The organism is Paractinoplanes bogorensis, assembly GCF_018829635.1.
GTDB lineage: Bacteria > Actinomycetota > Actinomycetes > Mycobacteriales > Micromonosporaceae > Actinoplanes > Actinoplanes bogorensis.
Genome location: NZ_JAHKKG010000023.1, coordinates 1 through 56,509, shown reverse-complemented (window position 1 = coordinate 56,509; position 56,509 = coordinate 1). Strand labels below are relative to the sequence as shown.

At 70.0% G+C, this 56,509-nt stretch carries 49 protein-coding genes and 2 pseudogenes (1 of these 51 cut by a window edge); 20 read left to right on the top strand and 31 right to left on the bottom strand.

The genetic code is table 11. The features are described 5' to 3' along the window. Positions 1–1,684: pseudogene (locus tag KOI35_RS45490) on the top strand (MDR family MFS transporter) (its annotated part extends 323 nt beyond the left edge of the window); the annotation flags it as partial. 4 nt (positions 1,685–1,688) lie between these two features. Here the strand turns inward: KOI35_RS45490 and KOI35_RS45485 are convergent. The 4 genes from KOI35_RS45485 to KOI35_RS45470 form a co-directional block, all read right to left on the bottom strand. After that, positions 1,689–2,075, bottom strand: a complete 387-nt coding sequence (locus tag KOI35_RS45485) for an HPF/RaiA family ribosome-associated protein (protein WP_215796015.1) — start codon at positions 2,073–2,075, stop codon at positions 1,689–1,691. 68 nt (positions 2,076–2,143) lie between these two features. Beyond that, the gene (locus KOI35_RS45480; RefSeq protein WP_215796014.1) at positions 2,144–4,318 is read right to left on the bottom strand and encodes a sigma-70 family RNA polymerase sigma factor; all 2,175 of its coding nucleotides are present in this window, start codon (positions 4,316–4,318) and stop codon (positions 2,144–2,146) included. 70 nt (positions 4,319–4,388) lie between these two features. Beyond that, positions 4,389–5,474: a hypothetical protein gene (locus tag KOI35_RS45475; RefSeq protein WP_215796013.1), complete on the bottom strand. Its 1,086-nt coding sequence runs from the start codon at positions 5,472–5,474 to the stop codon at positions 4,389–4,391. Next, positions 5,474–6,046, bottom strand: a complete 573-nt coding sequence (locus KOI35_RS45470) for an RNA polymerase sigma factor (protein ID WP_308121456.1) — start codon at positions 6,044–6,046, stop codon at positions 5,474–5,476. The genes KOI35_RS45475 and KOI35_RS45470 overlap by 1 nt, the downstream gene beginning before the upstream one ends. Before the next feature lie 86 nt (positions 6,047–6,132). Between KOI35_RS45470 and KOI35_RS45465 the strand changes: the two genes are divergently transcribed. After that, positions 6,133–6,363 (top strand): hypothetical protein, encoded by a 231-nt coding sequence (locus KOI35_RS45465; RefSeq protein WP_215796012.1) that lies wholly within the window; start codon positions 6,133–6,135, stop codon positions 6,361–6,363. On the opposite strand, the gene KOI35_RS48685 is transcribed toward KOI35_RS45465, so the two are convergent. Together KOI35_RS48685 and KOI35_RS45455 are read right to left on the bottom strand one after the other, a co-directional pair. After that, positions 6,311–6,865 carry a diguanylate cyclase domain-containing protein gene (locus tag KOI35_RS48685; protein WP_308121455.1) on the bottom strand — a complete coding sequence of 185 codons (555 nt, stop codon included), beginning with the start codon at positions 6,863–6,865 and terminating at the stop codon, positions 6,311–6,313. The genes KOI35_RS45465 and KOI35_RS48685 overlap by 53 nt on opposite strands. A 19-nt stretch (positions 6,866–6,884) precedes the next feature. Beyond that, positions 6,885–8,330: a GGDEF domain-containing protein gene (locus tag KOI35_RS45455; RefSeq protein WP_215796011.1), complete on the bottom strand. Its 1,446-nt coding sequence runs from the start codon at positions 8,328–8,330 to the stop codon at positions 6,885–6,887. Positions 8,331–8,520: 190 nt separating this feature from the next. Between KOI35_RS45455 and KOI35_RS45450 the strand changes: the two genes are divergently transcribed. The 10 genes from KOI35_RS45450 to KOI35_RS45405 all read left to right on the top strand — a co-directional run bounded on the left by KOI35_RS45450 (position 8,521) and on the right by KOI35_RS45405 (position 17,823). Continuing rightward, a complete protein-coding gene (locus KOI35_RS45450) occupies positions 8,521–9,486 on the top strand; it encodes a pectate lyase family protein (RefSeq protein WP_215796010.1) in 966 nt (321 codons plus the stop codon). 187 nt (positions 9,487–9,673) lie between these two features. Continuing rightward, on the top strand, positions 9,674–10,672 hold the full coding sequence (locus tag KOI35_RS45445; RefSeq protein ID WP_308121454.1) for an efflux RND transporter periplasmic adaptor subunit: 999 nt from the start codon (positions 9,674–9,676) through the stop codon (positions 10,670–10,672). Continuing rightward, positions 10,669–11,361, top strand: a complete 693-nt coding sequence (locus tag KOI35_RS45440) for an ABC transporter ATP-binding protein (protein WP_215796009.1) — start codon at positions 10,669–10,671, stop codon at positions 11,359–11,361. Before KOI35_RS45445 ends, KOI35_RS45440 begins: the two co-directional genes overlap by 4 nt. Beyond that, the gene (locus KOI35_RS45435; protein ID WP_215796008.1) at positions 11,358–12,632 is read left to right on the top strand and encodes an ABC transporter permease; all 1,275 of its coding nucleotides are present in this window, start codon (positions 11,358–11,360) and stop codon (positions 12,630–12,632) included. Before KOI35_RS45440 ends, KOI35_RS45435 begins: the two co-directional genes overlap by 4 nt. Before the next feature lie 9 nt (positions 12,633–12,641). Continuing rightward, positions 12,642–13,397: an arylamine N-acetyltransferase family protein gene (locus KOI35_RS45430; RefSeq protein ID WP_215796007.1), complete on the top strand. Its 756-nt coding sequence runs from the start codon at positions 12,642–12,644 to the stop codon at positions 13,395–13,397. A 10-nt stretch (positions 13,398–13,407) separates the two neighbouring features. After that, positions 13,408–14,166 (top strand): SAM-dependent methyltransferase, encoded by a 759-nt coding sequence (locus KOI35_RS45425; RefSeq protein WP_215796006.1) that lies wholly within the window; start codon positions 13,408–13,410, stop codon positions 14,164–14,166. Positions 14,167–14,243: 77 nt separating this feature from the next. Beyond that, entirely contained in the window at positions 14,244–14,969 is a 726-nt protein-coding gene (locus KOI35_RS45420) for an ABC transporter ATP-binding protein (RefSeq protein WP_215796005.1), read from the top strand. Then, positions 14,966–15,721, top strand: a complete 756-nt coding sequence (locus KOI35_RS45415; protein WP_215796004.1) for an ABC transporter permease — start codon at positions 14,966–14,968, stop codon at positions 15,719–15,721. The genes KOI35_RS45420 and KOI35_RS45415 overlap by 4 nt, the downstream gene beginning before the upstream one ends. Before the next feature lie 17 nt (positions 15,722–15,738). Beyond that, positions 15,739–17,028, top strand: a complete 1,290-nt coding sequence (locus KOI35_RS45410; protein ID WP_215796003.1) for a sensor histidine kinase — start codon at positions 15,739–15,741, stop codon at positions 17,026–17,028. 150 nt (positions 17,029–17,178) lie between these two features. Continuing rightward, on the top strand, positions 17,179–17,823 hold the full coding sequence (locus KOI35_RS45405) for a response regulator transcription factor (RefSeq protein WP_215796002.1): 645 nt from the start codon (positions 17,179–17,181) through the stop codon (positions 17,821–17,823). Between the two features lie 255 nt (positions 17,824–18,078). Here the strand turns inward: KOI35_RS45405 and KOI35_RS45400 are convergent, their stop codons facing one another. The 5 genes from KOI35_RS45400 to KOI35_RS45380 all read right to left on the bottom strand — a co-directional run bounded on the left by KOI35_RS45400 (position 18,079) and on the right by KOI35_RS45380 (position 26,346). Continuing rightward, positions 18,079–19,449: a M28 family peptidase gene (locus KOI35_RS45400; protein WP_308121453.1), complete on the bottom strand. Its 1,371-nt coding sequence runs from the start codon at positions 19,447–19,449 to the stop codon at positions 18,079–18,081. Between the two features lie 354 nt (positions 19,450–19,803). Beyond that, positions 19,804–20,559 (bottom strand): NmrA family NAD(P)-binding protein, encoded by a 756-nt coding sequence (locus tag KOI35_RS45395; RefSeq protein WP_215796001.1) that lies wholly within the window; start codon positions 20,557–20,559, stop codon positions 19,804–19,806. Continuing rightward, positions 20,556–21,914, bottom strand: a complete 1,359-nt coding sequence (locus KOI35_RS45390; RefSeq protein ID WP_215796000.1) for an FAD-binding oxidoreductase — start codon at positions 21,912–21,914, stop codon at positions 20,556–20,558. The genes KOI35_RS45395 and KOI35_RS45390 overlap by 4 nt, the downstream gene beginning before the upstream one ends. A gap of 198 nt (positions 21,915–22,112) precedes the next feature. Beyond that, positions 22,113–24,941 carry an ATP-binding protein gene (locus KOI35_RS45385; protein WP_215795999.1) on the bottom strand — a complete coding sequence of 943 codons (2,829 nt, stop codon included), beginning with the start codon at positions 24,939–24,941 and terminating at the stop codon, positions 22,113–22,115. Positions 24,942–25,038: 97 nt separating this feature from the next. Beyond that, on the bottom strand, positions 25,039–26,346 hold the full coding sequence (locus KOI35_RS45380) for an AI-2E family transporter (RefSeq protein ID WP_215795998.1): 1,308 nt from the start codon (positions 26,344–26,346) through the stop codon (positions 25,039–25,041). 349 nt (positions 26,347–26,695) lie between these two features. On the opposite strand from KOI35_RS45380, the gene KOI35_RS45375 reads away from it, so the two are divergent. Beyond that, on the top strand, positions 26,696–27,568 hold the full coding sequence (locus KOI35_RS45375; protein WP_215795997.1) for a hypothetical protein: 873 nt from the start codon (positions 26,696–26,698) through the stop codon (positions 27,566–27,568). 229 nt (positions 27,569–27,797) lie between these two features. Here KOI35_RS45375 and KOI35_RS45370 read toward each other — a convergent pair whose 3' ends face one another. The 7 genes from KOI35_RS45370 to KOI35_RS45340 all read right to left on the bottom strand — a co-directional run bounded on the left by KOI35_RS45370 (position 27,798) and on the right by KOI35_RS45340 (position 36,284). Beyond that, on the bottom strand, positions 27,798–29,861 hold the full coding sequence (locus tag KOI35_RS45370) for a PQQ-dependent sugar dehydrogenase (protein ID WP_246614866.1): 2,064 nt from the start codon (positions 29,859–29,861) through the stop codon (positions 27,798–27,800). 21 nt (positions 29,862–29,882) lie between these two features. Continuing rightward, a complete protein-coding gene (locus tag KOI35_RS45365) occupies positions 29,883–30,794 on the bottom strand; it encodes a LamG-like jellyroll fold domain-containing protein (protein ID WP_215795996.1) in 912 nt (303 codons plus the stop codon). Positions 30,795–31,158: 364 nt separating this feature from the next. Further along, complete coding sequence (locus KOI35_RS45360) at positions 31,159–31,899, bottom strand: ABC transporter ATP-binding protein (protein ID WP_308121452.1); 741 nt, start codon at positions 31,897–31,899, stop codon at positions 31,159–31,161. Continuing rightward, positions 31,892–32,620: an ABC transporter ATP-binding protein gene (locus KOI35_RS45355; RefSeq protein ID WP_215795994.1), complete on the bottom strand. Its 729-nt coding sequence runs from the start codon at positions 32,618–32,620 to the stop codon at positions 31,892–31,894. The genes KOI35_RS45360 and KOI35_RS45355 overlap by 8 nt, the downstream gene beginning before the upstream one ends. Before the next feature lie 223 nt (positions 32,621–32,843). Further along, complete coding sequence (locus tag KOI35_RS45350; RefSeq protein ID WP_246614864.1) at positions 32,844–33,863, bottom strand: branched-chain amino acid ABC transporter permease; 1,020 nt, start codon at positions 33,861–33,863, stop codon at positions 32,844–32,846. A gap of 325 nt (positions 33,864–34,188) precedes the next feature. Then, positions 34,189–35,064 (bottom strand): branched-chain amino acid ABC transporter permease, encoded by an 876-nt coding sequence (locus KOI35_RS45345; protein WP_215796036.1) that lies wholly within the window; start codon positions 35,062–35,064, stop codon positions 34,189–34,191. Continuing rightward, positions 35,064–36,284 carry an amino acid ABC transporter substrate-binding protein gene (locus tag KOI35_RS45340; RefSeq protein WP_215795992.1) on the bottom strand — a complete coding sequence of 407 codons (1,221 nt, stop codon included), beginning with the start codon at positions 36,282–36,284 and terminating at the stop codon, positions 35,064–35,066. The genes KOI35_RS45345 and KOI35_RS45340 overlap by 1 nt, the downstream gene beginning before the upstream one ends. 173 nt (positions 36,285–36,457) lie before the next feature. Between KOI35_RS45340 and KOI35_RS45335 the strand changes: the two genes are divergently transcribed. Both KOI35_RS45335 and KOI35_RS45330 read left to right on the top strand, forming a co-directional pair. Further along, on the top strand, positions 36,458–37,489 hold the full coding sequence (locus tag KOI35_RS45335; RefSeq protein ID WP_215795991.1) for a LacI family DNA-binding transcriptional regulator: 1,032 nt from the start codon (positions 36,458–36,460) through the stop codon (positions 37,487–37,489). A 119-nt stretch (positions 37,490–37,608) separates the two neighbouring features. After that, entirely contained in the window at positions 37,609–37,893 is a 285-nt protein-coding gene (locus tag KOI35_RS45330) for a DUF167 domain-containing protein (RefSeq protein ID WP_215795990.1), read from the top strand. A 4-nt stretch (positions 37,894–37,897) separates the two neighbouring features. Here KOI35_RS45330 and aat read toward each other — a convergent pair whose 3' ends face one another. The 8 genes from aat to KOI35_RS45290 all read right to left on the bottom strand — a co-directional run bounded on the left by aat (position 37,898) and on the right by KOI35_RS45290 (position 44,957). Continuing rightward, on the bottom strand, positions 37,898–38,599 hold the full coding sequence (aat, locus tag KOI35_RS45325; RefSeq protein WP_215795989.1) for a leucyl/phenylalanyl-tRNA--protein transferase: 702 nt from the start codon (positions 38,597–38,599) through the stop codon (positions 37,898–37,900). Positions 38,600–38,618: 19 nt separating this feature from the next. Continuing rightward, positions 38,619–38,963 (bottom strand): DUF1330 domain-containing protein, encoded by a 345-nt coding sequence (locus KOI35_RS45320; RefSeq protein ID WP_215795988.1) that lies wholly within the window; start codon positions 38,961–38,963, stop codon positions 38,619–38,621. A gap of 135 nt (positions 38,964–39,098) precedes the next feature. Continuing rightward, complete coding sequence (locus KOI35_RS45315) at positions 39,099–39,767, bottom strand: nucleoside/nucleotide kinase family protein (protein ID WP_215795987.1); 669 nt, start codon at positions 39,765–39,767, stop codon at positions 39,099–39,101. After that, positions 39,764–40,750 (bottom strand): ABC transporter permease, encoded by a 987-nt coding sequence (locus KOI35_RS45310; protein ID WP_215795986.1) that lies wholly within the window; start codon positions 40,748–40,750, stop codon positions 39,764–39,766. Before KOI35_RS45310 ends, KOI35_RS45315 begins: the two co-directional genes overlap by 4 nt. Next, on the bottom strand, positions 40,747–41,733 hold the full coding sequence (locus KOI35_RS45305; protein WP_215795985.1) for an ABC transporter permease: 987 nt from the start codon (positions 41,731–41,733) through the stop codon (positions 40,747–40,749). Before KOI35_RS45305 ends, KOI35_RS45310 begins: the two co-directional genes overlap by 4 nt. Beyond that, positions 41,726–43,285, bottom strand: coding sequence for a sugar ABC transporter ATP-binding protein (locus KOI35_RS45300; protein ID WP_215795984.1), 1,560 nt, complete (start codon positions 43,283–43,285; stop codon positions 41,726–41,728). The genes KOI35_RS45305 and KOI35_RS45300 overlap by 8 nt, the downstream gene beginning before the upstream one ends. A gap of 5 nt (positions 43,286–43,290) precedes the next feature. Then, positions 43,291–44,376, bottom strand: coding sequence for an ABC transporter substrate-binding protein (locus tag KOI35_RS45295; protein WP_215795983.1), 1,086 nt, complete (start codon positions 44,374–44,376; stop codon positions 43,291–43,293). Positions 44,377–44,408: 32 nt separating this feature from the next. Beyond that, a complete protein-coding gene (locus KOI35_RS45290; RefSeq protein ID WP_215795982.1) occupies positions 44,409–44,957 on the bottom strand; it encodes a phosphoheptose isomerase family protein in 549 nt (182 codons plus the stop codon). A 161-nt stretch (positions 44,958–45,118) separates the two neighbouring features. Between KOI35_RS45290 and KOI35_RS45285 the strand changes: the two genes are divergently transcribed. Then, a complete protein-coding gene (locus tag KOI35_RS45285; RefSeq protein WP_215795981.1) occupies positions 45,119–46,117 on the top strand; it encodes a LacI family DNA-binding transcriptional regulator in 999 nt (332 codons plus the stop codon). A gap of 80 nt (positions 46,118–46,197) precedes the next feature. After that, a complete protein-coding gene (locus KOI35_RS45280; RefSeq protein WP_215795980.1) occupies positions 46,198–46,764 on the top strand; it encodes an NADPH-dependent FMN reductase in 567 nt (188 codons plus the stop codon). A gap of 3 nt (positions 46,765–46,767) precedes the next feature. Here the strand turns inward: KOI35_RS45280 and KOI35_RS45275 are convergent, their stop codons facing one another. The 4 genes from KOI35_RS45275 to KOI35_RS45260 are packed head-to-tail and all read right to left on the bottom strand — an operon-like array spanning position 46,768 to position 52,149. Next, positions 46,768–48,147 carry an ABC transporter substrate-binding protein gene (locus KOI35_RS45275; protein ID WP_215795979.1) on the bottom strand — a complete coding sequence of 460 codons (1,380 nt, stop codon included), beginning with the start codon at positions 48,145–48,147 and terminating at the stop codon, positions 46,768–46,770. After that, positions 48,144–49,082, bottom strand: coding sequence for a carbohydrate ABC transporter permease (locus KOI35_RS45270; protein ID WP_246614863.1), 939 nt, complete (start codon positions 49,080–49,082; stop codon positions 48,144–48,146). The genes KOI35_RS45275 and KOI35_RS45270 overlap by 4 nt, the downstream gene beginning before the upstream one ends. A gap of 10 nt (positions 49,083–49,092) precedes the next feature. Next, complete coding sequence (locus KOI35_RS45265) at positions 49,093–49,995, bottom strand: carbohydrate ABC transporter permease (protein WP_215795978.1); 903 nt, start codon at positions 49,993–49,995, stop codon at positions 49,093–49,095. A 9-nt stretch (positions 49,996–50,004) separates the two neighbouring features. After that, entirely contained in the window at positions 50,005–52,149 is a 2,145-nt protein-coding gene (locus tag KOI35_RS45260; protein WP_308121450.1) for an alpha-galactosidase, read from the bottom strand. A gap of 602 nt (positions 52,150–52,751) precedes the next feature. On the opposite strand from KOI35_RS45260, the gene KOI35_RS45255 reads away from it, so the two are divergent. Beyond that, the gene (locus tag KOI35_RS45255) at positions 52,752–53,741 is read left to right on the top strand and encodes a P1 family peptidase (protein ID WP_215795977.1); all 990 of its coding nucleotides are present in this window, start codon (positions 52,752–52,754) and stop codon (positions 53,739–53,741) included. Positions 53,742–53,750: 9 nt separating this feature from the next. Here the strand turns inward: KOI35_RS45255 and KOI35_RS45250 are convergent, their stop codons facing one another. Beyond that, positions 53,751–54,497, bottom strand: coding sequence for a DeoR/GlpR family DNA-binding transcription regulator (locus KOI35_RS45250; RefSeq protein ID WP_215795976.1), 747 nt, complete (start codon positions 54,495–54,497; stop codon positions 53,751–53,753). A 135-nt stretch (positions 54,498–54,632) separates the two neighbouring features. On the opposite strand from KOI35_RS45250, the gene KOI35_RS45245 reads away from it, so the two are divergent. Both KOI35_RS45245 and KOI35_RS45240 read left to right on the top strand, forming a co-directional pair. Further along, a complete protein-coding gene (locus KOI35_RS45245) occupies positions 54,633–55,925 on the top strand; it encodes an alpha-glucosidase/alpha-galactosidase (RefSeq protein ID WP_215795975.1) in 1,293 nt (430 codons plus the stop codon). A gap of 148 nt (positions 55,926–56,073) precedes the next feature. Next, positions 56,074–56,509: pseudogene (locus KOI35_RS45240) on the top strand (sugar isomerase); the annotation flags it as partial.

Here is a 56,509-nt window from a genome sequence, read left to right as displayed (position 1 = left end):
CATGATCATGCTGATCGGGGCGCGGGCGATCCAGGGCATCGGCGGTGGTGGTCTCATGGTGACCGCGATGGCGCTGATCGCCGACGTGATCCCGCTGCGTGAGCGGGGGCGCTACCAGGGTGCGCTGGGGGCCGTCTTCGGCATCACGACCGTGGTCGGGCCGACGCTGGGCGGGCTGTTCACCGACCATCTGAGCTGGCGCTGGGCGTTCTACGTGAACGTGCCGGTGGCGATCGTCGTGCTGGCCATGTCGGCCCGGGCGCTGCCGTCGATCCGGTCGGCGGCCCGGCCGATCATCGACTACGCGGGCATCGCACTGGTGGCCACGGGTGCGTCCAGCATGATTCTGGGGCTGTCGTGGGGCGGGAACGAGTACGACTGGGACTCGCCGGTGATCCTCGGACTGTTCGCGGCGGCCGTGGTGCTGCTGGGCGGATTCGTCGCGGTCGAATTACGCGTACGGGAACCGATGTTGCCCATGCATCTGTTCCGCAACTCGGTCTTCACCGTCTGCTCCACGCTCAGCTTCATCGTCGGGTTCGCGATGCTCGGCGCGATGACGTTCCTGCCGACGTACCTGCAATACGTCGACGGCGTGTCGGCCACCGACTCCGGCGTCCGCACCCTGCCCATGGTGGCCGGCCTGTTCGTGACCTCGATCCTCTCCGGCAACGTGGTCAGCCGCACCGGGCGCTACAAGGCGTTCCCGATCGCGGGCGGCGCCGTCATGTCGCTCGGGCTGTGGCTGATGTCCACCATGGGACCCGGCACGAGCCCCTGGTTGCAGTCGCTCTACATGTTCGTGCTGGGCGCCGGGATCGGTCTGTCGATGCAGGTGCTGACCATTGTCGTGCAGAACACCGTCCCGTATGCGGACCTGGGCACCGCCACGAGCGGGGTCACCTTCTTCCGTACGCTGGGAAGCTCGTTCGGCACCGCCATCTTCGGCACGCTGTTCACCAGTCAGCTGGCGCCGAATCTCGCCTCAGCCGGTGCCTCCCCGGAGGCGGCGGCCAGCCCGGAAGCTTTGCACCGGCTGAGCGCGGCCGAGGCGGCACCGATCATTTCCGCGTACGCCGACACGATCAACTACGTCTTCCGCTGGGTCGTCCCCGTGGCGATACTCGGGTTCCTGGTCGCCTGGCTGCTCAAGGAACTGCCGTTGCGGGACAGCGCCCGCGCCGCCGCGACCGACGTGGGCGAGGGCTTCTCGCCGCCGCAACCGGCCGACCGGCTCACCCAGCTCGAGCGGGCGATCAGCGACACCATGTTCAAGGCCCGCGACGACCGGGACGAGATCGAACGCCTGGTCGCCGAGTCGGGCACCAGCCTTCCGCCGGCCCAGCTGTGGGCGGTCGGGCAGACCCACCTGCACACGCGGGCGCGCGGTCATGCCGAGATGACAGCCATTGCCCGTACGCACCGAATGCCGCCCGAAGTCATCGAGCCCGCGTTCACCGATCTGGTCGAGGCCGGGTTCGCGCGCCTGGAGGGCGACCGGGTGCACCTGACCGATTCGGGTCAGGAACAGCTCGATCGTGTGCAGGGCGCGTGGCGCAACTGGCTGGACGCGCGTCTGGAGGACGTGACGATGACCGATCCGGCCGACCGGGCGCTCCTCGACCAGGCGCTCGACAACATCGCGACGAGACTGCTGGACGAGGGCGACCGGCGGCCGGGGTAGAGCGTTATTCGACGAGTTCACCGTCGGTCTCGGGCTCGCCGCCCTCGCGCAGGTGCCGATTGTGCCGGGGCTCCTGCTTGGTCTTCGAGTCGTTCAGCTTGCGGCGCATGTCGTCCCGCACGTCCAGAATCGCGGCGTGCAGGTCCTCCTCGGTCGAGGTGGTGACGATCTTCTGGCGGCCCGCGATCCAGCACTCCAGCGTGACCTTCTGCCCGCGGGCGTCCCGGTCCTTGACCGACACCTCGAGCTCGGTCGAGTCGGCGTGGAAGGCGGCGAGCCGCGCGTCGAGCGTGACGAACTGCTGGGCGAGCCAGTTCAGGTCGCCCTGCGAGAATCCGGCCCCGGCGCGAAGGCACTCGCTGACGGTGGCGGGATCAGCTACAGCACTCATCACATCTCCTCGAATCGGATGAAACGGTTCGTGATCCTCTTCCCCCGTGGGCGGATGATGAAACGGGACTACTCGAACGTGACCCGGCGCAGATGCAGCGTCATCTTGTCGCCGGCCACCTGCGTGTAGCTGACCAGCACCGTCCGGCCCGTCTCGTCGTACTCGGGGTGGGGCGCCACCGCGTAGCAGGCGCCGTCACCGGCCGGGCAGGCGTCGGAGACCTTGGTGAGCCTGGTCCACGGGCCCTCGAGCTTGGGGGCGGTGCGGACGGCGATCGTCTTGCCCAGGAAGTCGCCCGAGGTGACGTACATCCAGGCGTTGTAGTGGTTGCTCCAGAACGCGTTGGACTGCCCGTAGTTCTCGTACAGCCCGAAGATCGCCTGCTTCTCGCCGACCTTCCGGAGGCCGGTGTACCAGGCCTTGCGGCTCTCGTCCCAGTACTCGTACGCGGTCACGTCGTCGGCCCTCGCCGCCGGCACCCGGGCCAGGTAGATCCCTTTGTCCGGCCCGTTCCCGTACGCATAGACCTTCTTGTCGCGCGGGTCGTAGGTGATGCCGATGTCGCCGTACCAGGGATCGTCCGGGCCCCAGAGCAGGGTGTCCTTGTCCTCCCCGGTGTTCGCGCTGTGCACCGGCCTGGTCCGGGTCGCGGTGGCGCCGGTCTTGTCGGCCTTCACCCGCGCGACGCCCGCGCCGAGCAGCCGGTTGACGCCGCCCTGCCGGTCGTTCTTGAGGTAGTAGACGAGCCCCTGGCCGGGCGCGTACTCGATGACGTTGGTGCCGCCCATCGCGAACCTGCTCACACCGCCGGTCGCGTTCTCCCGCGCGGTCAGCGGCACCCAGTTGTCGGGCTGACCGAAACCGCCCAGGTTCTTGAAGTTGATCTTCGATGGGTCGTCCTGAATGCCGAGCGCCACCGCGTCGTACGCCATCGGCTTGATGCCGTTGATCTCCTTGTCGAGGATCGTGTCACCGTACGTCCACAGGCTCTGCCCGCTGACCACGCCGGAGAAGCCCAGGTCGCGGATGATGTTCGTGCCCAGGTTGGTCTTCTGCTGACCGAGGTTCTCGCTCTTGGTCGCGCGGGCCGGGAGCCGGCCCGCCGCCTCGGCCCGATCGCCCGGCGCCGGATAGACGAAGCCGGTCGATTTCGGCGCTTTCGTCGCGGGTGCCGTCGTGGCCGTCCCGGTCGGCGTCGGACTGGGCTTCGGCGCCTCGGTCGTGGTCCTGGTACTCGGAGTCACGACAGCGACCGGCGGCGGCGCGGCCTCGGTCGGCCCACCCTGATCGGGACGACACGCCACCACTCCGGCCGTGAGACCGATCGCAGCCACTGCGGGCAGGGCAAACTTCAAAAGCGAAGTTCCCGCCCGTACGCCCGTAGCCGCGTGGCCGATGTTCGCGCCGCCGCTAGTGCTCGCCGCGCCGCTCGTTTTCGCCGTGCCGCTCGCGGTCGTCGCCGCCGCCAGGGTGGCCGAGCCCGGCGGCGGAACCAGCAGGGGCAGGCCGGCCAGCAGCCGCTCGGGGGCGATCAGCCGTCGCCCGCCCTCGGCACAGGCCGGGCACGACTGCAGATGACGAGCGATCCGCTTGCGCCACAACGGATCCGGCTCACCGTCCCAGCTCTCGGTCACGTCGGCCAGCACCGCGCAGTCACCCCCGCGCAGCCCGGCCACCACCCGCCGCGAGGTGTCCAGTTGCTCCCGCATGCGCTGCACCTGCACGGCCACATGCGACGCGGGCCGGCCTACCGCGGCCGCCACCTCGCCCCGGGTCAGGTGCCCGCCGATCTCCAGCCACCACAGCGAGAGCAGATCCCGGTTCGCCGGATCGAGCCACCGGGTCGCCTCGGCCACGTCCCGCTGTTCCCGGGTGAGCGCCTGCCGCAGAATGACCAACCCGCTGAAGTCGGACGCCGGGTCGGGCCGCTCGCTCAGCTCGGTGAGCCCACCCGCGCGGGCCAGCCGCTGCTCCCGGGCCGCCCCGCGCGCGTCGGCCAGCCGCCGCAACGCCACCGTCACCACCCACGACCGCAGCCGCCCCGGCTCACGCAGCCCCGGCAGCCCGGTCATCAGGTCGACCATCGTCTCCTGCACGATGTCGTCGACGTCGAGGTCCCGCTCGGCGGCCCGCCCCACGACGGTGTAGACCAGCGGCAGGCACCGGGCCGCCAGCTCCTGCCGGGCGGCCGGGTCACCACCGCGGGCCGCCACCACCAGGTCGTCATCCAGTTCGCTGCTCACTGACCGCTCCGCTCGTCGACGTCCGTACGCGCCAAGCAGTCCCGAAAGCTACCCGCCGGATAACACTTCCTCAGCAGAGGGTCTTCTTGTACGCCTCCACCTCGGCCTCGCTCGCACCCCCGTTGACCACGTGCTCGGCCATCCCGGTGATCTCTTTCCGCAGGCCGGAGCCCTGCTTCTCGAGGTTGACGAGCACCGGCCAGCTCCCGCTCCCGAGCAGCGCGTCCCGGGCCGGCGTGATGAACCTGGGGTCGCCCTTCGCGGTCGCCCGCTGCCATTCGGTGAGCCAGCCGCACGCGACCACCTTGGTCAGCGCCGTGTCGAACGCACGCACATCGCTGGTCGCGATCCGCGCGATGGCTGGGTGGTCCCAGTTCGGCGGCTGCGGCAGGCCGCCCTCGATGAAGATCCGGTAGGTACGGTCATCCGCGGCTCCCTCCACGGTGAGGCCCGAGGCCACGAGCTTGATCCAGGCGTCCACGCCGACCGTGCGCGCCTTCGCGAGGAAGCTCAGGAACTCGGCCTTACCGAAGCCGGACCCGCTGTCGATGGTGGCCCAGACGCCGTCACCGGCCCGGGGTTCGGTCGTCACGACGTAACGGCCGGAACCCTCGCTGATCATCCAGCCGGTGAGCGAGCCGACCCGCACCTTCACCGCGTCCTTCTGGGCCGGGCGCTGGAACTTGTACCGGGCCGTGGAGTACCAGGAGGAATCCACCACCTGGCCGTCCTTTTTCCACGCCATCTCGCCCAGGCGATCGCCGGACAGCACGACGTGGATGAGCTTCCAGCCGGCGGCGGGCACGATGCGCGGACCTTCCTTGGCCGCTCGGCGCACCTGATCCGGTTCGAGCAGAGAACCCGCCGCGGCCGGCAGTGCGGACGCCGACGGGGCCGCCGACGGCGACGCCACCGACGGCGATGGTGCGGCCGGAATCTCGGCCAGCCCCGACGTCCGGTTCACCGCGACGACGACCCCCACCGCCGCGACCAGCACGGCCGCCGCGACCCCGATCACGGCCAGCCGGTACGGCACGTGCCGCCCCTGCGGCTCGGCCAGGATCTGGGCCAGCAGCACCTCGTCGGGCGGAACCGGGACTGCGGTGCGCTGCGGGTCGGCGTCGCGCAGCATCTGGTCGTACGCGTTCCCCGTCATCACTTCTCCTCCCGCACGGCCATGATCGAGTTCGACGAGTCCACCAGCTCGCGGAAGCGCCCCCGGGCCCGCGAGAGCCGCGCCCGCGCCACCGTGGAACTCACCCCGAGCACGACCGCGGCCTCGCGCGGCTCGAGCCCCTCCCAGAACGAGAGCATCAGCACCTCGCGGTCCGGCTCGGCCAGCCGGTTCAGCAGACCTCGCACAGTGAGCTGATCGGAGACCACCTGGGCGGGGTCGGCGGGGCCGGCCTCGCGGAGGCGTTGCCGCAGCCGCTCACCCAGCCTCTCCCGCCGTACCCCGCCCCGATGGTGGTTGGCCAGCACCCGGCGGGCGATGCCGTAGAGCCACAGCGTCGCCTCATCCCCGTCCGGTATCTGCCGGCCACGCCGCCAAGCGATCAGGAACGTCTCGGCCACCACGTCGGCCGCGTCCGCGGGCTGCTCGACCCGCCGCAGCGCGTACGCCAGCAGCCGCTCGAACGAACCCTCGTAGACCTGTCGGAAGCGGTCCTCGTCCTCGATGCTCACGTCACTTCCCATGTCCGGCCGCGCCCACATCGTGACAGCCACCCGGAAACTTCTTCCGCGAACGGACCGGGCGGCGGCGTTTGTCGATATGGAGGTACGCGGTCACGCGCGGAGCGGACCATGGCGGCATGACAAAATTCCTGGTCGCGGGCGAGCTGCTCGAACCGCACGTCTATCGGCGGGTCAGTGAGAACGGGCGGCGTGGGGACGCGACACTCGTGGTGTGCACAAACGGCGACAACTGGTATGAACGGGCCGACAAGAAGCGGATCAAGCCGGCCGAGCCGAAGCACGTGAAGTACATCTTCAACCAGAACTTCCCGGGTACGTCGATAGCCCGGGAGCCCCCGCCCTACTGAGCCGGGCGGTCACCGCCGACACGGCGTCGGCACCCCGGCACAGCAGCACGAACTCGTCGCCGCCGAAGCGGGACACCAGGTCGCCGTCGCGGACGCAGGTGCGCAGGCGGGCCGCCACCGAAACCAGCAGTTCGTCGCCCGCGGCGTGGCCGAGACGGTCGTTGACCGGCTTGAATCCGTCCAGGTCGCAGAACAGCACCGCCAGGTCGCCGGAGTTCAGGCCGGCGTCGAGCGCGGCCAGGCAGGCGGCCCGGTTGGGCAGGCCGGTCAGCGTGTCCCGGGTGGCCAGCCGGTGCAGGGCCTGCTCGGCCGACCGTCGCTGCGCCGCCAGCCGGCTGATCCGGACCATGACCAGCGGCACCAGGGCGGCCGAGGACACAGCGATCAGGATGCCGTCGGTGGGCAGGCCGAGCACCGCCCGCCCGCCGCCGACCAGCGGGGTGAGCGCCAGCATCACCCCGAGGAAGGTCAGGCGGCCCCGGCTCAGGTCGTCGTTCGGCACCAAGATCAGCTGAACGCTCCTACGCGAGCACCAGGCTCAGGGCGCCGACCGACTTCGACTTCTTGGCCTCATACATGGCCAGGTCGGCTCGGCCCAGCACGGCGTCGGTCGTCTCGCCGACGATCAGCCGGGCCGCGCCCATGCTCACCCCGACCGAGACGAGCACGCCTCCGGCCACGAATGGCCGCGCGGTCATGTCGGCGATCCGCGCGCTGACCGCCTCGACGGCGTCGGCGCCCCGGCACAGCAGCACGAACTCGTCGCCACCGAAGCGGGCCACCAGATCGCCCTCGCGGACGCAGGCACCCAGACGAGCCGCCACCGCGACCAGCAGTTCGTCGCCCGCCGCGTGCCCCAGGCGGTCGTTGACCGGTTTGAACCCGTCGAGGTCGCAGAACAGCACGGCCAGATCACCGGCACCGGATCGGGAGCCGGCAATGGGCCCGGGTGCCGAGGCGGAGGAGATCGCCTGATCGAGCTCGGCCAAGCACGCCGCCCGGTTGGGCAGGCCGGTCAGCGCGTCCCGCGTGGCCAGGCGGTGCAGAGCCTGCTCGGCCTCCCGCCGCTGCGACGCCAGCCGCGCGATGCGCACCATGACCAGCGGCACCAGCGCCGCCGACGACACCGCGATCAGCACCCCGTCGGTGGGCAGGCCGAGCACCGCCCGCCCGCCGCCGACCAGCGGGGTGAGCGCCAGCATCACCCCGAGGAAGGTCAGGCGGCCCCGGCTCAGGTCGTCCTTGGGCGCCGCGCCGGGCGTGGTCACGTCGGCCACCGACGGGTGTACGGCGGCGCAGGCCAGGGCGGCGTACGCGGCCATGAAGAGCACGTTGGTCCAGTCCGGCCGGGCCCCGGACGCGTCGACGGTCAGCGCCGACGCCACGTTGCCGCCCAGGGTGAGCGCCACCCCGGCCGTGAAGAAGCGGACCGAGGCCGACGTCAGGGAGACCCGCACCATTGCCCCGAGCGTGCCCGAGATGACCAGGACCAGCACGAACAGCGAGGCCTGGCGGCCGGCGGCGACGTGCTGGGCGGTGAGCGCGGGCAGCAGCACCGCGTCCCAGAGCACGCCGCCGAGGGCCACCGCGGTGATCACCGAGTCGATGACCCCGCCGACGTCGCCCCGGCCACGCTGCCGCACCAGGGCGATCGCCGAGCCGAGCACGAACATCCCGCCGACGGCGTAGAACAGGTCGGCCAGGCTGCCGTCGCCGGTCACCCGTCCGCCGAAGGTGGTCAGCCCGATCCAGATGAGGTTGCCGATGTTGTAGAGCACCAGCCCGATCAGGATCACCCACCACGGCGTACGGCCGCCGGCCGGTGCCCGGCGCAGAGCCAGGATCACGGCCGGGACCGCGGCGCCCAGCGTGACGGCCAGGAACGGCCACTGCCGCAGGTCGACCGGCCAGGCCAGGTACGACGCCACCAGCGCCCAGGACACGAAGGCGTAGCAGCGCAGCAGCATGTGCGCCCCATCGGCGGCACGAGCGCGGGCTGAAGCACAACGACTGCAAAGATCCGCCGAAAGTTTTCACAGGTACCCGAATCGGTCGAACCTCTGACATTGATATCCGTAAATGCGTAAGGTAAGCGCTTACCTGGACCGAGCCGCCACCGGGCGAGGTCCCGCCACACCCCCACGTACGGAGGAACTCATGTCCGCTCGAAGGCGTCGCAAGACGCTGATCTCCGCCGTCTCGGCCACCGTCCTCGTGGTCGGCGGCATGCTCGCCGTCGGCCAGCTCGAGGCGTCGGCCGCCGAGAGCAGCCCGGTCGGGTTCGCCAGTCTGAACGGCGGCACGTCCGGTGGCTCGTCGAGCACCGTGGTCACCGTGACCTCGGCGTCCGCCCTCAAGACCGCGCTCAGCGCGAGCACGTCCCAGACTGTACGGGTAAACGGTCTGATCTCGATCTCCGGCATGTACAACGTCGCCTCGAACAAGACCGTGATCGGCGTCGGGTCGGGCTCGGGCATCACCGGCGGCGGGCTCAACCTGTCCGGCGTCCGGAACGTGATCATCCGCAACCTCGTGTTCCGCAACGCGAGCGACGACTCGATCAACGTGCAGAGCAGCACCACCAACGTCTGGATCGACCACAACGACCTGGCCAACGGCTACGACGGGCTGATCGACATCAAGCGCGGCTCGGACTTCATCACCGTGTCGTGGAACCGGCTGCACGACCACGACAAGTCGATGCTGCTCGGTCACAGCGACGACAACGGTTCCCAGGATCTCGGTCACCTGCGCGTCACGTACGTGCACAACTGGTTCGACGGCACCAACCAGCGGCACCCGCGGGTGCGGTTCGCCAACCCGGTGCACGTGCTGAACAACTACTACAGCAACGTCGGCTCGTACGGCGTGGCGTCGACCGAGAACGCGGGCGTCTTCGTCGAGCGCAACTACTTCGAGAACGTGAAGAACCCGACGGTCACGCAGACCGGCGACTCGGATCCCGGCAACATCAAGGTGCTCAACAACTACAAGGTCAACTCGGGCACCGAGCAGGTCCGCAACGGCGCGTCCGTCGCGGCGATCCCCTACTCCTACACCCCGGAGGCCAACGACAAGGTGAAGGCCACCGTCACCGCCGGCGCCGGAACAGGCAAGATCTGATTTCCCGTACGGTCGTCCCGCCGCCCGCACGTGGGAGGGCGACGGGAGGCCCGCGAGCCGGGGACGCGACTGACGCCGCCGTTACGGTGATCAATGTCCGCTTCGGAGCGAGGGGACATCGACGGTTGCGCGCGCCTTGTAACCTCTGCCCGGCCAGGTCGAGCAAGTCAGGCAAAAAGGGGTACAGGTGCGCGCACGCAGAGTAGCCGGAATAGGGGTAGCGGCGCTGATCGCCGCGGGGCTCTGCGGGTGCGGCGCGGCCGAGGAATCCGCCGAGACGCCCGGGCTCGAGGCGCGCGGCACCGTCCTCACCACGGTCAAGCCGACCCGGCAGGACCTCAGCAACCAGATCAGCCTGTCCGGCACCGTGACCATCAACCCGGTGTTCGGCATCGTCTCCCCGGCCGACGGCGAGTTGCGCTATCTCGACAAGAAACCGTCGACCGTTCCCGCCGTACGGCCGAAATGGGTCGCCACGGTCTGGGACGACAACCGCGATCCCCGCCGGGTGTACATCCCGAAGGACTCGGTGCTGGCCGGCCGGTTGCTGGACGACCGGGCGGACGTCACCAAGGGCATGCCGATCGTCTCGGCCAAGCACTCCGGCTACGGCATCGTCGCCGAGATCGACAGCGCCCAGGCCTACCGGGTCTCGGGCGCGGTCACCGACGTACGGGCCCAGATCAAGAACGGGCCGGGTCCGTTCGCCTGCGAGGCGCTGGGCACGATCGCCGCGCTGCCGGCCGGCACCATCCCTGAGCCCCCGCCGCCGCCCGTGGCCACCCCGGCTCCGGGCGCGTCCGGCGCTCCCCCGGTGGTCCAGGAGACGGCCCCGCAGGGCGAGACCGGCGGCAGCGACGGCTCCGAGGCCACCGGCATGCGGCTGGTCTGCGTGCCGGCGAGCGGGGTCAAGCTGATCAACGGCGCCTCGGTCACCCTGCAGGTCGTCACCGAGAAGGCGGCCAAGGTCATGGTGCTGCCGGTCGAGGCGGTGGCCGGCGTGCAGGGCAAGGGCAAGGTCGACATCGTCGGCGCCGACCAGCAGCGCAAGACGGTCGACGTCGTACTCGGGCTCACCGACGGCAAGGTCGTGCAGATCAAGTCGGGGCTCAAGGGCGACGAGACCATCGCCGTGCCCGGCCCCGACCTGCCCGCGGACAAGGCGGGCCAGGGCCCGACCGGATGAGCACGCTGATCGAGCTCGAGGGCATCACCAAGGTGCTCAAGGGTCAGGAACAGCCCCGCACGATCCTCGACGGCGTCGGCCTGACCGTGAACGCCGGGCAGAGCGTGGCCATCGTCGGGCGCTCCGGTTCGGGCAAGAGCACCCTGCTCAGCGTCATCGGCCTGTTCGACCGGCCCGACTCCGGCAGCTACCGGCTCGACGGGCAGGAGATCGCCAAGCTGCCCGAACGGCGGGCGGCGAAGCTGCGCAGCTCGCACTTCGGGTTCGTGTTCCAGCGGTTCTTCCTGCTCAAGCACCTGACCGCGTCGCAGAACGTGGCGATGGCACTGGTCAACGGCCAGGGCTGGCTGCCGCGCCGGCAGCGCCGGAGCCGGGTGATGGAGGCGCTCGACCAGGTCGGCATCGCTCATCTGGCCAAGAGCCGGCCGGCCAAGATGTCGGGCGGCGAGCAGCAGCGGGTGGCGATCGCGCGTGCCCTCGTACGGGACCCGAAGGTTCTGCTCGCCGACGAGCCGACCGGGGCGCTGGACATCGAGACGGGAACCCTGGTGATCGACGCGCTGCTGTCGGCGACCGAACGTGGCTGCGGCCTGATCCTGGTGACGCACGACCGCGACCACGCCGCCCGCATGTGCCGCACCCACGACCTGGTCGACGGCGTGCTCACCGAGCGGGTGGCGGCCCGATGAGGCGGCTGTCCGGGCGGTTCCGGTCCTCGCTGATCATCGGCATCCAGGGCATCCGGGCCCGCAAGCTGCGCACCCTGCTCTCGATGATCAGCCTGTTCCTGGGCGTGCTGGCCGTGGTGGTCGTGCAGGCCGGCGCCAGCATCGCCGAGCGCGCGCTGCTGGCCGACCTCGAGCTGCAGCAGGGCTACGACGGCACCCGCGTGATGGACATGCCGCTGCAGCAGGAGGCCACCGAGTTCCTGGCCGACACGGTGAAGGGCCGCGACGACGCGGTGGCGATCCTCGGCGTCAGCGGCATCGTCGGCGAGCCCGGCGTGCTGCCGGTCAACCCGGGCGGCGCCCCGATCGACCAGGACTGGGGACCGGCCATGGTCTGCAACGACACCGGCTGCGAACCGGCGCCGGGTGTCAAGGGGCAGGCGGTCGAGGTGCGGCTGACCGCGCTTTCCGGTGACGTACGGCGGTTCCGGCCGTTCCGGGCCGTGTCGGGTCAGTGGCTCGACTTCTCGACCGTGCCCGCGATGGCGCCCCGGCTCGTGCTCAACCGCGAGGCGGCCAAGGCGTTCGACCGCTACAAGGTGCCGGCCGAGATGCGCGTGAACGGCGCCGCCAGCAACGTGACCCCGCGGTTCGTCGGCGTGGTGGACGACGGCGACCAGCAACCCCGTGCCTACGTACGTCTCGACGAGCTCACCACCTGGCTCCCGGCCTCGCGGCTGGCCGACCCGAACACCGGCGGCGAGATGCGCCTGATGATGACCCAGGGCTCGCCGGTCGAGCCGGTGGTCTCGGCCAAGCTCAAGGCGCTGGGCAACGAGCCGTACGTGTTCACGGTCGAGTCCCGCAAGGATCAGGAGAAGCAGCTCGCCCTGATGCGGCTGGTCTTCTTCGCGATGGCCGGGCTGGTGCTGCTGATCGGCGTGGCCGGCATCCTCAACGTCGGCCTGGCCACGGTCGGCGAACGGGTCGAGGAGTTCGCCCTGCGCCGGGCCGTCGGCACCCCACGGATGCTGCTGGCCGGCATCGTGCTGGCCGAGACACTGCTGACCGGGCTGCTGACCGCGGCCGCGGCGATCGGGGCCAGCGTGGCCGGCCTCAAGGTGGTGTCGATGGTGGTCGGCAACTCGCAGCCGATCCTGTCCGACGTCCAGTTCCCCTGGGAGGCGGGCGTCGCCGGCATCATCGCCGGCCTGGTCGCGGGCGTGCTGGGCGGGTTCATCCCGGCCCTGCGCGCGGCCGGCATCCCCATCGCGACGGTGATGCGCGCCTAAGGTCAGGTCATGGACGTCGACGCGTATCTGACCCGGATCGGACTCTCCCCCGGCGTCACCGGGCTGCGCGAGTTGCACCGGGCCCACCTGAGCACGGTGCCGTTCGAAAACCTGAGCATCCACCTCGGCGAACCGATCTCGCTCGAGCCGGACGCCCTGTTCGACAAGGTCGTCCGGCGCCGCCGGGGTGGCTTCTGCTACGAGCTCAACGGCCTGTTCGCGCTGCTCCTGGAAGAGCTGGGCTACGGCGTCGAACGGGTCGGCGCCCGCGTGCACGGCGAGCGGCTCGGCCCGCCCTTCGACCACCTGGCGCTGCTCGTCACCACCCCCGGCGGTGACGGGCCGTGGCTGGCCGACGTCGGGTTCGGCCGGCACAGCACCGATCCGCTCGACTTCCGTCTCTCGTCGCCGCAGAGCGATCCCGGCGGCGTGTTCACCATGGTCCCGGCGGGCGACGACGTCGACGTGACGCTGGACGGCAAACCGCAGTACCGGATCGAGCGGCGGCCCCGGGCGCTGACCGACTTCGCCCCGACCTGCTGGTGGCATGCGACGTCACCGGAGTCGCACTTCGGGCGCTCCCCGGTGTGCTCGCGCAGGGAGGGCGACGGCCGGGTCTCGCTGAGCGGGCGCACCCTCATCAGGACGGGCGGCGGCGAGCGTACGGAAACCGTGCTGGACACCGACGAGCAGGTCCTCGCCGCGTACCGGGAGAACTTCGGGATCGTCCTCAGCCGGGTCCCGGTGGCGGCCCGTCCACACTAGAGTCAAGAGAATGACGGAGCTCGATACCGGTGTCCCGCATTCGGCCCGGGTCTGGAACTACTGGCTCGGTGGCACCGACAACTTCCCGGCCGACCGCGCGGTCGGCGACGAGTTCGCGAAGCTCTATCCCGACATCGTCGTCGTGGCGCGCAGCTCGCGGGCGTTCCTCAAGCGCGCGGTCACGTTCCTGGCCGGTGAGGCCGGCATCCGCCAGTTCCTCGACCTGGGTACGGGCATCCCCTCGGCCGAGCACACGCATCAGGTGGCACAGGCGATCGCGCCCGATGCCCAGGTGGTCTATGTCGACAACGATCCGCTCGTGCTGGCCCATGCCCACACGGTGTTGTCGGCTGAGGCTGTCTACGTGGATGCCGACGTACGGGATCCGGCCTCGGTCATCGCCTCGTCCGGGCTCGACCTCGCGCAACCGGTGGGGCTGATCCTGATGAACATCCTCGGGCACATCCCCGACCTCGACGAGGCGGTCGACGTCGTAGGCACCCTGATGCAGACCCTGCCGTCCGGCAGCTACCTGGTCACCGCCGACGGCACCAACGTGGTGGACGGGCCGGCCTTCGAGGCGGCGATCGCGGTGTGGAACGCCAACGCGCCGCTCTCCTACCACCTGCGCCATCCGGACGAGCTGGCCCGTTTCCTGGACGGCCTGGAAGTGCTCGACCCGGGACTGGTCCCCTGTGCGAGCTGGCGCCCGGCCGGGGATGAGCAGCGGCCGACCGACGAGTACGGGGCCGTGGCCCGCAAGCCCTGACCCCGGGGAAAACCCCCAGGCGAAGTCGGATGGTTTCCGGCTTCTGAGCGCCCGCGCCGGTCCCTAGCGTCAATGACGTGATCGAACTGAGGGATTTGACCAAACGATACGGCCGCCAGGTCGCCGTCGACGGACTGAGCTTCCGGGTGCAGCCGGGTGTGGTGACCGGGTTCCTGGGACCGAACGGCTCCGGCAAGTCGACGACGATGCGCATGATCCTGGGACTGGACGCCCCCGACCACGGCCAGGCCCTGATCAACGGCGTCCGCTACGCCGACCTGCCCCGCCCGCTGACCGCCGTCGGCGCGCTGCTGGACGCCGGGGCGTTCCATCCCGGCCGCAGCGCCCGCGCCCACCTCTCGGCGCTGGCCGCGAGCAACGACCTCCCCGGCTCCCGGGTCGAGCAGGTGCTGCGCACGGTCGGCCTGTCCGACGTGGCCGGGCGACGGGCCGGAACCTACTCGCTCGGCATGCGCCAGCGGCTCGGCGTCGCGGTGGCCCTGCTCGGCGACCCGGGTGTGCTGTTGCTCGACGAACCGGTCAACGGGCTCGACCCGGAGGGCATCCGCTGGATCCGGGACCTGCTGCGCGGGCTGGCGGCCGAGGGCCGGACGGTCTTCGTGTCCAGCCACCTGATCGCCGAGATGGCCCTGACCGCCGACCGGCTGATCGTCATCGGCCGGGGCCGGCTGCTGGCCGAGACGACCGTCGCCGAACTGGCCGCCGTCGACGACAGCCTGGAGGACGCGTTCTTCCGGCTCACCGCAAGCGCCACCGACTACCACGGAACGGAAGCAGCATGAAGAACGCGACCCGCATGGAATGGATCAAGCTCCGCAGCGTCCGGTCGACCTGGTGGCTGGCCATCGCGTCGGTCGTCGCCATGGCCGCGACCGGGGTCGGGGTGGGCCTCGGCTACCGGTCGCACACGCCGGTCGCCACCGCGGCCCAGATCTTCAACAACAGCCTCAGCGGCGCGATCCTGGCCCAGCTGCTCCTCGGCGCGATCGGCGTCCTGGTCGTGACCAGCGAATACGGCACCGGGATGATCCGCTCGACGTTCGCCGCGGTCCCCCGGCGCCGGACCGTCCTGGCCGCCAAGGTCATCGTGGGCGGCGGCGCGGCCCTGCTCACCGGCATGACCGCGAGCTTCGCCGGCTACCTGGGCGGGCAGCTCGCGATCACCGGCACCGCCATCCCGTCCGCTCCCCTCAGCGACGCCGCGAACCTGCGGGCGGTCGTACTGACCGGCGTCTACCTGGCCGCAACGGCACTGATCGGGGTCGGCATCGGGACCGTCGTGCGGCACTCGGGCGCCGCCATCGGCATCCTGTTCGGTCTGATGTTCGTGCCGACGATCGCGGCCGGCCTGTTCGGCGAGAGCGGAATCGCGGTCGGCCGCTTCGTCCCGCTGCTCATGCTGCTCAACGCGATCGCGGTCACCACACCCACTCCCGGGCTGTTCTCCGGCCCGGTCAGCACGCTGCTGATGTGCGGGTATGCGCTGGCGCTGGTCCTGTTCGGCGCCGTCCTGCTCCGCCGCCGAGACGCGTGACCGGCAAGAATGGACCGATGACCGCGCTGCGCGCCCCGTTCACCACCCTGGCCCTGCGCCGGCTGGTGTTCTGTGTCGCCGGCGTGGTCGGCGCCGTCGCCGTGCTGGCCGTCCCCGCGCTCATCCCGTCCGCCGCCGCCCTCATACTCCAGGTGACCGGGGCCTTCGACGAGGAGCCCGCCCCCGTAGTCGCCCCCGTGTTCCTGGTGCTGTTCCCGCTCACCCTGGTGGCACTGGCCTTCCTGGCCGCCCCGCTCGGGCGCGCGATGGGGACGGCGCAGCGCGCGTTGGCCGACCGCCTGCTGGGCGAGCGTGTCGAGCCCGCGGTCCCCCGGCCGGGCTGGCGAGCCGTCGGCTACAGCCTGCTCAAGATTCCCCTGGCCATCCCCCAGGGCTACGGCGCGTTCTGCTACGTCTTCGGGGTGGTCAACCTCAGCTATCCGGTGTGGTGGCCGCTCTTCCGCAACCATCCACCCGGCACCACCCTCGAACCGGTGCGCGCCCTCACCCCGTTCGGCTTTCTCGAGGCACAGACCTTTTCCCGTACGTTCGTCATCGCCGCCGCCGGACTGGCCATGCTCCTGATCGCCCCGTGGCTGATGCGGGCCGGCACGGTGCTTGACGTGGCCTCGATGCGCTGGTTGCTCGGCCCGCGCGGACTCGACGAACGGCTTCGCCGGCTGCAGGCCGGCCGGGCCCAGGCGATCGACGACGCCGCCGCGATGATGCGCCGCCTGGAGCGGGACCTGCACGACGGCGCCCAGATCCGCCTGGCCACGCTGGCCATGAACCTCGGCATGGCCACCGAGAAGCTCGGCACCGACGGCCCGGCGCCCGACCTGGCGCAGGCTCGTGAGCTGGTGGCGCTCGCCCACCAGGGCGCCAAGGACGCCCTGGCCGAGCTGCGCGACCTCGTACGCGGAATCCATCCGCCGGTGCTCGACAACGGGCTCGCCGACGCGCTGACAACCCTCGCGACAGGAAGTGCAATTCCGGTTTCCGTACGCGTCGGCCTGCCGGACCGCCCCGCACCGGCGATCGAAACCATCGCCTACTTCTGCGCCGCCGAACTCCTGGCCAATGCGGCCAAACACAGCCGCGCCCAAAGAATCACCCTGGCCGTCAACGGCACAGCCGACCACCTGACCCTGACCACAACCGACGACGGCACAGGAGGCGCCGACGCGAACGGCCCCGGTTTGTCCGGCCTGGCCCGCCGCATCGCCGTCGTCGACGGCACCATGCAGGTGTCGAGCCCCGTCGGCGGCCCGACCCGGATCGTCATCGAGCTACCCACTCACGTATGACTTGGCCCGAGTACTCGCTGCTGGTTCGCGTGCCGCTGCCTCCTCCCGCGCGCTACTTCCTTCCGTGCGGGGCTTCGTCCCGCCCATGCGCCCGGACGCGTGTGAAATCGTCATAGAACCCTCCCCTCAGCGCATGAACGGAGACGACAGATGCGGGTGGTGATCGCGGAGGACGCCGCGATGATGCGCGAAGGCCTGGTCCGACTGCTCACCGACCGGGGTTTCGACGTGTCCGCGGCCGTCGCCGACGCGGAGGCCCTGCGATCCGCGATCGAGGCCGACCCGCCCGACGTGGCCATCATCGACATCCGGATGCCGCCCACGCACACCGACGAGGGCCTACGCGCCGCGATCGACATCCGGCGCGACCACCCCACCGTCGGAGTGCTGGTGTTCTCGCAATACGTGGAGACCCGCTACGCGACCCGCCTGCTCGCCGACCGCCCGACGGGAGTCGGCTACCTGCTCAAGGACCGGGTCGCCGACGTCGCCGACTTCGTCGACGCGCTGACCCGGGTCGCGTCCGGCGGCACTGCCCTCGACCCCGAGGTGGTCGGCCACCTGATGCGAGCGGGCCGGGACACGGCCGGGCTGGCCTCGCTGACGCCTCGCGAGCGTGAGGTGCTGGCGCTGATGGCCGAGGGACGCTCCAATGCGGGGATCGCAGCCGCCCTGGTCATCACGCCCGGAGTCGTCGAGAAGCACGTGGCGAACATCTTCGCCAAGCTCGGCCTGCCCGCCTCCGACACCGACAACCGCCGCGTCCTGGCCGTCCTCCGCCACGTCAGCGGTTGACATACGACCACCAAGGCACCTCGTGGCGACTTCGTCGGCCTGGACAACTTCACCCGCCGGGCGAACTCGGCCAGCTGTGGCGCGGAGGTCGTCGCTCACGCGATCAGCCGGTAGCGGCTCAGCACTGTCTCGGGGAAGCGCGGGTCGGGCAGGCAGCGGGGCGACACGTTCACCGCCACGCCGGACCCCGTCCGCCACGTCAGCGCCTGACTTGCGCTCCGCCGGCTCGGGAAAGAGGCGGCGGAGCGCAGCTCGTCAGACTGCGGTCGCGTAGGCGGCGGAACCGATCAGTTCGAGCGAGACCTGGAGGCGCTCGAGGCTGATGTTCTTGGCGATGGTGTCCTCGGGGCTGTGGTACGGCGGCTCGAGCAGCGCCGGCGACTCCTCGCCCCGCCACGAGAAGTTGGCCGCGGCGATGCCGACCTCCTGGAACGACTGGTGGTCGCTCGAACCGCGCAAGGTGACCGGCGAGATGCGCGGCTGGTAGCCGAGACGGACGGCAGCCGCGGTCACTTCGTCGGTGGCGCGGTTGGCCAGGCCGTCGAACGACAACAGCCAGTAGCGGGTGGCCGGGTCCCAGCTGGTCGCCACCATGTCGTTCTGATAGACGGCGAGGATGCGGTCACGCTCGGCCTGGGGCAGCTGGGCCACGTAGTAGCGGGAACCGATCAGCCCCTGCTCCTCCGACCCCCACAACGCGAACCGGACCTGTGCGGTCGCCGGCAACTTGCGCAGCACACGGGCCAGTTCCAGGCAAAGCACGGTGCCCGAGCCGTCGTCGTTCGCACCGGGAGCACCGATCACGGTGTCGTAGTGGGCGCTGACCATCACGACCGGCCCGGTCGACGAACGGCGCGGCGTGTTGGCGATGACGTTGTTCGAGGTCAGTCCGCGGTGCGCAACGGTCGACAAGGTGAGCGGCAACTTGCGCGTCTTGCACGCTTCGCGCAGCCGGTGCTTCTGGGCCTGCGCGACACCGACGACCGGAATGGGCGCGGGAGTGGTGGCCAGCCCGGGCAGCTGCGGGCTGAACGCCGACGCCCGGCGCGGCTCGACCAGGTCGGCGGGCAGGAAGATGACCGCCGCGGCCTTGCGCGCCACGGCGAGCGCGACGACCGTCTCGCGAGTGTCGGCCACGTAGTCGATCAGCAGGATCTTGCCCCGTACGTCCGCCGGGTAGTCGGCCTCCCCGCCCAGCTTGGCGTCGAGCACGTCGCCGCGCACCTTGGTGTCCAGGGCCGCGTGCGGCGAGGCGCCGCACTGCCAGTTCAGGTCGCTCGGCAGACCGCGGGGCGAGCTGAGCTGGGCCAGGAACTTGTCGGCGACCGGGAACGGCTGCAGTTCGACGTCGTAGCCGAGCTTGTCGAGCACGCCCGACAGGTAGCCCGCCGCGACCCGCTCCGACCGGGTGCCGCCGATGCGCGGACCGATACCGATCGACAGCACCTTGAGGTGCTCGAGCGCGCGTTGGGCCGAGACCCGCTTCGCCACATCGATGTCGCGGCCGGTCAGCGTAGGCGGCAGGGCGGCGCCGGGCCGCTGCCCGGTAGCGGCCCAGGCCGGCGTCGGCAGCGCGACGGTGGCCGCTCCGCCCAGCGCGATGGTCAGCATGCGCCTGCGGCTCACCGATGAGCTGCGCGGGTGCGTGTCCAAGGTGTCCTCCTAGTCGATCCGGCTCGTGATCCGGGTCGTGCTCCGGCGAGGAGGGCAGGCCTGGTCAGACCGCCGATCCCCGTTGACAAGAGAACCTAGGGCGCAAATCGCAGATCTTCAATATTGACATACGTGAAGACAACGCGTTTCCCCTCTTCATCCTGGCGGCGAGCGCGCAAACTCGCAGCCGGATGAGCGATTTCCAGCCCCGCTCACACCCCCGGGATTCGCGGCGTGATCGCGCGCGACCGCGGCCCACGTCCACGGCCCGCGTCCGCTCAGCCCCCGAAACACCGCGGCGCGACCGCGACCACGGCCCACGTCCAGTCAGCCCCTAAACACCGCGGCGTGATCGCGCGCGAAAGTGGCGAACGAGCGCGGCTCGTGTCCGGTCAGCCGCAGCACGGTGTCGGTCGTGTCGCTCATGCTGCCCGCACGCTGCGACCGGAAGATGCCGACGATCGCGTCCGCGACGAACGGCGGCAAGCCCTCGCGGGCCTGGTCGTCGGTGACGTGCACGTAGGTGACCGGACGTCCGCAGACCGTGGACAGTTCGGCCGCGACCTGCTCGAAGGTGATCGCCGCCGGACCGGTGAGCGTGTAGACGTTCCCGTCGTGCCCGTCGCCGGTGAGCGCTACGGACGCCACGTCGGCCACATCGCGCGGGTCGATGAACGAAATCTGCGCGTTTCCAGCCGGAGCGAACAGGGTGCCGGCCGGGGCGTACGCGAAAAGGTTTGTCATGAACGCTCGTGGCCGCAGCAACACGTGCGGGATGCCGGAGCGCGCAAGATGTTGTTCGATCTCACCGTGCCACCGCTCGAAGATGCGCGGCGAGTGCACGGAGGCGTCCGGACCGGACAGTTTCACGATCAGTTTGACGCCCGCCGCGACGGCCGCGTCGATCGCCGCGCATTCGAACGCCACCTGCTCGGGCACGTTGCCGCAGGCCAGGAACAGCCGGTCACCACCGCTCAGATCGAGGTCGCGGCCGACCGCGCGCAGTTTCGCACCGCGCTGACTGAGCGAACGAACAAGATGCGCGCCGACATTGCCCGTCGCGCCGGTCACCAGAACGGTCATCGTGAACTCCTAGAGCTGGGCTGGATGTTGGGGTTGAGACGGAACACGTTGCCGGGATCCCAGCGGTCCTTGACCGCCGTGAGCCGTTCGAGCGATCTCCCGTACGCCGTCGCGGGGTCCTCGTCGGACAGGAAAGTGGCGTACTGACCGTCGGCGTACGGGCGCAACCGCTCCCAGCCGCGCCGGACCCAGTCGTGGTGCCCGGGTCCGCCGGCCCAGTTGGCGATGACGCGCAGTTCGAAGCCGGGTGTCCGCGGCCCGACCGCCGTGGCCTCGGGCGCGACCCGCGACGCGGCCCCACCGATCACCCAGCCGTTCAGCAACGACTGCGGTGTGGGCAGCGAAGCGATCAGGTCACCGATGACATCGATCGCCGGACCGGGCAGGGCCGGAAGCCGGTGCGACCGCCAGTACGACGACAACCCGGGCGACGCGGCCAGATCGAGCATCGACTGCACGGCCCGGTACGGCTGGGGGCGCACCAGATCGGCCAGTGGCTTCCGCAGCCGGCGCAACGGGGTGAGCAGCTGCGCGCCGCGGTCGAGGTCGCCGCACCAGACCGGGATCAGGCCCAGCAGGGGCGTTCCGGCCAGGTCGGGGATCGGCGGATTGTGCGTGGCGACGATGCCGACCCCGAGCTCGTCCGGGGCGTCGGGCGCCCAGTCGCGCAGGAACTCGAGCACCGTCGCGGCCTGGTCGAGCGGCCAGAAGATCGGCCCGCCGAGCACGATCGGCCCAACGGGATGCAGGTCGAACTCGAACTCGGTGACGACGCCGAAGTTCCCGCCCCCGCCGCGCAGGCCCCACAACAGTTCATCGTCGGCGCGGACGAGCTCACCCTCGGCGGTGACCATCCGGGCCCCGCGCAGGCTGTCGACCGTGAGCCCGTACTTGCGCATCAGGTGTCCGAACCCGCCGCCGAGCGTGACCCCGCCGATCCCGGTCGAGCTGACCGAACCGCCGGTGGTGGCCAGCCCGTGGCGCTGGGTCGCCAGATCGAAGTCGGCCCAGGTCAGCCCGGCCGCGGCCCGCGCGGTGCGCGCGCCGGGATCGACGGCGACAGCCTTCATGGCGGACAGGTCGACGGTCAGGCCACCGTCGGCCATGCTGTACCCCTGAACGGAATGGCCACCGCCACGAACCGCGATCGGCAGATCGTTCTCCCGAGCGAACCGGACGGCACTCTGCACGTCGTCGGCCCCCGCGCAACGGGCGACCAGGGCAGGCCGCCGGTCAAAGGCTCCGTTCCACAGTCGCCGGGCCTCGTCGTAGCCTTCCTCACCGGGCCGCAGCAGGGCCCCGCGAAACTCGGCGCGCAACCGCCCGAAGGCGCTGCGATGCATCGTTGAAGTCATGGCGGGCAGCGTGCACCGCCACCCGTTCCACAAGCGTTCCACGAACGTCGCGGCGCTCGCGGGCAGCGCTTTGATGGCGTCGGGCTGCATCGACAACGAGCGCCGTCAGCCGTCTCAAACACGACGCAGGCTTCCGAACACCGTCGCGCCGTCAGTACATCGCGAGCGCCGCCCCGTACCCCCACCGCACCTCTTTCGTCAGTCGAGCGACAGCGCGGCCCGGGCCTCCGGATCCCACACCCGTACGCCGTCGGCCAGCAGCCGCCGGGCCGTCGCGCGCTCCTCGTCCGCCAGGCCTTGTGATCGCGCCGCTTCCAGCCGGAGGCGCAGCAGCATGGCCGGCACGCCGGGCGCGGTGAACCGGCCAGGGTCGTCCAGGGTGGTGTCGATGCGGGCCAGGGCGTTCCCGTCCAGCAGCCCGTTCAGCGCCTCGCTGAAGAGCCGGATGGGAGCAGCCTTGTCGCGAAGCCCGTTCAGCTCGGCGGCGCGGTCCCGCAACGCGTCCCAGTCACCGAGGTCGAGGTCGCACACGGCGGCGAACAACAGCGTGCCGCCCAGGGTGAACGGATGCCCGCCGCTACGGGCCAGCCCGACACCGCGGTCACGCAGCCGCCGCGCCTCATCGTCGCGGTCCAGCGAACGGCCGCTGTCGCGCGCCGATCCGTCACCGTGGCTCGGCCGCATCGCCTCGGCGCGGCCCAGCCGGATGTGCACGTGGGCCAGGCGCACATGGCACAGCGCCAGCGGGTCCTGCCCGAACACGAGCAGGTGCTGGCCACGGTCTTCCGGACGATAGTGAGCGATCGCGGCGGCCAGGTGCTCACGTGCCGTCTCGTGGTCGGCTCGCCAGGCGGCCCCGACGCCCTGCACGAAATGGCCCTCGACCTGCTCACCCCGTTCTCGCAGGGCCGCACCGAAGCGCAGGGCGTCGTGGAACTCGCCGCGGGACAGCACAGCCATCGCCTGGGCCCGCAGCAGCGGCGCGGCCGGTTCGGGACCGGCCAACGCGAGTGCGCGGTCGAGCACCTCGCGAAGGCGCGGCGAGGCATAGCCCTCGGCCGAGCTGAGCGGCCCCGGGATCGAGGTCAGCACATCGAGTTCACGGTCCTGGCCGCGGACGAGCTCGGCCGCACGAAGCAGGAGTGCAGCGGCCTCGGCGTCGGCATAGACCCGTTGCGCGACGCGCGCCGCACGCACGAACCAGCCGACAGCCTCGGCGCGCGCCCCGGACTCGACCAGATGCACCGCGATCCGACCTGCGTTCTCGTCCGCCACGGACAATCTCGCGGACAAGATGCCGCCCGAAACGGACGAGATGGTGTCCGTAGCGGACAGAGTCGCGGACGAGCTAACGCCCAGCGCGGGCGGGATGCCGGCCGCTGCGGACAGGGCCCGGGCGATCATCCCGTGATTTTGGCGCCGCCGGGCGGGTGGGAGCATGCCGTACGCCGTCTCGCGCAGTTTGTCGTGGCTGAAGTCGTACGTGTCGCCGGCGCCCGTGACCAGGATCTGCCGCCGCCACAACTCGTCCAACCCAGCCGCGGCGTCGCCCGGGAACACGCCGACGGGGATGGACGAACCGGCCGTGGCCGCGATGCCGGCCAGCTCGAGCGCTTCCGGGGACAGCTGCCGCAACCGGGCCTCGAGCACGGCCTGCACCCGTGGAGTCGCCAGCGAACCGGCCCGGAGCGACTCCACGACGAACAGCGGGTTCCCCTCCGTCTCGGCGAAGAGCCGCTCGACGTCGGCGGCGACCAGCCGGTGCCCGAGACGCTCGGCGAGCGCAGCCGTCGCGGCCCGATCGAGCCGGGCCAGCGGCACGGTGGTGCACCGGCCCAGCAGCCGTAAACCGTCGAGCAGGACGTGCGCCGGGTGCCCGGGATCCATCTCGGCCAGCCGGGCCGTGGCCACGACGAGGAGCGGGCCGGGCGATTCGCGTACGAGAAAATGAAGGAACTGGCACGTCGCCGGGTCGGCCGCGTGCAGATCGTCGGCCACGAGCAACGAACCGCCGGGCCCGGGACGCAACGCGTGCACCATCGCCTCGAAGAGCCGCAGGCGGTCGTCCGAGGCGGCGGGATCGGGCCGGCCGACGCCAAGTTCGCGCATCCAGGCGACGATCGGCCCGTACGCGAGCTCACCCTCGGCCGGATAGGACCGCGCCGACGCCGTGACCGCGCCCTGCCCGGCGGCCCAGTGCCGGAACTCGGCGGCCAGACGGGACTTGCCGATCCCCGGTTCGCCGCCGATCACCACGAGGTGGGCCGGGTCGCGTTTCCACAGGTCGATCAGGGTGCGGCGCTCGTCCCGCCGGCCGACGAACACGCTCTCCCGCGGCACTTCGGGCGCGGCGGGGAGCAGGGCGGCGTACGCGGAAAGGGTCTTCTCCGAAGGGGACACGCCCAGCTCGTCGCGCAGCGTGGCCGCGCATTCGTGATAGGTCCGGACGGCCCGCGCGCGATCGCCGAGCCGGTCATAGAGGTGGATCAGCGCCTGGTACGGCTCCTCGGCGAGACGGTCGAGCGCGCGATGCCGTTCGGCGTAACGGATCGCGGCGGCCGGATCGCCGTCCCGCTCGAGCATCGGCACCAAACGCACAAGAACGTCCAATATCGTGCGCCGAAAGTGTTCGCGCTCGGCCAGAACCCAGTCGTCGTACCAGCCCTCCAGCAAATCACCGCGATAGCTGTCGGCCGCGGCGGTCAACTGCGCGACGGTCGTTCCGCTCAGACCGGCGATGTCCACTTGGACGTCCGTGAGCGCCACAGACTGCGCGTCGGTGCGCAAATGCGCATCGATCCCGGGCACGGCCGCGCGCAAAGTGTGCAATACATGCCGCAGATTGGTGCGCGCTTGGTGTTCGGCCGAGTCGGGCCAGAGGGCAAAGGCCAACTGCTTTCTCCCGTACGCGTTCCCGCCGCGCAACGCCAGGAATGCGAGCACGGCCTGAGCGCGTACGGACGTGAGCGTTACCGGCGTCCCCGCGGCGAGCAACTCGAAGCCGCCGAGAAGCCGCAGTTCCAGCATTCCGCCATAGTGGCCCGTGACGCGGGCGCCGGTCCAGGGTCGGCCGCGGCTCGACCGTTACGCGGGGGCGGGACCAGGGTCGGCCGCGGCTCGGCCGTTACGCGGGGGCGGGACCGGGGTCGGCCTGGTCGTCGCCGAGCGAGGAGCGGGCCGGCGGGACGTCGTTCGGCACCTCGGGCTCGTCGTCGTCGACCGGTTTTGTGCCCGGCGGCTCGCGGTCGGGTGTCGGATCGCCGCTCGGATGCGCGACCAGGTAGCGCACGGCCGTGTTGAGGACCGCCAGCAGCGGCACGGCGATCAGGCCGCCCACGATGCCGGCCAGGACCACGCCGGCGGCGATCGACAGGATCACGGCCAGCGGGTGAAGTGCGACCGCCCGGCCCATGATGAGCGGCTGCAACACGTGCCCCTCGAGCTGCTGCACGGCGATGACGACACCGAGCAGGATCAACGCCTTCACCGGGCCCACCGTCACGATCGCGACGAGCACGGCCACGGCGCCGCTGACCGTCGCACCGATCACCGGGATGAACGCGCCCAGGAAGACCAGCGCGGCCAGCGGCAGGGCGAGCGGAACGCGCAACACGAACAGCCCGATGCCGATGCCGATCGCGTCCACGAAGGCGACCAGGACCGTGGCGTGGACGTACGAGACGAGCGTGTGCCAGGCGTAGTGACCGGCGCGGGCGGTCGGCGTGCGGGCCGCGCCGGGCAGCAACCGGCACAGGAACCGCCAGATCTGGTCGCCGTCGCGCAGGAAGAAGAACAACGTGAAGAGCGTCAGGAAGAAGCCGGTGCCGATCTCGCCCACAGTCGTCGCGGTGGTCAGCGCACCCGAGGTGAGCGCGCCCCGGTTCGAGGTGATCGAGTTCTGCACCTGGGTGATCGCGTCGTCGATCTGCTGCTGGGTGACGTGCAGCGGGCCCTGGGCGAGCCACTCCTGCACCTGGCGCACACCGTCGCCGACCTGGGAACCCAGCGTGTCGATCTGCGAGACGAACGTGTTGATGATCAGGCCGAGACCGCCGAACACCACGATCAGCGCGGTCACCAGCACCAGCGCGGCAGCCGGCGACCGGCCCATCCCCCGGTTGCGCAGCCAGGCCGCGACCGGCTGGAACATGGCCGCCAGCAGTACCGCCACCAGCACCGGGATCACTACCACGCTGAGCTGGGAGACGACCTGCAGCAGCAGCCAGCCGACGGCGAAGAACAGCACGATGCGCCAGGCCCACGCACCGGCGATCCGCACCGGCCGGGGAATGCCGTCCTCGTCGCGCGGCGAGGCGTCGACCATCACCACCGGGGTCGCCGGATCTTCCCGGAACGGCGGCGCCCCGGTCCCCTGCCGCGCCTGCTCGAGCCGGGCCTGCGCCCGCGCGCGTACCTCGTCCACCCAGGCCATGTCGACCTTCTTCCCCGCAGCGCGGAACGGCCGCGCACCACCACCGAACCGGCCGGTGCATCTGTACCGTCCGGCAGCGATACCCCGAGGGCGAAACGGGAAACACCGGGCGTTGTTCACCGAAACAGCGCGTCGGCATTCGGCCGGTCACGATCGGGCATTCCATTCCCTTTTACGGCGCCGGAGTAAACCGCACCGTGTTACCTGTATTCCCCCCGGTGACCCTTGTTAACCGGGGTGCTTTCCGGTCTCCGGAACCTCGTTTTCGTTCTCGCCGGAATTGCCTGTGACGGGCCGTCGGCCGTGCTTCGCTGTGCGGGACCTGACGTAGTTCCGGGAGGAAAATCCGATGCGTAAGAAACTGTTCGCCGGCGCCTGCCTGCTGGCCGGCGCCGTCCTCGCGATGGGCCCCACGACGACCGCGTTCGCCGCCGAGCCGCCGCCGCCCGGACCGATGGGCGGACCCGCCCCGGCCGGCCCCTACGGCGGTCCGGCGGTCCTGCCCGGCCCGCCCGGACACCCGAACATCATCGTGATCATCATGGGCGACATCTCGAAGATGCCGGCCTGGCCCGCGGCGCCGGCCGGATGGCCTGGCGAGCCGCAGGGTGGCCCCCAGGGAGGCCCGGCCGGACCGCCGCCCCCGCCCGGAGGCCCGGTCGGCGAGCCCGGCCCGGTGGGCGAACCCGGCCCGGCCGGCCCGCCGCCGAGCACGGAACCCGAGCCCGCCCCACGCCCGGCGGGCAACCCCGGCCCGGAGCCGACCGTCACCGCCAACCCGGAGCCGACCCCGACCGCCAGCCCGGAGCCCACGATTCCGCCGCCGAGTGAGCCGGCCGCCGAGCCCACAGCCAGCGAGCCCACTACCGGCGAGCCCGCGGCTGAGCCCGCCGCCGAGCCGACCAGCGAGCCCGCGGATGAGCCCGCCGCCGAGCCGACCAGCGAGCCCGCGGCTGAGCCCGCCGCCGAGCCGACCAGCGAGCCCGCGGCTGAGCCCGCCGCCGAGCCGACCAGCGAGCCCGCTGTAGAGCCGACCGCCGAGCCCGCCACCACTGAGCCCGCCGCCGAGCCGGCCACAGAGCCCGCTGCCACCGAGCCCACAGCTGAGCCCGCCGCCACCGAGCCGTCCCTGGCCGACGAGACCAACGGCATCGACACGACCGGCACCGACAGCACCCTGAACGGTTCGGCCGGCTCCCCGGAGGAAGGGGTCAATCCCTGACCACCACACAGCCGTACGCGAACGGGCCGGAACCCCACCAAGGGTGACCGGCCCGTCGTCAGCGCGACCAGCAGCCTGGCGAAACAGATCGCACAAGCAGCCGCCGACACGAGAGGAAGCGGGCCGGGACCTCCTTCACGCCCATCAGCACGACCGCCGAAGGAAGCTTCGTCGCTTCAGAGGCATCATCGACACCGCAGTAGCGACGAGCAGGAGACACGGGTTTCCGTCATGAAGCGGGCGTCCCCGTGACGGTCAGGTCGCGCAGCCGGCCCCGATTGTCGAACGAGCCGAACCCGACCCGCCCGGACGTGAACGTCGTGTCGCGCGCCGTCATCAGCGGATCCGACCGCCCGTCCACATAGACCGCGATTTCACCAGTGGCGGGAAGATGCTTTACCCGTACGGAATGAAACCGCTCGTCGACGATGGCCGGGTTCGCGCCGCGCGAGCGACCGTTCCACTGATAGTCGATCCGCTCCCGGTCGGCATTGTTGACTTTGAAGATGCCGTTGTGCGGCAGGATCGTGTTGTCCGTCGAGAAATGCGCATAGTAGAACTGCGTGTCCGATTGATAGCCGAAGACGATGATGACGTCGCGGTTGGTGAGCGTGACCGGTTCGTCGAGGCGCACCTGGGCCCGGATGTCGACCGCGCCCCACACCGGCCCGGCGCTCAGCACGGCGTATTCGAAGGGCCGGCGCGGACCGGGCCGTTCGCTGCCGGCTTCGGCCAGGATGACCTGCCCGTTCGTGAACTGCCACTTCGACGGCGTGACGGGCGCCCAGTTCGAAGCGCGGGGCGCCGGAGCGATCCGGGAAGGCCCGGCCGAGGCCGCGGCAAAGACTCGGGTTCCGGTCACCTTCCAGATCTTGCCATTGGCCTTGGCCAGAATGTAGAGCTCGCCCTGGGCGTCGGTGCCGAAGCGCAGGTCGACGCGGTTCGGATCGCCCGGCGCGCCCGGCGCGGACAAATCCTGCATCCGTACGGGCGTACCGGCGGAATTGAACAGGTTGAGCCGGTGAATCGTGGCGGGGGCCCGGCCGCGGCGCATCTCGGACGCCTCGGTGTAGAGGATGCGGCCGTCGACCAGGTCGCCGAAGACGTATTTGCCGCGCAGCGCCGGAACGTCCTTGCCGCGATAGACGAATCCACCCGCGACGGCCACGCCGACGTCGGACGTGCAGTTCCAGTTCGCCGCCGGGTTGTGGTCATAGGCGGCCACCGGATACGTGTAGCCGCTGTCGCCGGCGGGCAGCGGGAACAGCCGGTCGCACGGGTTGGCCGAGGTGTTGTCGAAGACGAACGCTCCCTCGCGCTCGCTCCAACCCATGTTGTCGCCGGCTTTCACCTCGTAAATGGCTTCGATGGCATGCTCGCCGATGTGGCCCAGGTAGAGCTTGCCGGTGGCCCGATCCCAGCTGAATCGGTGCGGATCCCGGTATCCGTACGAGAAAATCTCGCCGGCCTTGTCCGTCTGATCGGCGAACGGATTGTCGCGCGGGATGCCGTACTTGCCGTTGGGCGAGTTCGTACCGGCCGGGTCGATGCGCAGCAGTTTGCCGTGCGGGATGGCGAGGTTCTGCGGGTCGGTGTTGTTCACGCCGAGACCGCCGTCGCCCACAGCTAGGTAGAGCTTGCCGTAGTCGGGCGAGCCGCGCCGCGCGGTCGGGTTGAAGTTGATCTCCTGAATGCCGTGCACCTGGCCGCCGAAGCCGATCCGCAGCAACTCCCGGTGCGTGCCGGCGAACGTGTCGGCGGCCGGATTCGTGGCCTTCCACTCGTTGATCACGCCGTGGTAGATCACGCCGGACTGAACATAATCGGGCACCGCCGTGGTCGCCGACGCCTGCTCGGTGTGAATCGTGTAGAACAGGCCGTTGCGCCGGAAGTCCGGGTGGAACGCCACGTAGCCGAAGCCCTGCCCGAGCCCGCGGCCCGAGAAGAACTGCGGGGCGAAGGTGGCGGCGACGTCGAGGTAGACGCTCGGGACACCGTTCTTCACGACGTACAGGTTGCCGTTGAGATCGGGCACCGCGCGCCGGCCGGAGCCGTCGGGCAGTTCCATGATGGTGTTGATCCGGGCCACCCGGTTGAGCCGCTGGTCGACCAGCGGTGGGTTGGTCTCGGACTTGGGGAACTGGGCGTATTCGGTCAGGACCAGCCCGAGCTTCGAGGTGACGGGCTCGGTCGGGATCGGGTCGTAGATGGCGGGCTCGGCCGCACGGGCGGGCGCGCCCACCAATGTGGACAGAAGCATCGCGCCGGCGGCGACGATGGCCAATCTGCGCATGGTTACTCCTCGGCAGGACGGTCAGCGGGTCATCGTGCGGTACTGGTTCGCGACGTCACGCGGCGTCAGCGATCGATCGAGGAACATCAGGGCGTCCATCCGGCAGTCGCACGGATTACGTTCGAGCGTGTTCTGCGGGAAGCTCCCGCCGATCTTGATGCCGCGCGGGTCGGTCGCCGTGGTGACGTGCGGACCGGGACCGGCGACCAGCCAGGGATCGTCGTCGCGGGTGTAGAACCCCGGCACGGCCTGACCGTTGCGGTAGAGCGCCATCGTGCCGTTCGTGAAGTTGAACGTGGCGGCCAGATGCACCCACTTGTCCTTGGGTAGCAGCGTCCGCCAGTCCTCGTTCGCCGCGAACGTCTGCGAGTTCCCGCCGTCGATCCGCCGGCCGAGCGCGACCAGCTTCAGTTCACCGTTCACATCGATCAGTTCCAGCAGCGCCCGTACGCCGTGACCGTCGGAATCACCCGTCAGGACGCCCGCCAGTCCGATCGCGTTGTAGCCGGCGGCCGGGCCGTCCATCGAGCGCTTGAACCAGCCCATGACCGTGGAGCCCTCGACCGCATTGAAAGCGCGCAACGTACGGACACCACTGGACGACCAGGTGCCGGCCTTCCAGTCGTCATTGCCGGTGACACCCGGGTTGACCTGCCGGGTCTGCAGAACGCGCCCGCCCCCGGGATAGGCACGGTCGGCGACCCGCATGGCCGCGCCGCCGTTGACCAGTTCGATCTCGGTGCTGGAGCGGCCCTGGTCCTGCTCGAGCGCGGCGTCGCCCGGCATCGGATGGTCGAAGTCGTAGAAGGCGACCAGGTGCGGCCGCAGGGACGGGTGGACGTCGCGTGGGCCGTGGTCACCGGCCGCGGCGGGCGAAGCGGCCAGGGTGGCCGCGAGGACAGCGGAGACGACAACGGCTCCTGTTTTGCGCATGTGAACACCTCTCATCGGTGGTGACAGGTGGCGCTTGAGCGTGTTGCGCTGTTGCGGTCTGAACGAGCCGCACGTTTGCGCGAGTCGTCCGGATGAGCGAGTCGCGCGGATCAGCGATTGAGCGAGTCGCGCGGGTGAGCGAAGTTGAGCGAGTTGTGCGGGTGAGCGAGTCGTGCGGATCAGCGACTGAGTGAGCCGCCTGGATGAGCGAAGTTGAGCGAGTTGTGCGGTTGAACGAACTTGAGCGAGTCGTGCGAGTGAGCGAAGTTGAGCGAGTCGTGCGAGTCCCGCTCCGGCCACGGATCCCGCTGACGGTTGTGCGGGGTGAGCGAACTTGAGCGAGTCGTGCGGGTGAGCGAAGCGGTCAGGGAACGGGCGGTTTCTCGGCGGGGCGGCCGCCCAGATAGAGCTCGCCGAGCTGGGGGTCGGCCAGCAGATCGGCGGCCGGCCCGGAGATGTGCACGCGCCCCAGATCGAGCACGCATCCGAGATCGGCGGTTTCCAACGCGCGCCGGGCGTTCTGCTCGACCAGCAGCACGGCCGTCCCGGCGTCGCGCATCCGCACGACCTGGTCGAAGATGGTGCTGGTGGCCTTGGGGTCGAGTCCCATGGACGGTTCGTCGAGCAGCACGACCTTCGGATCGACCATGAGTGAACGCGCGAACTCGACCTGTTTCTGCTGTCCACCTGAGAGCAGCCCGGCCAGCGAGTGCCAGCGCTCCCCCACCACCGGGAAGAGTTCCTTGACGAAAGCTGCGCGTCTCGCGCGTTTGCTCTTGTCGGTGAGCGTGTATCCGCCGAGCAGCACGTTCTCCTCGACGGTCATCTCACGGAAGACGCTGTGGCCCTGCAGGACCAGCGCGACGCCCTGGGCGAGCATCTTCTGTGGCCCGGCGCCGGTCATGTCCTGACCGCCGACCAGGATCCGGCCGGTGCGCGGGGCGAGCAGTCCGGCGGCCACTTTGAGCACCGTGGATTTGCCGGCCCCGTTCGGCCCGACCAGGCAGACGACTGTGCCGGCCGGGACGGCGACGCTGAATCCGCGCAGCACCGGGGCCGCCCGTCCGTAACCGGCCTGGACGTCGACGAGCTCGATCTCAGACACCAAGGTAGGCCCCCAGCACTCGTTCATCGGCGCGGATCTCGGCCGGCGGCCCGGCGGCGATCGGCCGCCCACGGTCGAACACCACGATGTGATCGCTGATGCTCATCACGAGGTCCATGTTGTGCTCGACGATCACAAACGTGCGGCCCTCGGCGTTCAGGTCGCGCACCAGCGTGCCGATCCGGTCGAGAAGCGCCGGATTGACGCCACCGGCCGGTTCGTCGAGCAGAATCGTGTTCGGTTCGGCCATCAGAACGCCCGCCAGTTCGAGCAGTTTCTGCTGCCCCCACGACATGTTGCGCGCTTCCGCCCCGGCCAGATGCTCGATCCCGAGCCGGGTCAGCCAGCCGTGCGCACGCTCGATCTCCGCGCGCCGATGAGCGCTCCGCAAACCGTGCACCAGCCCACCCGGCCGGACCGCGGCGAGCACATTCTCGACCGCCGTCATGCGCGGAAACACCCGGCAGAGCTGAAACGTGCGACCCACTCCGGCCCGCGCCACCACGTGCGGAGCCCGCCCGGTGAGATCCTTCCCCCCGTACGTGATCCGGCCGGCATCCGGCTTGATCATGCCGGTGACGCAGTTGAAGAACGTCGTCTTGCCGCTCCCGTTGGGCCCGATCAGCGCGTTCACTTTCCCCGGCACGAACTCGACGTCCGCACCGTCCAACGCCACGACCCCACCGAACGCCTTACGCAACCCGCTCGTCGTCAACGTCATGCGCCCACTCCTTCGCGCACCAGCCACCGTCCCGGAATGGGCGCCACGCGCACCTCTGCGCAGCCACGACCGCACGCTGGACTGCACGCCACGCGCACCTTCGCGCAGCCACAACCACGTGCGGGGCTGCTCGCCCCACGCACCATCGCGCGGTCGCGACGGCGTGCAGGACTGCGCGCCACGCGCACCATCGCGCAGTCGCGGCCGCGTGCTGGGTTGAGCGTCATGTGTTCGCCTCCTCTCGGTCGCGCTTTCGCTGCTCGGCCAGGTCGGCTGCGGTTACCTCGCGGATGGAGCTCTGTTCGCGTTTGCGCAGCCGCTGGACGAGCGCGGTCACCGACGGGATGACGCCGTCCGGCATGAACATCACGACCAGGGCCAGCAGCAGGCCGGTGGTGACCAGGTGCAGGGGTGAGCTTCCGAACTCGGCCTTAAAATATTCGAGCGCCACGCCGACGACGATCGCGCCGAGCACCGGGCCGAACAGGTTGCGCACGCCGCCCAGCAGGGCCATGAGCACGATGTACGAGCCGGTCAGCACGCTGAACTGGAACACCGGGTCGAGGTCACCGAACCACAGCGCGTAGAGACCGCCGGCCAAGGCGGTGAACGCCGCGGACACCACGAAGACGGTCAGTTTGTAGGCGAACGTGGGCGTGCCGAGCGACTCCGCCTTGTCCTCGTCCTCGCGGATCGCCTTGAGGCCCATACCGAAACGGGAACGGTCGAGCAGCCACCAGGTGAGCAACGCGAGCACGAGCAGGCCGCCGTACAGGAAGAAGAAGACTCGATGATGCTCGGGCCGCAGCATGCCCGGGAACGGCCGCGGGACGACCAGACCGCGCGAACCGCCCGTCACGGACGACCAGCTCTGGAAAACGAGCAACAGAATGAGCACCAGAGCGATCGAAACGATCACGAACGAGGCGCCTCGCACCCGGAGCGCCGCGAAACCGATCGGAACGGCGAGCGCGGCGATCAGGATCGCGGCGACGATGAGCGCCCCGAAACTGGGCATGCCGGCCTTGGTGATGAGGAGACCGGTCGCATAGCCGCCGAGCCCGGCCAGAGCGCCGTGGCCGAGCGAGATGTAGCCGGTGAACCCGCCGACAAAGTTCCACGCCGTCGCCAGCACGGCCCAGTTGAGGACGATCACGCCCGAGCTGAGGATGTACGGATTGGGCGCCAGACTCGGAAACACCAGGATCGCGACGACCAGCACCAGCCCGGCCCCCAGCGGCAACCACCGCCCCGGCCCCGCCGAACCAGCGTCCGGAGTGCCAGGCTTAGAAACGCCGAGACCCGGGCTGGGCTTAGAAACGCCGAGACCCGGCAGTGCACTGCCGGCCTCCAAAGCACCAGGCCCAGAAACGCTGAGACCCGGCAAAGCACTGCCGGCCCCCGAAGCACCAGGCCCAGAAACGCTGGAACCCGGCAAAGCACTGCCGGCCCCCGAAGCACCAGGCCCAGAAACGCTGGGACCCGGGGATGCGCTGCCGGCCCCCGAAGCATTGGGCTTAGAAACGTTGGGACCCGGGGATGCGCTGCCGGCCTCCGAAGCGCCGGGCTTAGAAACGTTGGGCAAGGCGGCCTCCGAAGAATCCCTGCGGCCGGACGGCCAGCGTCGCGAACAGCGCCACATAGAACACGGTCTGCGCCCAGGTAGCGCCCATCGGAATCTGCAGCAGGCTCTGCGCCAGGCCGAGCACCAGGGCCGCCGCCGCCGCGCCAGCCACGCTGCCCAGGCCGCCGACCACGATGATCGCCATCAGCGGGCCGATCCAGTGCCAGTGCAGCGACGGGTAGATGGTGGTGTCGAGGGACAGCGCCGTCCCGCCGATCGCGGCGGTGGCCAGGCCCAGCCCGAAGCCGTAGCCCGCCGTACGTTCGGTGTCGATGCCGACCAGGCGTGCCGCGTCGCGGTGCTGGATGGTGGCCCGCAGCGCCCAGCCGAACTGGGTGCGTTTCATCAGCAGGTACAGCGCGGCCAGCGAGACCGCGGCCAAGCCGAACGCGATCAGTTTGACCACCGCGACCCGAGCCCCGAACAGGTCGAAGCTCGCCGTGCCGTAGCCGAGCTGGATGCGGCGCTGGGTGCCCGAGAAGGCGTACCCGAGAAGGCCTTCGATCATCAGGGCGATCGCGAACGTGATCAGCACCGACATCATCGTCAGGGTCGCCGGGCGCAGTCGCGACAACAGTCCTCGCTGCAGCAGCACGCCGGCGCCGAAGAACAGCGGCACGGTCACCACCAGGGACAGCAGCGGGTCGATGCCGAGGCGGTCGTTGGTCCACCAGGCCAGGTACGCGGCCAGGATGAGGAACGCCGAGTGGGCGATCATCACCACCCGCATGATGCCGAAGTAGAGGGTCAGCCCCGCGGCGAGCAGGGCGTACAGCCCGCCGAGGAGCAGCCCGAGGATGACGCTCTGGAGGAGGAGCATCACCAGGCCGGTTTCGGGTAGACCAGGTCGGCCTCCTTGGCGTCGGCCGGGAGCACGATCTTGATGTCGTTGCCGACCCACTGCTGGATCATGTGGGCGCCCTGCGGCTTGCCGGTGGCGTCCCACTTCAGCGGGCCGACCACGGTGTCGACCGTATTGCCGTGCAGCCAGTCGATCAGTTTCTGCTGGCAGTCGCCCTGTTCGGCGCATCCGGCGGCCTCGACCGCGGCCGCCACGACCTGGCCCGTCGTGTAACCGTTGGCCTGATCCTCCTCGGGCGCCTTTCCGAACTGGGCGGTGAACTTCTCGACGAACTCCTTGTTGCTTTCGTACGGGGCGTCCTGGCTGTACCCGGTCGGCGACAGTATGCCCTCGGTCTTGTTGCCGATCGCCTTGGCGAACTCGGGGTTCGTCGGCGCGGTCGAGAACGCGGCCAGCTTCGGCTGGTAGTTCAGCTGTTGCAGGGCCACGATCAGGTTCACGCCGTCCTGATATTGCGAGCCGCCGACCACCATGTCGGGCTTGGCCGCCGCGATCTTGGCCGCGATGCTGCCGAAGTCGGTCGTGTTGGGCGGATAGACCTCGTCGACCACGGTCTTCACGCCGCCGGCTTCCAACTTCTTTTTCAGCCCGTACGCCGTACCCTGCGCGAACGGGTCGTCCATGGCCGCGTACGCCACAGTGGCCGGTTTCTGGCCGGCCGGCAGCGCGAGCAGGTATTCGGCCAGGTGGTTGTAGTGGTCGTCGGCGACCGCGGGGGCCGCGTAGAACAGGTTCTTGAAGCCCTGGTTGAACACCTCGGCGGCCGCGCCAGCGGGTTCGACGAAGAGCATGCCGTACTCCTGCGCGACCCGGGCCGACGGCACGACCAGGCGGGTCGAGAACGGGCCGACGACCAGGTCGACCTGGTCGCTGCCGATGAGTTGCTCGTAGTCGGCGACGACCCGGTCCGCGTTGGACTGGTCGTCGAGGATCTTCAGCTCGATCTTGCGGCCGCCGAGGAGGCCGCCCTTGTCGTTCGTTATCTTGGCCCAGGCCTCGTACCCCTCCTGGACGCCCTTTCCGGGCTCGGAGAAGTCGCCGGTCAGGGGCAGGGAGATGCCGACGACAATCGGATCGTCTGCACTGGAAGAGGAGTCCCCACCCCCGCCGCAGGCGGCGAGGGTGAGAATGGCGCTGAGCGCGACGGCCCAGGTTGTACGTCTCGCGGGTGAACGCATCCTCGCAGCTCCTTTGCCGGGACGTAAGCGCTTGCGAAAGCGCTTACGTAGCCTAAAGTGATCGATGCGTCACATGCAACACCCCGGAAACTTATTAGCAGTCGGCCCGATGTCCGGCCGAGACGATCCGACCCGTTGATCCGGCCCGCTTCCGGCTCGTGGAGAGTTGATTCATGCCCAAGCCCGGTGTGAGGCTCCGCCTCGTCGACATCGCCGAACGTGCCGGCGTCTCGCTGGCCACCGCCTCGCGGGCGCTGGCCGGTCGCGACGGCGTGAGCGAGGAGGTCGCGGCCCGCATCCGGCAGATCTCGGAGGAGATGGGGTACGTCGCCAACCCGTACGCGCGAACCCTCGCCGGAGGCGCCAGCTCGACCGTCGGGCTGGTCGTGCATCAGGTCGACGACCCGTATTTCTCCGAGATCGCCGGGGGCGTCATCCGGGTCGCCGACGAGCAGGGCCTGCTCGTGCAGATCTGCCACTCCGGGCGCGACCCCGAGCACGAGCTGCGCCAGATCCGCCATCTGATCAACCAGCGGGTACGGATCATCATCGTGGCCGGTTCCGGTTTCGTGGACACCCGCCACGAGACCGCGGCCCGCGACGAACTCTCGGCCTATGTACGCGGCGGGGGCCGGGTCGCGGTGATCGGCCGGCACTCGCTCGGCGTCGACGCGGTGCTGCCCGACAACGATGCCGGCGGCCGTGACCTGACCCGCCACCTGCTCGAGCTGGGCCACCGCCGGATCGCGATCGCCTGCGGCACCCCCGACCTGAACACGGTGGTCGACCGGATGGCCGGCGTCGCCGCGGCCATGACCGAGGCCGGGCTCGCGATGGCGGACCTGCCGGTCGTGCACACCGACTTCACCCGCGACGGCGGCGTGGCCGCGACCGAACTGATCCTGCGCGACCACCCGGAAACGACGGCGATCATCGCGCTCAACGACGCCATGGCGATGGGCGCGCTCTCCACGTTGCGGGCCCACGGGGTGCCGGTGCCGGAACGGATGTCGGTGGTCGGCTTCGACGACGTCTCGGTCGCGGCCGACCTGGCCCCCAGCCTGACCACGATCCGCCTGCCGATGACCGACATGGGCAAGATGGCGCTGGCCCTCGCCCTGCGCGCGCCGACGGCCCGCCCCCGCCGCCGTTCCACCGGCCACACCCTGATCGTCCGCGACTCCACCGGCCCTGCCCCGGCCTGAGAAGATCGCGACTCCACCCGCCCCGCCCCGGCCTGAGAAGATCGCGACTCCACCCGCCCCGCCCCGGCCTGAGAAGATCGCGACTCCACCCGCCCCGCCCCGGCCTGAGAGGATAGGGCGTGGCCACGATCGCGATCCGGGTCAAGCCGGGCGCCTCACGTCCGGCCGTCGGCGGCGCCCATGAGGGTTCGTTCGGGCCGGCTCTCGTCGTCGCGGTCCGCGAGCCGCCGGTCGACGGCCGTGCCACCGAAGCCGCCCTGCGTGCCCTGGCCGCCGCGATCGGCGTCCGCCCGGCGCGGCTGTCGCTCAAGGCCGGCGCCACCAGCCGCGACAAGCTCGTCCGGGTCGACGATCCTCCGGCCGATCTCACCGAACGGATCGCCGCGCTGATGACGAGGGCCTGACCGGTCAGCTCACCAGGGACGACCAGGGGCCCCGCCGGGTCTCCCGCTCGAGGGCCTTGTGCAACCGCTCCTGGAAATGGCCGAGCTCCCACTCGACCGCCCCCAGCCGCTCCACGTGGGGTGTCATCATCTGGCAGTCGACCAGCTCGAAGTCCCACGCGTGCAACTGCGACAGCAGCGTGACCAGCGCGATCTTCGATGCGTCGGACTCACGGCGGAACATCGACTCGCCGAAGAAGGCCGCCCCCAGCGACACCCCGTAGAGCCCGCCGACCAGCCGATCACCGTTCCAGGCCTCGACCGAGTGGGCGAAACCGAGCTCGTGCAGCCGCGAGTAGGCCTCGAGCATCGCGTCGGAGATCCAGGTGCCGCCGTTCGCCCCGTGGATCTCGGCGCAGGCCGCGATCACCGCACCGAACGCCCGGTCGTAGGTGATCGTGAACGGCTCGTGGCGCATCACCTTGCGCAGACTGCGACTGACGTTGATCTGCCCCGGCACCAGCACCACCCGCGGGCTCGGGCAGAACCACGGCAGCACGTCCGAGCCTTCGGAGGGCCAGGGGAAGATCCCGTTCGCGTACGCGACCAGCAGCCGCTCGGGCCCGAGGTCACCCCCGACCGCGAGCAGCCCGTCGGGGCGCGCCTTGGACAGCGGCGGGAACCCGTACGCCCGCAATGCCCCCCGCAGTTCGAGACCCAGGTTCACGCAGTGAAGATATCGCCTGTCAGGCCGCCGCCGCGGAGCGGAGCACGGCCGCCGTCGCGCGCGCGTCGTAGTTCGGGCCGACACCGGGGAAGATGAGCGTGTCGCCCTCGATGTGGCGGGTTCGCAGCGGCAGGATCGCCTGGTAGGCCGGCGAGTCGTACCAGGACCGCGCCGACTCGAGGTCGGGGAACTCCAGGATCACCAGGGTGCCGGGCCAGCTGCCCTCCAGCACCTCCACCTGCGGACCGTGGGCGACGAACCTTCCCCCGTACGGATCCATGGTGCTCTGGATCGTCTCGATGTATTCGAAGACCTCGTCGTGGGTGCTGGTCGTCCGCAGGTGCGCCATCGCGAAAGCAGTCATGCCCCCCATCGTGCGGGGCATGACTGCATCCGATCGATTACCTCGGAGGTAAGACGAGGGTTGTTCAGGGCGGCAGAGACCTTGGCGTCGAGCTACCGCTTGTCGTCGGTACAGGCAGGCCCTGAACAACCCTCGTCACCCGTGGACGAGGACCAGGTCGGCTCGGTCCTTGGAGCGGGCCACCAGCTCGGCGTTGCGCTGATCGGAACCGGTGGCCCGGCGCTGCGCCGTGGCCAGGTCGTCCTTGAAGCGGACGTGCCGCTCGACCAGACGGTCTATGCGCGTGCCGTGGTCCAGCTCGACGTACCAGGCCTCATCGAGCATTTCCCGTACGCCGTTCCAGGGTGCCCGGTCCAGCAGCAGGTAGTTGCCCTCGGTGATGATCACGCGGACCCGCGGCGGGACGGCGATGGCGGCGGCCACGGCGTCGTCGAGTGCGCGCCGGAACTCGGGCACGTAGATCGTGGTGTCGCTCTCCGACCGCAACCGCTGCAGCAGGGCCACGTAGCCGGCGCCGTCGAACGTCTCGGGCGCGCCCTTCACGTCGGCCAGACCCATCCGTTCGATCGCCGACTGGGCCAGGTGGTAGCCGTCCATCGGGACCAGCGCCACCTGCCCGGGCAGGTGCTCGTCGAGGCCGGTGACCATCAGCTCGGAGATGGTGGACTTGCCGGCACCGGGCGGGCCGGTCAGCCCGATCAGCACCCGGTTCTGGGTGAGCAGCCGTTCCTCGACCCGCCCGCGCAGCGCGTGCAGGGTGGTCGTGTCCCAGGGCAGGGCCGGTGGCCCGACGGTCGCGGTCATGACTTCTTCCTTCCGCGGCCCACGCCGGTCTGCAGCAGCACCACGACCAGCAGGAAGGCGCCGCGGACGACGTTCTGCCAGTAGGAGTTGATCTCGATGCCGCCGCGCCCGTTCTCGAAGTTGATGATGGTGAAGATGACCTGGAGCAGCAGCAGGCCGGCCAGGGTGCCCCCGATCGAGCCGACGCCGCCGGTCAGCAGCGTACCGCCGACGACCACGGCCGCCACCGCGATCAGTTCCCAGCCGACGCCGGTGTCCATGCTGACCGAGCCGGTCTGCGAGCCGAGCACGACCCCGGCCAGCCCGGCCAGCGCCCCGGAGAGCAGGTAGACCGAGAACTTGGGCAGGCGGGTCGGCACGCCGAGCAGCGCGGTGGACTCCTCGCTGTCGCCGATCGCGAGCACCGTACGCCCCCACGGGGTGAACTTGAGCGCGACCGCGGCCAGCACGAACAGCAGGATCATCAGCCAGAACCCGGTGGTCAGCCCGAAGATCTTGTCTCGGGCGAGCGACTGCAGCGTGCCGGTGCCGTAGACGACGGTCTGCGTGTCGGCCAGCTGCAGGCCGAGCCCGCGCGCCCAGAGCAGCGTCGCCAGCGTGACGACGAACGGTTCGAGGCGGGAGTGCGCGATCAGCAGGCCGTTGACCGCACCCACGGCGGCGCCGGTGCCCACGCCGACCAGCACGGCCACGACCGCACCGTGCGGGCTGGCCAGTCCCCCGGCCACGCCGGCCAGCAGGATGACCGAGCCGACCGACAGGTCGATGCCGCCCGTCATGATCACGAAGGTCATACCCAGGGCGATCAGCGAGTATTTGACCGCGTCGTCGAAGTACGAGGTCAGGTTGATGCCGGAATAGAACGCGTCGCCGTAGCGCAGCGAGGCCAGCAGCACCACCAGCACGAGCACGGCGACCGTGCCGCGGCGCTGCAGGGCGAGCCGGTGCCCGATGGTGGCCACGTCGGCGGTGGCGGCGCTCATCGCGCGTCCCGCGAGCGGCGCAGCAGATAGATGGCAGCCACGATGATGAGTCCTTGTGCGATCTGGGCGACCTCACGGGGGATGCCGTGGGCCACCAGGGTGTTCTGCAGGAGCCGGAGCATCAGGACGCCGATGATCGTGCGACCGGGCGAGAACGTGCCGCCCGCGAGTGTCGTTCCGGCCACGGCGACCGCGGCGATCGCGTCGAGCTCCATGTTGAGGCCGGCGTTGGTGGCGTCCGAGGCCTGGATCCGGCCCAGTTCGAGCAGGCCGACGAAACCGGCCAGGCCACCCGCGACCACGTACGCCATGGTCTTGACCCGCTTGGTGCGGATGCCGACGAGACCGGCCGCGCGTTCGTTGCCGCCCACCGCGAGCAGCTTGGTGCCGGCCGGGGTGAAGCGGGTGACCAGCACGATCGCGATCGTGATGACGATCAGCGAGAACACCGAGATGGGCAGTCCCGCGATCACGCCGAGGCCGAGGAACTCGACGATCGGCTGGTTCACGGTCTGGATCCGGCCGCCGGTGACGACCTGGGCCAGCCCGCGCCCGGCGGTGAACAGCACCAGCGTCGCGATCATCGGCTGGATGCCGAACCGGGACACCAGCGTGCCGTTGAACAGGCCGGCGGCCACGCCGACGAGGATGCCGATCGGCAGCGCCACCAGCGGCGGCACGCCGTCGAGCAGGAACACCGCGGTGACCTGACCGGACAGGGCGACCACGGCGCCGACCGAGAGGTCGATGCCGCCGGTGGCGATGACCAGGGCCATGCCGAGGGCGACGATCGCGGTCGGTGCGGCCTGGCGCAGCTGCACGAACAGGATGTTGCGCAGGTCCAGGAAGTTGTCGGTGAAGATGATGTTGAACAGCACCAGCAGGGCGAGCACGATCGCCGCGCCGTAGCGCCGGATGAAGGACGGCCAGTCGGTGTTCCGCAATACGGAAGCAGCGGCCGGCCGGGTGGCGAGATCAGTCATCAGCGTTGTCCTTTTGCGGCACATCGGACGACGGCACAGCCTCGCCGCTCGCCATGACGGCCATCAGCGACTCCTCGGAGAGCCGGTCGAGGGAGACCCGGGCCACCGAGACGCCGTCGCGCAGCACGGTCACGTCGTCGCAGGCGCTGACCACCTCTTCGAGTTCCGACGACACGAGCAGCACACCCATCCCGTCGGCGGCCAGCTTGTCGACCAGGGCCAGGATCTCGGCCTTGGCGCTGACGTCGATGCCACGGGTGGGCTCGTCGAGCAGCAGCACGGCCGGTTCGGTGGCCAGCCAGCGAGCGAGCAGCACCTTCTGCTGGTTACCGCCGGAGAGCTCGACGATCGGCTGGTCGGCCTGGGCCTTGATGCCGAGCCGGGCGATGTAGTCGGTGACGATCTGGCGCTGCCGCTTGCGGTCGACGATGCCCCGTCTGGTGAGCTTGGGGAGCAGGGCGAGAGTCAGGTTGTCGCGCACCGACATGTGCGGCACGATCCCCTCGGCACGGCGGTCCTCGGTCAGGAAGGCCAGTCGATTCGCGATCGCTTCCCCGGGCGTACGGAGGGAAGGCCTGTCGCCGTTGACCTTGATCTCGCCCGAGTCGAGCGGGTCGGCGCCGAACACCGAGCGCAACAGCTCGGAGCGTCCGGAACCGAGCAGGCCGGCCACACCCTGCACCTGACCGGCGTAGACGTCGATCGAGGCGTCGCGCAGACGGGGAGCCGACGCGGCGTTGGTCACGGAGAGCACCGGCTCGGCCTGCTGCCGGGGACGCGCGGCCGGCCGGGCACCCGAGGCCACCTGCTCGGCGGCACGGCCCAGCATCTTGCTGACCAGCTCGTACTGGTTGAGCGAGGCCAGAGATTCCTCGGCGACCGTACGGCCGTCGCGCAGCACGGTGACGTCCTCGCAGATCTCGTAGAGCTCGTCCATGCGGTGCGAGACGAACACCATCGACACGCCGGAGTCGCGCAGCGAGCGCATCACCCCGAACAGCGTCTCGACCTCGCGCTCGGCCAGCGACGACGTCGGCTCGTCGAGCACCAGCAGCCGGGCCTCGAGCGAGACGGCCCGGGCGATCGCGGTCATCTGCTGCGTGGCCACGCGGTAGCTGCCCAGCGGACGGGTCACGTCGATGTCGAGCGACAGCGTGGCCAGCGCGTCCCGGGCCCCGGCCCGCATGGTGGCCCAGTCGACCAGGCCGCGCCGCCGGGGGAAGCGGCCGAGGAAGATGTTCTCGGCCACCGACAGCTTGGGGACGAGGTTCACCTCCTGATAGATGGTGACCACGCCGGACTTCTGGGCGTCGGCGGTGGAGCGGAAGTCGACCGGTCGGCCGTCGAGCCGCACCTCGCCGCCGTCCCGCCGGTAGACGCCGGTCAGGATCTTGATCAGGGTGGACTTGCCGGCCCCGTTCTGGCCGATCAGCGCCCGGATCTGGTGGCGGCCCACGGTCATGGTCGCGTCGTCGAGGGCCCGCGCGCCGCGGAACGACTTGGTCACCCCGCGCATCTCGAGCAGCGGGCCCTCGGGTGTGGTGTCGGTCATCGCACTCAGTACGCCTGGGACACGAACTCGGCGGCGTTGGACGCGTCGAACAGCCGGTCCTCGTTCAGGATCTTGGTCGGCACCTCGTCGCCGGCCGCGTACTGCTTCATGACCTCGAACGCCTTGGGACCGAAGCGCGGGTTGCACTCGACGTTGGCGACCATCGCGCCGTCCACGATCGACTGCAGCGCCTCCTTGGAACCGTCACCCGAGACGACCAGGATGTCCTTGCCGGGCACCTTGCCCGCGGCCCGGATGGCGGCGATCGCGCCCATGGCCATGTCGTCGCCCTGCGCGTAGACCGCGGTGACGTCCGGGTTGGCCTGCAGCAGCGACTCGGTGATGTCCTGGGCCCGGGCGCGCTGGTTGTCGGCGTCCTGGGTGGCGACCAGTTCGAGGCCGGGGCACTGCTTGAGCGCGTCCTCGAAGCCCTTCTTGCGGTCGACGGCGCTCGACGAGCCGGTGGTGCCCTCCAGCGCGATCACCTTGCCGGTGCCGCCGGTGGCCTTGGCCATCGCGTACGCGGCGCGCTTACCCTCCTGCACGAAGTCCGAGACGATCGTCGTCACGTAGTCCGTACCCGCCTTGGCCTGCGCGTTCGAGACCGTACGGTCGATCAGGAACACCGGGATGCCGGCCGACTTGGCCTCGCCGATGACCGTGCCGATCTCCTCGGTCATCGGGGCGACGAACAGCGCGTCCGGCTTCTGCGCGATCAGGCTGCGGATGTCCTGGATCTGCTTCGACTGGTTGTTCTGGGCGTCGGTGACCTGGATCTGGTAGCCGAGGCGCTTGGCCTCGTCCTGCATGCTCTGGGTCTCGGCGATGCGCCAGGCACCGTTGTTGGCGTTCTGGCTGAAGGCGACCCGGTAGGTGTCCTTCTGGGCGAGCTTGGGGGCGTTCTCGGCGACCGGGGTGCCGTCGGCGGGCTGGGAGTTGCCCGGGTCGGCGGCGGTGGCGATCGCGCAGTTGGCGGCCGGGCTGGCGGCGCCGGCGGCGGCGTTGCCGCTCGAGCCGGTGCCGCCGGAGTCGACCGAACAGCCGCTGATCAAGAGGGCCGCGGCTGCGGTCACTGCAAGCTTGATTCTCATGCGATATCTCCTGTATGTGCGCTTAACAAGATCTATTCGAGGTTCGTGTGACGCGAGCGCAGCTCCTCGGCCGACTCCTGCCGGCGGGCGCGCACCCGGTTGGTGATCAGGTCGACCAGGACGAACAGGGCGATCTCGTACGCCGACCCCATGGGCAGCACGGCCTGCGAGGCGGTGTCGTCGGCCATCGTCTGAGCGGTGATCTTGACCACGACGTCGGCCTGGCCGGCGGGCGCGTTCTGCGGCTGAGCGGTCAGGTAGAGCAGCCGCGCGCCGTCCCGCTTGGCCACCCCCGCGAGGGCCTCGACCATCGAGATGTTCCCCGGCCCGCAGGACAGGATCAGCAGGTCACCTTCGCCGACGTGCGGGGTGGTCATCTCGCCCTGGTAGTGCACGTCGAGCCCGGCGTGGAACAGCCGCATGACGAGGCCGCGCATCACCAGACCCTCACGACCACCGGCGAAAGCGGCGATCCGCCGGGCGGCGAGCAGTTCGTCGACGATGGCGTCCAGTTCGGACTCGGTGACGCTCTCGACGGCGGTCGCGACCTCGTCGATGGCCCGCTGGACTTCGGTTGACATCTTCTCGACTCCTCTTGCGCAAACGGGGCAAGCGCATTTGCGCTGCTCGCTGTCGTCCGGATTGCGTCGAGGCTAAGAATCGGGACGGACGTCGCTCCACCGCTTGCGCAAAGATTTGCGCAAGGCTTTCACCGCCGGGTAACACGGACGTCGTGGTCACGATGTCGTCTGTCGCCGCGGCCGCCGGAGTCTCCCTGACGACGGTGTCGCACGTGCTGAACCGAACCCGGAGGGTCAGCGCGGAGTCCCGTGCCCGGGTGCTCGAGGCCGCGGAGGCGCTCGGCTACTACGACCAGCGGGTCGACCGGGCCAAGGAGAGCAAGCTGACCATCGGCGTGGTGCTGCCCGCCATGTCCAGCCCGTACTTCGGCGAACTGATCGACAGCATCGACGCCGAGGCGGCCCGCCGGGGTGCGACCGTTTTGCTGAGCGCCTCGGGTGAGAATCCGGCCAAAGAGGCGGCGGCCGTACGGGCCCTGCTCGACCGTGACGTCGACGCGCTGATCCTGGTGCCGACCGCGGGCTGGCGCGACCGGACCCGCCCGCTGCTGCGCGACGCCCGGGTGCCCACGGTGCTGGCCGACCGGCTCGAGGACCGCGGGTTCGACCAGGTCGGCTCGGAGAACACCCTGGCCACCCGGCACCTGATCGAGCACCTGATCGCGGCCGGGCACACCCGGATCGGCATGATCACCGGGCTCACCGGGCTGTCCACGTCACGCGAGCGCGAGACCGGCTTCCGGCTCGCCCACGAGAGCGCGGGCCTGGCGGTCGACCCGGCACTGATCTGGGACGGCCGGTCGACGGTGCGCGGCGGGTTCGCGGCGGCCGAGGAGATGCTGCGCGGACCCCGTCCGCCGTCGGCCGTCTTCTGCGGGAACAACAACATGACGATGGGCCTGCTGGGGGCGATCCGGCGGGAACGCGTACGGGTGCCGTCGGATCTGGCCGTTGTCGCCTTCGACGATCTGGAGTGGGCCGACATCGTCTCGCCCAGTGTCACGTCGATCGCCCAGCCGTTCCACGCGATGGGCAACCGGGCGGTCCAGATGGTGCTGCAACGCCTCGACGATCCGCGACGCGAGTCCCGCACGGTGCGGCTGCCGGCGTCGATCGAACATCGGGAGTCGTGCTGCGTACGGGAAAACATAGGCGTGTGATGCTTCCGACTTCCGGCATCGTTCGGGCCGGCCGGTCGTTAATGTTGCCGAAGCAAATACTTCGCGTCCGAGGGAACGATATGAGCGAGCTCAACCTGCTGGTGGTCGTCGGAAGCACCCGTCCGGGACGGGTCGGCCCGACCGTGGCCGAGTGGTTCGTCGACGTCGCCAAGGCGCACGGCGGCTTCCAGGTGACCGTGGCCGACCTGGCCGAGGAGAACCTGCCGCTGCTCGACGAGCCGCACCACCCCCGGCTGCAGAACTACCAGAACGACCACACCATGCGCTGGAGCGAGAAGGTCGCCGCGGCCGACGCGATCGTGTTCGTGATCCCGGAGTACAACTTCGGCCTCGGCGCCGCCTTCAAGAACGCGCTCGACTACCTGCACGCCGAGTGGAACTACAAGCCGGCCAGCGTGGTCAGCTACGGCGGCGTCTCGGCCGGCACCCGCTCGGCGCTGGCGCTGACCGGGGCCGCGTACGCGCTGCGGATGTGGCTGCTGCCGGCCGCCGTGAACATCCCGTTCGTCCACAGCAATGTGGTCGAGGGCCAGTTCCAGCCGACCGACATCACCTCGGCCGCGGCCACCACGATGCTCGACGAGCTCGCCCGGGTGGCCCCGGCCCTCAAGGCGCTGCGTAGCTAATAGTTACTGGGCGACCTTGAACAGGTCGTTCAGCTGGTTGTTGACCGTGGACAGGGACGAGACCGGGGCGTCGCCGATGTAGACGGCGTCCATCCTCGGTTGCAGCAGCGCCGTGATGTCGGCGGCGTTGCTGGTGACCGGGAACAGGAACGTGGTCTTGTCCTTGACCTGGTCGGTGAACGGGGTGACGTCGAGCTTGCGCTCGTCGCGGTTGAACGCGATCGCCTTCTCGGTGCCCTGCGGCCGGGCCGGGAAGACGACGCCGGACTCGCCGATGATGTCCTGGCACTCGGCCCCGCCCAGGAAGGCGACCCACTTGGCCGCGTTCTCGGGCTGCTTGGACAGCGACGTGATCGAGTCGGCCAGCCCGTTGAACATCGAGGCCCGCTTGCCGGTGGGCCCGATCGGGGTAGGCGCGATGCCGATCTCCAGCTTCTTGCCCGCGGTGTCGGTCAGCCCGGTGAACGTGGAGATCTTCCACGAGCCGTCGAACGCCATCGCGGCCAGCCCGGACTGGATCTGCTTGTCCGGCCCGACCGGGTTGTTGCCGCCGATCTCGGCGAAGCTCGGCATGTAACCCTTCCGGACCAGGCCGTAGTACCAGCTCAGCGTGTCCTGGAAGGCGGGCTGGTCGAGGTTGAAGTGGGTGCCCCACGGGTTCTTGTCGGTCACCTGCCATCCGGCGCTGCCGGCGAAGTTGGACCACTGGGTCTGCCCCCAGCCGCCCCCGCCGGAACCGTCCGAGCCGATCCCGTACTGGCTCACGTTGTTCTTGTCGAAGCCGGGTTCATCTCCCCGTACGCCGTTGGCGTCGACGGTCAGGTGCGCGATCGTCTTCTCGAACGTGCCACCGTCCTGCGGATTCCAGTTGAGATCCTTGAGTGTCGCCGGGTCGATGCCCGCCTTCTGCAACGAGACCGGGTTGTAGAACATGGCGATGGTGTCCCAGTCCTTCGGCGAGCCGTAACGCTTGCCGTCCTGGCCCTTCCACAGCTCGGCCAGGCCCTCCTGGTAGTCGCCGTCGTTGATGCCGGCCGTCGGCGCCAGGTCGTCCAGCGGGCGCAGCACCTTGAGATCGACGAACTGGGCGAACTTGGCCAGGTGATCGGTGAACACGTCGGGGGCCGTGTCGGCGATGAACCCGGCGGTCAGCTTCGACCAGTAGGTGTCCCAGCCGTACTGACTGATGTGGACGGACAGGCCCGGATTCGCCTTCGCGAAGGCGTCCGCGCACTTCTGGTATCCGGGCTGCTGCCCCGAGTCCCAGAGCCAGTATTCGATCGTGCCGCCGCCACCCGTAGCCGTGGTGGCCGCGTCGGAGCCGCTCCAGCCGCAGCCGGCGACCAGTACTGCCGAAAGAAGTGCCGCGAGTCGCGCTCTCATTTGATCCCACTAAAGCCGATGGAGTTGACGATGCGCTTGGCGAAGAGGAAGAACAGGATGAGCATCGGCAGCGCCGCGACCAGCGTCGCCGCCATCAGGCCGGACCAGTCCGGACCGGTCTGCGGCGTCTGCGACTTGAAGACGCCGAGGGCCACGGTCAGCACCCGCGACCGGTCGGTGTAGCTGACCATGAGCGGCCAGAAGTAGTCGTTCCACGAGGTGATGTAGGTGAGGATGCCGAGCGTGGCCAGCGGGGCCGAGGACATCGGCAGGATCAGGCGGAAGAACACCCGTACCTTGGAAGCGCCTTCGACCAGCGCCGCCTCCTCGACCTCGCGCGAGATGCCGAGGAAGAACTGGCGGAGGAAGAACACCGCGAACGGCGTCATCAGCATGGTCGGCAGCGAGACGCCGAGCAGCGTGTCGATCAGGCCCAGCTGCTTGATCAGCACGAAGTTGGGCAGCAGGGTGAAGATGGCCGGGATCATCAGACCGGCCAGGAAGAAGCCGAAGACCTTCTCGCGGTGCCGCCACTGCAGCCGGGCGAACGCGTAGGCGGCCATCGCGCTGAAGAAGACCTGCCCGGCGGTGACCAGGGTGGACACGATGATCGAGTTGGCCAGGTAGTGCCAGAAGTTGATCGGCTGCCCGGCGCCGCCGGCGTCGATCGCCTCCTGACCGGTCTGCAGGCCGAAGACCCGCTCGAAACCGCCCCACGAGGCGTCGACCGGCAGCAGGCTGTCCGATCCCGCGTAGAGAGCGTTGTTGCTGGACAGGGCGGTGCGCAGCATCCAGTAGAACGGGAACAGCGACGCCAGGATCACCAGGACCATGAAGACCCAGGCGACCGCACGGCCGATGTTGAAGCCGGGCTTGGGCGACTCTTCGACGATTGCGGGGGCGGTGGTTGCGACAGGTTGCGTGGCCGTGGCCATGGGAGCCTCCTCAGGCCAGGTCGGACTGCTCGGCCCGGCTGAGCCGGTACTGCAGGAAGGTGATGATCACGAGGACCACCAGCAGGGCGACCGACATGGCCGACGCGTAGCCGAACTGGAAGCGGCCGAACGCCATGTCGTAGATGTAGAACTGCAGCACGCGGGACGAGTCGATCGGCCCGCCGCGGGTGGTGACGGCGACGGTGTCGAACACCTGGAACGAGCCGACCACGGTGATGATCAGCACGAGGGCCAGGATCGGCCGGAGCAGCGGCAACGTGATGCGCCGGAACATCGTGATCTCGGACGCGCCGTCGGTGCGGCCCGCCTCGTACAGGGTCTCGGGAATGGTCTGCAGCCCGGCGAAGATCAGCAGGGCCGTGTAGCCGACGTGGCGCCACACGTTGATCAGCGCGACGGTCGGGATGACCCAGTTGCTGTCGGCCAGGAACGCGATCCGGTCCAGCCCGATCAGCTCGATCACCTTGTTCCCGATGCCCAGCTGGTAGTCCAGGATCCACAGGAAGACGAGCGCGGCGACCACATTGGACACCAGGTACGGGGTCAGGATGATCCCGCGCAGCCAGGTCCGCTTGGTCAGCCGCTGCATCATCACCGCGATGACCAGGGCCAGCGCCGTCTGCAGGACGATGTTGACGACGACGTAGTAGAGGGTGACGACCAGCGAGTTCCAGAAGACCGGGTCCTGCCCCATCCGGATGTAGTTGTCGAGGCCGTTGAACTCCGGCGGGGTGAGCAGGTTGAACTTGGTGAAGCTGAGGTAGATGCCGCGCAGCGTCGGCCAGATCATGAAGACCAGGAAGCCGATGAGCGCGGGCGCGATGAACAGGATCGCTAATTTGGTGTCGTCAGGACGCTTCTTTCGTACGGGGGTGGCTGTCGTGGCGGCCATCGGAGCTCCCTACATGGCATCAGCCTGATAGAGCACTACCTGATCGGGGTGGAGACTGGGGCTGGCCACGCCCACGTGCTCGAGCGCGGCGCCGGTGAGCACGTCACCGGCCAGGTCGCTGCCCCACCACGGCGGTGCGTGACCGGCGCGGCGCAGCGGGCGGATGCGGTAGGAACGGGCCGGATCGAGGCCGCGGAACCGCAGCCGGGCCGGCGGATCGGGGTAGGGACTGGCCAGCGCGACCATCGCGATCAGCGCACGCGAGCGGTCGGGCGCGACCACGCCGTGCACGAGCAGGTCGTCGCTGTAGCCGTCCATCCGCACGAGATCGCCGGCCAGCAGCAGCCCGCGCTCGTCCTTGAAAATGGTGATCCACTCGGCCAGGGCGGTGAGCTCCTCCGGCGTCGCCGAGGTGAGATCCCACTCGACGCCGAGGTGGCCGAAGACCGCCGTCCCGGCCCGGAACTCCAGGTCGTGCCGACGGCCGGTGGTGTGGCTCTGCCCCGACGCGACGTGCGAGCCGAGGTATTCCGGCGGCACCAGCTGACCGCTCCAGCGCAGCATCTGCTGACGGTCGTGCGGGTCGATGTTGTCGCTCACCCACACCCGGTCCGAGCGGGTGAGCACCTCGAGGTCGATCCGCCCGCCGCCGGACGAGCACGACTCGATCTCGAGATCCGGATGGGCGGCCCGGATCTCGTCGAGCAGGCGGTAGAACGCCCGCGTCTGCTCGTGCACCCCCGGCGCACCGGTGGGCTGCGTACCCGCGTCGATCAGATCGCGGTTGTGGTCCCACTTGATGTAGTCGACGGCGTACTCGCTCAGAATCGCGAAGATCTGATCCCGTACGTGCTGGTAGGCGCCCGGGATCCCGAGGTTGAGCACCTGCTGGCGCCGCGACTCGACCGGCCAGTCCGAACGGGCCGACATGATCCATTCGGGGTGCTCGCGGGCCAGATCCGAGTCCGGATTGACCATCTCGGGTTCGAACCACAACCCGAACTGCAGCCCGAGTTGCTTGACCCGGTCGATCAGCGGGTGCAGCCCGTCCGGCCAGACGTCGGGCGAGACGACCCAGTCCCCCAGCCCCGAGGTGTCGTCGCGGCGCGAACCGAACCAGCCGTCGTCCAGCACATAGCGCTCGGCGCCGGCCTGAGCCGCCCGCTCGGCCAGATCGAGCAGCTTGGGCAGCCGGTGGTCGAAGTAGACGGCCTCCCACACGTTGAGCGACACCGGCCGCTCGCTGGAGATCGGCCGTTCGCGGGCGCGCAGGTGACGGTGGAACCGCCGGGCCACCTCGTCCAGGCCGTCGCCGTGCGAGCCGTAGAGCCAGGGTGAGGTGTAACTCTGCCCGCGCGCGAGCCGGATCTCGCCCGGCAGCAGCAACTCGCCGCCGCCGAGACGCTGCTCGCCCGACCAGACCCGCTCGGCGTAATGGGTGTGGTTACCGCTCCACGCGGTGTGCACCGCCCACACCCGACCACGGGCGAAGCCGAACCCGGGGACGCCGGCGTGCAGGACATACGCGCTGTCGGCTCCGGTTCGGCCACGCCGGTTCTCCCGGAGGTGCGTGCCGGTGTTCAGCGGCGCTCGCTGCGGCACCCGCTCCAAGTTGTGCCGGCCGGCGAAATCGAGCAGCTCGGAGGCCTCGGCCGGGATCGGGAAAGACAGGACCAGATCTTCCAGCCCGTACGTGTCCTCGTGCTGGTTGGTGACGGTGGCGCGGGCCCGCAGAAGTCCGGTCGGGAGCAGCTCGATCTCGATCGTCGTGGACAGTCGGCCACTCTCGTCGTCGGCCGCGATCTCCACGAGCCCGGGACCGCCGGCGGCGAAGTCGCGCACGCTCACGCCGTACGCGGAAACGGTCTTGATCTGGAACTTGGGTGACCAGCCGGTGCCGCCCGCCGAACCGAGCAGGCCGGGGCGGCCGGGCCAGCCGGCGTTGTGCTCGGGCAGGACGGCGACCCGCGGGGGGAGATCGATCGCGTTGCTGCCGGTGACGCCCTCGGTGGTGCGCAGGAGGGCGGCGGCGCCCGCCTGGTCGAGGCCGGGGAGCTCCGGCCCCCAGTACGCGATGACCGGAAGGCCCGGGCCGGCGGTGTCGACGAGCACCGTGACCCCGGCGGCCGACATGGCCACGAGTGCGTCTCTCACGCGGCTCCCCCTTTCCGGGGTGGCGATTTTTCGGCCGGCGCGGCCTGCTAAATCGATGCATTGAGATTGCCGCCGCGTTACCGGCGTGTCAATGGCGCTGACTCGACGGCTCTGGCGGGGTGCTTCGGCCGGGGTCGATCTCGCTCCTGGCGCCACTCCGTTTTCCTTGTGTCTGGTTGATCCGGCTGCCCCCCTGGCGGCACTTCGCGGGCGCTATCCGCGGGCTCTCATCCCCGGCGCCCTCCGCGGGTGCTCTGCTCTCCGCGGGCGCTCTTCCCCGGCGCTGTCCGCGGGCACTCGTCCGGGGCGCTCTTCGCGGGCGCTCTCTCCCGGCCTTTTCTTCTCGCCGGTGGCGCTCGCTCCCGGCCTCTTCCTCCCGCGGGTGGCGCTCGCTCCGGGCCTCTTCCTCCCGCGGGTGGCGCTCCCTCCCGGGCCTCTTCCTCCCGCGGGTGGCGCTCCCTCCCGGGCCTCTTCCTCCCGCGGGTGGCGCTCCCTCCCGGGCCTCTTCCTCCCGCGGGTGGCGCTCGCTCCCGGCCTCTTCCTCCCGCGGGTGGTGCTCTCTCCCGGCCTCTTCCTCCCGCGGGTTGGAGGATCATGGGTGGATGAGTTCACCGCAGTTGTTGTCGGCGTGGGCCGGTCACTGGACCGGCGAAGGCACCGGCGTCACCGTGATCGTCCCGCCGCCCGGGACGGTCGGGTCGGGCGAGGTGCGCGGCGGCGCCCCGGCGACCCGCGAGTTCGCCCTGCTCGAACCGACCCGCCTGGTCGACCGGATCGACGCGGTGGTGCTGTCCGGCGGATCCGCGTTCGGCCTGGCCGCCGGCGACGCCGTGATGCGGGAGCTGAGGTCGCGCGGACTGGGCTTCGCGACACCGGCCGGTCCGGTCCCGATCGTGGTCGGCATGTCGCTCTTCGACGCCGCCGTGGTGGATCCGCCCGACTACTCCCCCGGCGCCCGGGCCGCCCTGGAGGCCGCGCTGTCCGGCGCCGCTTTCGAGACCGGGCGCGTCGGCGCGGGCACGGGCGCGACCACCGGCAAGTGGCGTGGCCGCTTCGACCCGAGCGGCATCGGCCTGGCCCGCGGACGGGCGGGCGCCGCCTCGATCGTGACGCTGGCCGCGGTCAACGCCTGGGGCGACGTGATCGGCCCCGACGGGCAGGCGCTGGTCAGCCCGTCACCGTCCGACGCGACCCCCAAGCCGTCACCATTCACCCAGCCATCGCACGGCGCGGCCCCGCAGCCGTCGCCGTTCGCCCAGCCATCATCCGGCGCGGCCCCGCAGCCGTCGCCGTTCACGCAGCCGTCGTCCGGCGCGGCACTGCAGCCGCCGTCCGGCGCGGCACCTGGGACCAACACGACGATCGCCGTGGTGCTGACCGACGCCAAACTCGACAAGAACGCCTGCAACCTGCTCGCTCAGAGCGGCCACACCGGTTTCGCCCGAGCCCTGAACCCCGCGCACACCAGCTACGACGGCGACGCCGTGGTCGCGCTGGCCACCGGCGAGCTGTCCACCGAGGTCGACCTCGAACACCTGCGCATGGTCACCGCCGACCTGATGGCCGAAGCGATCCGCTCCGCCACGGCCTGATCCCTCGCCTCACTCGACGACGAGGACGTCGACTCCCGTGCGGCGGATCTCCTCGACGCCGGCCGGGTCGGCGGTCGCGTCGGTCACCAGCGTCGCCACGTCGGTGATCGGGCCGATGCCGGCCAGGCAGATCTTGCCGATCTTGGAACCGTCGGCCACCACGATCACCTTGCCCGCGCGCCGGATCATCGTCGCGTTGGTGTTGGCCTCGATCTCGTCGTGCGTGGTGAGGCCACCCCGGGCGCTGATGCCGTCGACCCCGACGACCGCGACCTCCATGTAGAGCCCGTTCAACGCCTGGTCGGCCAGCGGCCCGACCAGCTCGTAGGACTGGGTCCGCGACACTCCCCCCGTCATGATCAGCTTGATCCGTGGCCGCATGACCAGTTCATGAGCGATGTTGAGCGCATTGGTCACCACGGTCACGTCGACGCGGGTGGCCATCGACCGCGCGAGCAGGTGCGTGGTGGTGCCGCCGGTGAGGCCGAGCGTGAACGGCCCCGACGGCAGCATGGCCATCACCTTGCGCGCGATCTTCACCTTCTCCTCGCGGTGCTGCCCCGACCGGTAGCGCACCGGCACCTCGAAGGACACGTCGGCCGCGACCGCGCCGCCATGGGTGCGCGACAACAGCCGCCCGTCCTCGAGCGCCTGCAGGTCGCGCCGGATGGTGGCGGGCGAGACTTCGAACTGCTCGGCCAGTTCGCCGACGTCGACCGACCCGCTGCTGGCGAGCTGATCGAGGATGGCCGTCATACGTTCGGTTCGGCGGTGCGACACGCGGATCCCCACAAACAAGAGACTGATCAAACGCGCATTTAAAGTAGTTCGTTTCCATTCATATGACCAACCTGTCTTGTGCGGTTGTGAGCGCGGCCGAACAATCCCGCCATGACGGTGATCGCTTTCCTGGGCGCCGGCAGCGTCGTCTTCACCCGTGAGCTGCTGGCCGACATCCTGTCCTTCGACGAGTTGCGTGACGTCACGCTCGCCCTGCACGACATCGACCCGGAGCGACTGGAAACGGCCGAGATGATCGCGCGGCGGACTTCCGCGCAGCTGGGCGCGTCGCCGACGATCACGGCGCACCTCGACCGCCGGCGAGCCCTCGACGGCGCCGATTTCGTCATCAACTCGATCCAGGTCGGCATGTACGCGGCGACCGTCCGGGACTTCGAGATCCCGGCCAGGTACGGGCTTCGCCAGACGATCGCCGACACCCTCGGGGTGGGCGGCATCTTTCGCGCGCTTCGCACGTTTCCGGCGCTCGACGGCATCGCGGCCGACATGCTCGAGCTCTGTCCCGACGCGTGGCTTCTCAACTACACGAACCCGATGGCCATGAACGTCGCCTACCTGGCGGCGACGGCGCCGCGGCTGAAGGTGGCCGGTCTCTGCCACTCGGTTTTCTGGACGGTCCACGATCTCGCTGCCCTTCTCGAGGTACCGCTGGACGAAGTGGACTACACCGGTGCCGGCGTGAACCATCAGGCCTGGTTGCTGCGCCTGGAGCACCGGGGCGAGTCACTGTATCCACGGCTGGACGAGCTCCTCGAAAGTTATCCACAGCTCCGCCGCCGGGTCCGCATGGACATGTACCAGCGACTAGGGTTTTTCCCCACCGAGACAAGTGAGCACTCGTCGGAGTACGTTCCGTGGTATCTGCACCACGACGACGAGATCGCCCGCCTGCGCATCCCGGTCGGCGACTACCTGCGCATCAGCGCCGACAACGTCACGGAATACCACGAGACACGCCGCGCGCTACTGGCCGGCGAGCCCTTGGACCTGACCCGCGAGGCCACGGAGTACGCGCCCCAGGTCATCCACAGCATGGTCACCGGCGAGCGCCGCCGCATCCACGCCAACGTCCCCAATCACGGCCTGATAACCAACCTTCCTTCCGCGTACGCCGTAGAAGTCCCCTGCGTGGTCGACCGCCTGGGCGTGCGTCCCGAGGTCGTCGGCGCGCTGCCCCCGCAATGTGCCGCCTTGAACCGCGCGTTCGTGAGCGTCGGCGAGTTGACCGTCCAGGCCGCGATAACCGGCGACCCGCGCATGGTCCGCCAGGCCGCGATGGTCGATCCGAACACCGCCGCCACCCTGACCGTCAAACAGATCTGGCAACTCTGCGACGACCTGACCGCCGCACACGGAGACCTGCTCCCACCCGCCCTCCGCTGACCACACAAGTCGTCCGTCGACTGCGCGAGTCGTCCATCTGTCCGCAGCTGCGCGCCGACCAGCGGTGGCAGCGGAAACGCTCATTCATGAGTGTTCGTTTGATGCTCGTATCTTGTGAGCCGAGCAGAAACGAGCATAATCCGCAGACATGAATGCGACGTCGGCCGAGATTGCCAGCCAGCCGGACATCTGGGCCCGCGCCGTCGCGGAGCGTTCCGCCGACGCAAGACGAGCGCTCGCCGCGCCCGGCGAGCGCATGTTGATCCTCGGGTGCGGAACGTCGTGGTTCGTCGCCGAGAGCATCGCCGAACTGCGTGAGAGCGCGGGTCTCGGCGAAACCGACGCCGTCTGCGCCTCCGAATACCGGCCGCGCCGCCACTACGACCGGGTGGTCGCGGTGACTCGCTCAGGAACGTCCACCGAGGTGCTCGCGGCACTCCGTCAGGTCCCGACCGGGACGCACCAGGCCGCGGCCAGCACGCACCAGGCCGCGGCCAGCACGCACCAGGCCGCGGCCAGCACGCACCAGGCCGCGGCCAGCACGCACCAGGCCGCGGCCAGCACGCACCAGGCCGCGGCCAGCA

Excerpts from the sequence above, each read along its gene's own strand:
- KOI35_RS45485 (WP_215796015.1), bottom strand. The coding sequence starts at position 2,075 with ATGAGTGCTGTAGCTGATCCCGCCACCGTCAGCGAGTGCCTTCGCGCC.
- KOI35_RS45475 (WP_215796013.1), bottom strand. The coding sequence starts at position 5,474 with ATGACGGGGAACGCGTACGACCAGATGCTGCGCGACGCCGACCCGCAG.
- KOI35_RS45465 (WP_215796012.1), top strand. The coding sequence starts at position 6,133 with ATGACAAAATTCCTGGTCGCGGGCGAGCTGCTCGAACCGCACGTCTAT.
- KOI35_RS45455 (WP_215796011.1), bottom strand. The coding sequence starts at position 8,330 with ATGCTGCTGCGCTGCTACGCCTTCGTGTCCTGGGCGCTGGTGGCGTCG.
- KOI35_RS45450 (WP_215796010.1), top strand. The coding sequence starts at position 8,521 with ATGTCCGCTCGAAGGCGTCGCAAGACGCTGATCTCCGCCGTCTCGGCC.
- KOI35_RS45440 (WP_215796009.1), top strand. The coding sequence starts at position 10,669 with ATGAGCACGCTGATCGAGCTCGAGGGCATCACCAAGGTGCTCAAGGGT.
- KOI35_RS45435 (WP_215796008.1), top strand. The coding sequence starts at position 11,358 with ATGAGGCGGCTGTCCGGGCGGTTCCGGTCCTCGCTGATCATCGGCATC.
- KOI35_RS45430 (WP_215796007.1), top strand. The coding sequence starts at position 12,642 with ATGGACGTCGACGCGTATCTGACCCGGATCGGACTCTCCCCCGGCGTC.
- KOI35_RS45425 (WP_215796006.1), top strand. The coding sequence starts at position 13,408 with ATGACGGAGCTCGATACCGGTGTCCCGCATTCGGCCCGGGTCTGGAAC.
- KOI35_RS45415 (WP_215796004.1), top strand. The coding sequence starts at position 14,966 with ATGAAGAACGCGACCCGCATGGAATGGATCAAGCTCCGCAGCGTCCGG.
- KOI35_RS45410 (WP_215796003.1), top strand. The coding sequence starts at position 15,739 with ATGACCGCGCTGCGCGCCCCGTTCACCACCCTGGCCCTGCGCCGGCTG.
- KOI35_RS45405 (WP_215796002.1), top strand. The coding sequence starts at position 17,179 with ATGCGGGTGGTGATCGCGGAGGACGCCGCGATGATGCGCGAAGGCCTG.
- KOI35_RS45395 (WP_215796001.1), bottom strand. The coding sequence starts at position 20,559 with ATGACCGTTCTGGTGACCGGCGCGACGGGCAATGTCGGCGCGCATCTT.
- KOI35_RS45390 (WP_215796000.1), bottom strand. The coding sequence starts at position 21,914 with ATGACTTCAACGATGCATCGCAGCGCCTTCGGGCGGTTGCGCGCCGAG.
- KOI35_RS45385 (WP_215795999.1), bottom strand. The coding sequence starts at position 24,941 with ATGCTGGAACTGCGGCTTCTCGGCGGCTTCGAGTTGCTCGCCGCGGGG.
- KOI35_RS45380 (WP_215795998.1), bottom strand. The coding sequence starts at position 26,346 with ATGGCCTGGGTGGACGAGGTACGCGCGCGGGCGCAGGCCCGGCTCGAG.
- KOI35_RS45375 (WP_215795997.1), top strand. The coding sequence starts at position 26,696 with ATGCGTAAGAAACTGTTCGCCGGCGCCTGCCTGCTGGCCGGCGCCGTC.
- KOI35_RS45370 (WP_246614866.1), bottom strand. The coding sequence starts at position 29,861 with ATGCGCAGATTGGCCATCGTCGCCGCCGGCGCGATGCTTCTGTCCACA.
- KOI35_RS45365 (WP_215795996.1), bottom strand. The coding sequence starts at position 30,794 with ATGCGCAAAACAGGAGCCGTTGTCGTCTCCGCTGTCCTCGCGGCCACC.
- KOI35_RS45355 (WP_215795994.1), bottom strand. The coding sequence starts at position 32,620 with ATGACGTTGACGACGAGCGGGTTGCGTAAGGCGTTCGGTGGGGTCGTG.
- KOI35_RS45345 (WP_215796036.1), bottom strand. The coding sequence starts at position 35,064 with ATGCTCCTCCTCCAGAGCGTCATCCTCGGGCTGCTCCTCGGCGGGCTG.
- KOI35_RS45340 (WP_215795992.1), bottom strand. The coding sequence starts at position 36,284 with ATGCGTTCACCCGCGAGACGTACAACCTGGGCCGTCGCGCTCAGCGCC.
- KOI35_RS45335 (WP_215795991.1), top strand. The coding sequence starts at position 36,458 with ATGCCCAAGCCCGGTGTGAGGCTCCGCCTCGTCGACATCGCCGAACGT.
- KOI35_RS45320 (WP_215795988.1), bottom strand. The coding sequence starts at position 38,963 with ATGACTGCTTTCGCGATGGCGCACCTGCGGACGACCAGCACCCACGAC.
- KOI35_RS45315 (WP_215795987.1), bottom strand. The coding sequence starts at position 39,767 with ATGACCGCGACCGTCGGGCCACCGGCCCTGCCCTGGGACACGACCACC.
- KOI35_RS45310 (WP_215795986.1), bottom strand. The coding sequence starts at position 40,750 with ATGAGCGCCGCCACCGCCGACGTGGCCACCATCGGGCACCGGCTCGCC.
- KOI35_RS45305 (WP_215795985.1), bottom strand. The coding sequence starts at position 41,733 with ATGACTGATCTCGCCACCCGGCCGGCCGCTGCTTCCGTATTGCGGAAC.
- KOI35_RS45300 (WP_215795984.1), bottom strand. The coding sequence starts at position 43,285 with ATGACCGACACCACACCCGAGGGCCCGCTGCTCGAGATGCGCGGGGTG.
- KOI35_RS45295 (WP_215795983.1), bottom strand. The coding sequence starts at position 44,376 with ATGAGAATCAAGCTTGCAGTGACCGCAGCCGCGGCCCTCTTGATCAGC.
- KOI35_RS45290 (WP_215795982.1), bottom strand. The coding sequence starts at position 44,957 with ATGTCAACCGAAGTCCAGCGGGCCATCGACGAGGTCGCGACCGCCGTC.
- KOI35_RS45285 (WP_215795981.1), top strand. The coding sequence starts at position 45,119 with ATGTCGTCTGTCGCCGCGGCCGCCGGAGTCTCCCTGACGACGGTGTCG.
- KOI35_RS45280 (WP_215795980.1), top strand. The coding sequence starts at position 46,198 with ATGAGCGAGCTCAACCTGCTGGTGGTCGTCGGAAGCACCCGTCCGGGA.
- KOI35_RS45275 (WP_215795979.1), bottom strand. The coding sequence starts at position 48,147 with ATGAGAGCGCGACTCGCGGCACTTCTTTCGGCAGTACTGGTCGCCGGC.
- KOI35_RS45270 (WP_246614863.1), bottom strand. The coding sequence starts at position 49,082 with ATGGCCACGGCCACGCAACCTGTCGCAACCACCGCCCCCGCAATCGTC.
- KOI35_RS45265 (WP_215795978.1), bottom strand. The coding sequence starts at position 49,995 with ATGGCCGCCACGACAGCCACCCCCGTACGAAAGAAGCGTCCTGACGAC.
- KOI35_RS45255 (WP_215795977.1), top strand. The coding sequence starts at position 52,752 with ATGAGTTCACCGCAGTTGTTGTCGGCGTGGGCCGGTCACTGGACCGGC.
- KOI35_RS45250 (WP_215795976.1), bottom strand. The coding sequence starts at position 54,497 with ATGACGGCCATCCTCGATCAGCTCGCCAGCAGCGGGTCGGTCGACGTC.
- KOI35_RS45245 (WP_215795975.1), top strand. The coding sequence starts at position 54,633 with ATGACGGTGATCGCTTTCCTGGGCGCCGGCAGCGTCGTCTTCACCCGT.